General features: G+C 73.9%; 51 protein-coding genes and 1 pseudogene (2 of these 52 only partly in view). 23 read left to right on the top strand and 29 right to left on the bottom strand.

Translation table 11 applies throughout. The features are described 5' to 3' along the window. The 4 genes from AB0O40_RS01860 to AB0O40_RS01845 form a co-directional block, all read right to left on the bottom strand. Window positions 1-633, bottom strand: partial view of an ADP-ribosyltransferase gene (locus tag AB0O40_RS01860; RefSeq protein WP_365034564.1) — the 5' portion only. 84 nt of this gene lie to the left of the window's left edge; the window shows 633 of its 717 coding nt (coding positions 1-633); it begins with the start codon at window positions 631-633; the stop codon falls past the left edge of the window. A 137-nt stretch (window positions 634-770) separates the two neighbouring features. Continuing rightward, window positions 771-1,472, bottom strand: coding sequence for a TetR/AcrR family transcriptional regulator (locus AB0O40_RS01855; RefSeq protein WP_365034562.1), 702 nt, complete (start codon window positions 1,470-1,472; stop codon window positions 771-773). Between the two features lie 70 nt (window positions 1,473-1,542). Further along, window positions 1,543-3,930: an excinuclease ABC subunit UvrA gene (locus tag AB0O40_RS01850; RefSeq protein ID WP_365034560.1), complete on the bottom strand. Its 2,388-nt coding sequence runs from the start codon at window positions 3,928-3,930 to the stop codon at window positions 1,543-1,545. Window positions 3,931-4,106: 176 nt separating this feature from the next. Continuing rightward, window positions 4,107-4,526: a VOC family protein gene (locus AB0O40_RS01845; RefSeq protein ID WP_365034558.1), complete on the bottom strand. Its 420-nt coding sequence runs from the start codon at window positions 4,524-4,526 to the stop codon at window positions 4,107-4,109. A gap of 78 nt (window positions 4,527-4,604) precedes the next feature. Between AB0O40_RS01845 and AB0O40_RS01840 the strand changes: the two genes are divergently transcribed. The 3 genes from AB0O40_RS01840 (at window position 4,605) to AB0O40_RS01830 (ending at window position 6,096) form a co-directional block, all read left to right on the top strand. Continuing rightward, the gene (locus tag AB0O40_RS01840) at window positions 4,605-5,033 is read left to right on the top strand and encodes a helix-turn-helix transcriptional regulator (protein WP_365034556.1); all 429 of its coding nucleotides are present in this window, start codon (window positions 4,605-4,607) and stop codon (window positions 5,031-5,033) included. Between the two features lie 9 nt (window positions 5,034-5,042). Beyond that, complete coding sequence (locus AB0O40_RS01835) at window positions 5,043-5,459, top strand: VOC family protein (RefSeq protein ID WP_365034554.1); 417 nt, start codon at window positions 5,043-5,045, stop codon at window positions 5,457-5,459. 148 nt (window positions 5,460-5,607) lie between these two features. Next, window positions 5,608-6,096 (top strand): nitroreductase family deazaflavin-dependent oxidoreductase, encoded by a 489-nt coding sequence (locus AB0O40_RS01830; RefSeq protein WP_365034552.1) that lies wholly within the window; start codon window positions 5,608-5,610, stop codon window positions 6,094-6,096. On the opposite strand, the gene AB0O40_RS01825 is transcribed toward AB0O40_RS01830, so the two are convergent. Then, window positions 6,080-7,273: a geranylgeranyl reductase family protein gene (locus tag AB0O40_RS01825; protein WP_365034618.1), complete on the bottom strand. Its 1,194-nt coding sequence runs from the start codon at window positions 7,271-7,273 to the stop codon at window positions 6,080-6,082. The genes AB0O40_RS01830 and AB0O40_RS01825 overlap by 17 nt on opposite strands. 356 nt (window positions 7,274-7,629) lie before the next feature. Between AB0O40_RS01825 and AB0O40_RS01820 the strand changes: the two genes are divergently transcribed. After that, window positions 7,630-8,994, top strand: coding sequence for a dipeptidase (locus AB0O40_RS01820; protein ID WP_365034550.1), 1,365 nt, complete (start codon window positions 7,630-7,632; stop codon window positions 8,992-8,994). A gap of 189 nt (window positions 8,995-9,183) precedes the next feature. Next, the gene (locus AB0O40_RS01815; RefSeq protein WP_365034548.1) at window positions 9,184-9,885 is read left to right on the top strand and encodes an MBL fold metallo-hydrolase; all 702 of its coding nucleotides are present in this window, start codon (window positions 9,184-9,186) and stop codon (window positions 9,883-9,885) included. A 45-nt stretch (window positions 9,886-9,930) separates the two neighbouring features. On the opposite strand, the gene AB0O40_RS01810 is transcribed toward AB0O40_RS01815, so the two are convergent. Then, complete coding sequence (locus AB0O40_RS01810) at window positions 9,931-10,968, bottom strand: NUDIX domain-containing protein (protein WP_365034546.1); 1,038 nt, start codon at window positions 10,966-10,968, stop codon at window positions 9,931-9,933. Between the two features lie 181 nt (window positions 10,969-11,149). Between AB0O40_RS01810 and AB0O40_RS01805 the strand changes: the two genes are divergently transcribed. Further along, the gene (locus AB0O40_RS01805) at window positions 11,150-12,136 is read left to right on the top strand and encodes a LacI family DNA-binding transcriptional regulator (RefSeq protein ID WP_365034616.1); all 987 of its coding nucleotides are present in this window, start codon (window positions 11,150-11,152) and stop codon (window positions 12,134-12,136) included. Window positions 12,137-12,195: 59 nt separating this feature from the next. Here the strand turns inward: AB0O40_RS01805 and AB0O40_RS01800 are convergent, their stop codons facing one another. The 5 genes from AB0O40_RS01800 to AB0O40_RS01780 all read right to left on the bottom strand — a co-directional run bounded on the left by AB0O40_RS01800 (window position 12,196) and on the right by AB0O40_RS01780 (window position 16,919). Beyond that, window positions 12,196-13,485 (bottom strand): aldolase, encoded by a 1,290-nt coding sequence (locus AB0O40_RS01800; RefSeq protein WP_365034545.1) that lies wholly within the window; start codon window positions 13,483-13,485, stop codon window positions 12,196-12,198. A gap of 180 nt (window positions 13,486-13,665) precedes the next feature. Continuing rightward, window positions 13,666-14,628 carry an electron transfer flavoprotein subunit alpha/FixB family protein gene (locus AB0O40_RS01795; RefSeq protein WP_365034543.1) on the bottom strand — a complete coding sequence of 321 codons (963 nt, stop codon included), beginning with the start codon at window positions 14,626-14,628 and terminating at the stop codon, window positions 13,666-13,668. A 56-nt stretch (window positions 14,629-14,684) separates the two neighbouring features. Continuing rightward, window positions 14,685-15,470, bottom strand: a complete 786-nt coding sequence (locus tag AB0O40_RS01790) for an electron transfer flavoprotein subunit beta/FixA family protein (RefSeq protein ID WP_365034541.1) — start codon at window positions 15,468-15,470, stop codon at window positions 14,685-14,687. A 225-nt stretch (window positions 15,471-15,695) separates the two neighbouring features. Next, window positions 15,696-16,217, bottom strand: a complete 522-nt coding sequence (locus AB0O40_RS01785) for a flavin reductase family protein (protein WP_365034539.1) — start codon at window positions 16,215-16,217, stop codon at window positions 15,696-15,698. A 300-nt stretch (window positions 16,218-16,517) separates the two neighbouring features. Then, window positions 16,518-16,919 (bottom strand): thioredoxin family protein, encoded by a 402-nt coding sequence (locus tag AB0O40_RS01780; RefSeq protein WP_365034537.1) that lies wholly within the window; start codon window positions 16,917-16,919, stop codon window positions 16,518-16,520. 293 nt (window positions 16,920-17,212) lie between these two features. On the opposite strand from AB0O40_RS01780, the gene AB0O40_RS01775 reads away from it, so the two are divergent. Then, complete coding sequence (locus AB0O40_RS01775) at window positions 17,213-17,935, top strand: lysophospholipid acyltransferase family protein (protein WP_365034535.1); 723 nt, start codon at window positions 17,213-17,215, stop codon at window positions 17,933-17,935. 30 nt (window positions 17,936-17,965) lie between these two features. Here the strand turns inward: AB0O40_RS01775 and AB0O40_RS01770 are convergent, their stop codons facing one another. Further along, window positions 17,966-18,481 (bottom strand): CGNR zinc finger domain-containing protein, encoded by a 516-nt coding sequence (locus tag AB0O40_RS01770; protein ID WP_365034614.1) that lies wholly within the window; start codon window positions 18,479-18,481, stop codon window positions 17,966-17,968. Between the two features lie 221 nt (window positions 18,482-18,702). Here AB0O40_RS01770 and AB0O40_RS01765 point away from each other — a divergent pair, with 221 nt between their 5' ends. Both AB0O40_RS01765 and AB0O40_RS01760 read left to right on the top strand, forming a co-directional pair. Then, window positions 18,703-19,947: an MFS transporter gene (locus tag AB0O40_RS01765; RefSeq protein WP_365034533.1), complete on the top strand. Its 1,245-nt coding sequence runs from the start codon at window positions 18,703-18,705 to the stop codon at window positions 19,945-19,947. A 49-nt stretch (window positions 19,948-19,996) separates the two neighbouring features. Next, window positions 19,997-20,470 (top strand): hypothetical protein, encoded by a 474-nt coding sequence (locus tag AB0O40_RS01760; protein ID WP_365034531.1) that lies wholly within the window; start codon window positions 19,997-19,999, stop codon window positions 20,468-20,470. An 83-nt stretch (window positions 20,471-20,553) separates the two neighbouring features. Here the strand turns inward: AB0O40_RS01760 and AB0O40_RS01755 are convergent, their stop codons facing one another. Further along, window positions 20,554-21,369, bottom strand: a complete 816-nt coding sequence (locus tag AB0O40_RS01755) for an endonuclease (protein ID WP_365034529.1) — start codon at window positions 21,367-21,369, stop codon at window positions 20,554-20,556. A gap of 240 nt (window positions 21,370-21,609) precedes the next feature. Between AB0O40_RS01755 and AB0O40_RS01750 the strand changes: the two genes are divergently transcribed. Beyond that, entirely contained in the window at window positions 21,610-22,140 is a 531-nt protein-coding gene (locus AB0O40_RS01750) for a TerD family protein (RefSeq protein ID WP_365034527.1), read from the top strand. Between the two features lie 151 nt (window positions 22,141-22,291). Here the strand turns inward: AB0O40_RS01750 and AB0O40_RS01745 are convergent, their stop codons facing one another. Then, a complete protein-coding gene (locus AB0O40_RS01745) occupies window positions 22,292-22,921 on the bottom strand; it encodes a TetR/AcrR family transcriptional regulator (RefSeq protein WP_365034525.1) in 630 nt (209 codons plus the stop codon). Between the two features lie 281 nt (window positions 22,922-23,202). Here AB0O40_RS01745 and AB0O40_RS01740 point away from each other — a divergent pair. After that, a pseudogene (locus AB0O40_RS01740) lies at window positions 23,203-24,009 on the top strand (DMT family transporter); the annotation flags it as partial. Between the two features lie 15 nt (window positions 24,010-24,024). Here AB0O40_RS01740 and AB0O40_RS01735 read toward each other — a convergent pair. The 6 genes from AB0O40_RS01735 to AB0O40_RS01710 form a co-directional block, all read right to left on the bottom strand. Continuing rightward, entirely contained in the window at window positions 24,025-24,624 is a 600-nt protein-coding gene (locus AB0O40_RS01735; RefSeq protein WP_365034612.1) for a transglutaminase family protein, read from the bottom strand. A gap of 127 nt (window positions 24,625-24,751) precedes the next feature. Next, complete coding sequence (locus AB0O40_RS01730) at window positions 24,752-25,813, bottom strand: low specificity L-threonine aldolase (RefSeq protein ID WP_365034523.1); 1,062 nt, start codon at window positions 25,811-25,813, stop codon at window positions 24,752-24,754. After that, a complete protein-coding gene (locus AB0O40_RS01725; protein WP_365034610.1) occupies window positions 25,810-26,562 on the bottom strand; it encodes an SDR family oxidoreductase in 753 nt (250 codons plus the stop codon). The genes AB0O40_RS01730 and AB0O40_RS01725 overlap by 4 nt, the downstream gene beginning before the upstream one ends. Before the next feature lie 44 nt (window positions 26,563-26,606). Continuing rightward, entirely contained in the window at window positions 26,607-28,004 is a 1,398-nt protein-coding gene (locus tag AB0O40_RS01720; protein WP_365034521.1) for a DUF6421 family protein, read from the bottom strand. 81 nt (window positions 28,005-28,085) lie between these two features. After that, a complete protein-coding gene (locus AB0O40_RS01715) occupies window positions 28,086-29,072 on the bottom strand; it encodes an alpha/beta hydrolase (RefSeq protein WP_365034519.1) in 987 nt (328 codons plus the stop codon). Window positions 29,073-29,112: 40 nt separating this feature from the next. Beyond that, on the bottom strand, window positions 29,113-30,234 hold the full coding sequence (locus AB0O40_RS01710; protein WP_365034517.1) for an LLM class flavin-dependent oxidoreductase: 1,122 nt from the start codon (window positions 30,232-30,234) through the stop codon (window positions 29,113-29,115). Window positions 30,235-30,286: 52 nt separating this feature from the next. On the opposite strand from AB0O40_RS01710, the gene AB0O40_RS01705 reads away from it, so the two are divergent. Together AB0O40_RS01705 and AB0O40_RS01700 are read left to right on the top strand one after the other, a co-directional pair. Next, the gene (locus AB0O40_RS01705) at window positions 30,287-30,940 is read left to right on the top strand and encodes a PadR family transcriptional regulator (protein WP_365034515.1); all 654 of its coding nucleotides are present in this window, start codon (window positions 30,287-30,289) and stop codon (window positions 30,938-30,940) included. A 180-nt stretch (window positions 30,941-31,120) separates the two neighbouring features. Then, window positions 31,121-31,804 carry a glycerophosphodiester phosphodiesterase family protein gene (locus AB0O40_RS01700; protein WP_365034513.1) on the top strand — a complete coding sequence of 228 codons (684 nt, stop codon included), beginning with the start codon at window positions 31,121-31,123 and terminating at the stop codon, window positions 31,802-31,804. Between the two features lie 33 nt (window positions 31,805-31,837). Here the strand turns inward: AB0O40_RS01700 and AB0O40_RS01695 are convergent, their stop codons facing one another. Continuing rightward, entirely contained in the window at window positions 31,838-32,395 is a 558-nt protein-coding gene (locus AB0O40_RS01695) for a GNAT family N-acetyltransferase (protein ID WP_365034511.1), read from the bottom strand. A gap of 176 nt (window positions 32,396-32,571) precedes the next feature. Between AB0O40_RS01695 and AB0O40_RS01690 the strand changes: the two genes are divergently transcribed. The 4 genes from AB0O40_RS01690 (at window position 32,572) to AB0O40_RS01675 (ending at window position 36,164) form a co-directional block, all read left to right on the top strand. Beyond that, window positions 32,572-33,258, top strand: a complete 687-nt coding sequence (locus AB0O40_RS01690) for a DUF5134 domain-containing protein (RefSeq protein WP_365034509.1) — start codon at window positions 32,572-32,574, stop codon at window positions 33,256-33,258. A gap of 208 nt (window positions 33,259-33,466) precedes the next feature. Then, window positions 33,467-34,402 (top strand): M56 family metallopeptidase, encoded by a 936-nt coding sequence (locus tag AB0O40_RS01685; RefSeq protein WP_365034507.1) that lies wholly within the window; start codon window positions 33,467-33,469, stop codon window positions 34,400-34,402. A gap of 104 nt (window positions 34,403-34,506) precedes the next feature. Further along, window positions 34,507-35,373 (top strand): nuclease, encoded by an 867-nt coding sequence (locus tag AB0O40_RS01680; RefSeq protein ID WP_365034505.1) that lies wholly within the window; start codon window positions 34,507-34,509, stop codon window positions 35,371-35,373. A 170-nt stretch (window positions 35,374-35,543) separates the two neighbouring features. After that, a complete protein-coding gene (locus AB0O40_RS01675; RefSeq protein ID WP_365034503.1) occupies window positions 35,544-36,164 on the top strand; it encodes a helix-turn-helix domain-containing protein in 621 nt (206 codons plus the stop codon). Here AB0O40_RS01675 and AB0O40_RS01670 read toward each other — a convergent pair. Further along, window positions 36,158-37,639, bottom strand: a complete 1,482-nt coding sequence (locus AB0O40_RS01670) for a hypothetical protein (RefSeq protein ID WP_365034501.1) — start codon at window positions 37,637-37,639, stop codon at window positions 36,158-36,160. The genes AB0O40_RS01675 and AB0O40_RS01670 overlap by 7 nt on opposite strands. A 124-nt stretch (window positions 37,640-37,763) precedes the next feature. Between AB0O40_RS01670 and AB0O40_RS01665 the strand changes: the two genes are divergently transcribed. Then, window positions 37,764-38,435 (top strand): DUF305 domain-containing protein, encoded by a 672-nt coding sequence (locus tag AB0O40_RS01665; protein WP_365034499.1) that lies wholly within the window; start codon window positions 37,764-37,766, stop codon window positions 38,433-38,435. Between the two features lie 71 nt (window positions 38,436-38,506). Then, on the top strand, window positions 38,507-39,859 hold the full coding sequence (locus tag AB0O40_RS01660) for an FAD-dependent oxidoreductase (protein ID WP_365034497.1): 1,353 nt from the start codon (window positions 38,507-38,509) through the stop codon (window positions 39,857-39,859). Between the two features lie 52 nt (window positions 39,860-39,911). Here AB0O40_RS01660 and AB0O40_RS01655 read toward each other — a convergent pair whose 3' ends face one another. After that, a complete protein-coding gene (locus AB0O40_RS01655; protein ID WP_365034495.1) occupies window positions 39,912-40,265 on the bottom strand; it encodes a helix-turn-helix domain-containing protein in 354 nt (117 codons plus the stop codon). A gap of 217 nt (window positions 40,266-40,482) precedes the next feature. On the opposite strand from AB0O40_RS01655, the gene AB0O40_RS01650 reads away from it, so the two are divergent. Continuing rightward, a complete protein-coding gene (locus AB0O40_RS01650; protein WP_365034493.1) occupies window positions 40,483-41,559 on the top strand; it encodes an NADH:flavin oxidoreductase/NADH oxidase in 1,077 nt (358 codons plus the stop codon). A 22-nt stretch (window positions 41,560-41,581) separates the two neighbouring features. Here the strand turns inward: AB0O40_RS01650 and AB0O40_RS01645 are convergent, their stop codons facing one another. The 3 genes from AB0O40_RS01645 to AB0O40_RS01635 form a co-directional block, all read right to left on the bottom strand. Further along, a complete protein-coding gene (locus tag AB0O40_RS01645; protein ID WP_365034491.1) occupies window positions 41,582-42,529 on the bottom strand; it encodes a hypothetical protein in 948 nt (315 codons plus the stop codon). After that, window positions 42,526-46,005: a hypothetical protein gene (locus tag AB0O40_RS01640; protein ID WP_365034489.1), complete on the bottom strand. Its 3,480-nt coding sequence runs from the start codon at window positions 46,003-46,005 to the stop codon at window positions 42,526-42,528. The genes AB0O40_RS01645 and AB0O40_RS01640 overlap by 4 nt, the downstream gene beginning before the upstream one ends. Window positions 46,006-46,120: 115 nt before the next feature. Further along, on the bottom strand, window positions 46,121-47,590 hold the full coding sequence (locus tag AB0O40_RS01635; RefSeq protein WP_365034487.1) for a wax ester/triacylglycerol synthase family O-acyltransferase: 1,470 nt from the start codon (window positions 47,588-47,590) through the stop codon (window positions 46,121-46,123). 211 nt (window positions 47,591-47,801) lie between these two features. Here AB0O40_RS01635 and AB0O40_RS01630 point away from each other — a divergent pair, with 211 nt between their 5' ends. Further along, complete coding sequence (locus tag AB0O40_RS01630; protein ID WP_365034485.1) at window positions 47,802-48,488, top strand: uracil-DNA glycosylase; 687 nt, start codon at window positions 47,802-47,804, stop codon at window positions 48,486-48,488. A gap of 96 nt (window positions 48,489-48,584) precedes the next feature. Continuing rightward, window positions 48,585-49,499 (top strand): hypothetical protein, encoded by a 915-nt coding sequence (locus AB0O40_RS01625; protein ID WP_365034483.1) that lies wholly within the window; start codon window positions 48,585-48,587, stop codon window positions 49,497-49,499. 252 nt (window positions 49,500-49,751) lie between these two features. Here AB0O40_RS01625 and AB0O40_RS01620 read toward each other — a convergent pair whose 3' ends face one another. After that, window positions 49,752-50,822, bottom strand: coding sequence for a lactonase family protein (locus AB0O40_RS01620; RefSeq protein ID WP_365034482.1), 1,071 nt, complete (start codon window positions 50,820-50,822; stop codon window positions 49,752-49,754). A 72-nt stretch (window positions 50,823-50,894) separates the two neighbouring features. Further along, entirely contained in the window at window positions 50,895-52,031 is a 1,137-nt protein-coding gene (locus AB0O40_RS01615; RefSeq protein WP_365034480.1) for a nitric oxide synthase oxygenase, read from the bottom strand. A 178-nt stretch (window positions 52,032-52,209) separates the two neighbouring features. On the opposite strand from AB0O40_RS01615, the gene AB0O40_RS01610 reads away from it, so the two are divergent. Continuing rightward, the gene (locus tag AB0O40_RS01610) at window positions 52,210-54,243 is read left to right on the top strand and encodes a prolyl oligopeptidase family serine peptidase (protein WP_365034478.1); all 2,034 of its coding nucleotides are present in this window, start codon (window positions 52,210-52,212) and stop codon (window positions 54,241-54,243) included. A 58-nt stretch (window positions 54,244-54,301) separates the two neighbouring features. Here AB0O40_RS01610 and AB0O40_RS01605 read toward each other — a convergent pair whose 3' ends face one another. After that, a protein-coding gene (locus AB0O40_RS01605) for an FUSC family protein (RefSeq protein WP_365034476.1) crosses the window boundary here: on the bottom strand, window positions 54,302-55,681 show its 3' portion. It continues 129 nt past the right edge of the window; the window shows 1,380 of its 1,509 coding nt (coding positions 130-1,509); the start codon falls outside the window, past its right edge — the gene reads right to left on this strand; its stop codon occupies window positions 54,302-54,304.

Below are 55,681 nucleotides of genomic sequence, written 5' to 3'. Positions count from 1 at the left end.
GACGGGGCACACGCCGACGACGAAGCGGGTGGCCACGCCGCCGGGGAAGGCCACTTCCACCTGTGAAGCCCACTTGTGGGTGTCGCCGATGGTCTGGTTCACGTCGATCCCGCCGGGGGCGTCGATGTAGTAGTTCCATCCGCTCTTCCACCACGTCTTGTACAGGTCGTGGTCGTAGCTGGTGGAGACGAACGGCGAGGGCTGGTTGACCAGTACGTACTGCTCGATGTCGTACTGCCCGTTGATCACGTCCCGGGGCTCGAAGCCGGACTCGAAGACCACCGACGGGGGCCGGCTGTCGGAGCGGTAGAGCTGCTTGCAGTTGATCCGCCAGGACGGCGAGGGGGTGATCCGGTCCAGGTCGGTCCGGCGGTCGGTGGCGGCGAAGAGGTGGTCGGTCACCCGCGGGCAGGAGTTGGCCGGTGCGGCCAGGAAGGCCGCGGTGGCCGGGGCGGCGGGCGTGCCGGGGTGCCCCACCGGCGCGGTGTGGCCGGTGAGGGCGATGTGTGCGGCGGGGGCGGCCGCGACGGAGGTGGCGTCGGGGGTGGCGGAGGCCGCGGCGGACGGCAACACCGCGGCGGACAGGGCGAGGGCGAGGACCGCGGCACGGCGCCGCAGGACGGTGGTGAACATGCCGGTCACCCTGACGGGCGGGCGCGGCACCACCGGGGAACCTCACCCGAAGGTGAGCGTGTCAGCCCTGCCGAGACGTTTATGCAGGTGACAGGGGTGTCCCGGGTGGCGCCGGCCGGGTGCCGGACGGCGGGGCGTCAGTGCGCGGGGCCGTCCAGCAGCCCCACCGCGTGGGCGAGTCGGCCGGCCGCGTGGTCGAAGAAGGTGTCGCGGTCCTCGACGACCCGGTGGAACTGGCCGAACAGCTCGAAGGAGACCAGCCCCATCAACTGCGCCCAGGCGGCGGCCATCGCGGCCACCACCGCGGGCGGCAGGTCGGGCGCGAAGTCCGCGGCCATGCGGGCGGCCTCGGGCCGCAGCGCGTCGGGCAGCGGCGGCAGTGCGAGGCCGCGGCCGGTGTGCGCCTCGCGGACGATCGAGATCAGGACGACGGCGACCCGGGCGGCCGGCTCGACGGTGGCCTGGGGCGCCTGGTAGCCGGGTACGGGCGAGCCGTAGATCAGCGCGTACTCGTGCGGGTTGGCCAGCGCCCAGGCGCGGACGGCGCGGCAGACCTCGGTCCAGCGGGCCGTGGGCGGGAGTCCGGGGGCCGCGGCCGCGGCCCGCTCGGCCGCCTCGCCGACCGCGTCGTAGGCGTCCACGATCAGGGCGGTCAGCAGCTCGTCCCGGCTGGGGAAGTACCGGTAGAGGGCGGAGGAGACCATGCCCAGCTCGCGCGCCACGGCCCGCAGCGAGAGCTTCGCGGCGCCCTCGGCGGCAAGCTGCTTGCGGGCCTCGTCCTTGATGGCCGCGGTGACTTCGATACGGGCCCGCTCCCGGGCCCCGCGCACGGTACTCATGGCGTCAGTCTGCCACGAAGCGTGAGCAGCGCTCAATGATGCGAGCGCTGCTCACAACCGAGTGCACCGATCACGCCCCGACGTAGGCCGCCAGGTGCTGGCCGGTGAGCGTGGAGCGGTCCGCGACCAGCTCCGCGGGCGTGCCCTCGAAGACGACCCGGCCGCCCTCGTGGCCCGCACCGGGCCCGAGGTCGATGATCCAGTCGGCGTGCGCCATCACCGCCTGGTGGTGCTCGATCACGATCACCGACTTCCCGGCGTCGACCAACCGGTCCAGCAGGCCCAGCAGTTGCTCGACGTCGGCGAGGTGCAGCCCGGTGGTCGGCTCGTCCAGGACGTACACCCCGCCCTTCTCCGACATGTGGGTGGCCAGCTTGAGCCGCTGCCGCTCGCCGCCGGAGAGGGTGGTGAGGGGCTGCCCGAGGCTGAGGTAGCCCAGGCCGACGTCGGCGAGCCGGGTCAGGATGCGGTGCGCGGCCGGGGTGTGCGCCTCGCCGGCGCCGAAGAACGCCTCGGCCTCGGTGACCGGCATCGCCAGCACCTCGCTGATGTCCCGGCCGCCCAGCCGGTACTCCAGCACCGACGCCTGGAAGCGCTTGCCCTCGCACTCGTCGCACGGGGTGGCGACCCCGGCCATCATGGCCAGGTCGGTGTAGATGACCCCGGCGCCGTTGCAGGCCGGGCAGGCGCCCTCCGAATTGGCGCTGAACAGCGCGGGCTTGACGCCGTTGGCCTTGGCGAAGGCCTTGCGGATCGGGTCGAGCAGGCCGGTGTAGGTGGCCGGGTTGCTGCGCCGGGAGCCGCGGATGCCGCTCTGGTCGACCGAGACGACGCCCGCTTCCGCCGGTACCGAGCCGTGCACCAGCGAGCTCTTGCCGGAGCCGGCCACGCCGGTGATCACGGCCAGCACCCCGAGCGGGATGTCCACGTCGACCTTGCGCAGGTTGTTGGCCGTGGCCCCGCGGATCTCCAGGGCGCCCTTCGGCGTCCGGACGGACTCCTTGAGGGCGGCCCGGTCGTCGAGGTGCCGGCCGGTGACCGTGCCGCTGGCGCGCAGCCCCGCGAGGGTGCCCTCGTAGCAGACCGTGCCGCCCGCCTGTCCGGCACCGGGGCCGAGGTCGACGACGTGGTCCGCGATCGCGATCAGCTCGGGCTTGTGCTCCACGACCAGGACGGTGTTGCCCTTGTCGCGCAGCCGCAGCAGGAGGTCGTTCATCCGCTGGATGTCGTGCGGGTGCAGCCCGGCGGTCGGCTCGTCGAAGACGTACGTGGTGTCGGTGAGCGAGGAGCCGAGGTGGCGGATCATCTTGACGCGCTGCGCCTCGCCGCCCGAGAGGGTGCCCGAGGGCCGGTCCAGCGCGAGGTAGCCCAGGCCGATCTCCACGAAGGAGTCGAGGGTCTGCCCCAGCGCGGTGAGCAGGGGCGCGACGGACGCGTCCTTGATGCCGCGGACCCACTCGGCCAGGTCGCTGATCTGCATCGCGCAGGCGTCGGCGATGCTGATCCGCTTGATCTTCGAGGAACGGGCCCCCGCGCTGAGCCGGGTGCCCTCGCAGTCCGGGCAGGTGGTGAAGGTGACGGCGCGCTCCACGAAGGCGCGGATGTGCGGCTGGAGGGAGTCGACGTCCTTGGCCAGCATCGACTTCTGGAGCTTGGGGATCAGGCCTTCGTAGGTGAGGTTGATGCCCTCGACCTTGATCTTGGTCGGCTCCTTGTGGAGCAGGTCGTGCAGTTCGCGCTTGGTGTACCTGCGGATCGGCTTGTCCATGTCGAAGAAGCCGGAGCCGCCGAAGATCCGGCCGTACCAGCCGTCCATGCTGTAGCCGGGGATGGTCAGCGCGCCCTCGGACAGCGACTTGGTGTCGTCGTAGAGCTGGGTCAGGTCAATGTCGTTGACCGCGCCGCGGCCCTCGCAGCGCGGGCACATGCCGCCGGTCCGGCTGAAGGTGGCCTTCTGCGCCTTCTGGTTGCCGCGCTCGACGGTGATCGCCCCGCTGGCGTGGACGGAGGGGACGTTGAAGGCGTAGGCGCCGGGCGGGCCGATGTGCGGCTTGCCGAGCCGGCTGAAGAGGATGCGCAGCATGGCGTTGGCGTCGGTGGCGGTGCCGACGGTGGACCGCGGGTCGGCGCCCATCCGCTGCTGGTCGACGATGATCGCGGTGGTCAGGCCGTCGAGGACGTCCACCTCGGGCCGGGCCAGGGTCGGCATGAAGCCCTGCACGAAGGCGCTGTAGGTCTCGTTGATCAACCGCTGCGACTCCGCGGCGATGGTGTCGAAGACCAGGGAGCTCTTGCCCGAGCCGGAGACCCCGGTGAAGACCGTCAGCCGGCGCTTGGGGAGCTCGATGCTGACGTCCTTGAGGTTGTTCTCGCGCGCGCCGTGCACCCGGATCAGGTCGTGGCTGTCGGCGACGTGCGGCGCGGGCGACGGCGTGTCCGTCCTCGTGGCCCTGGTCATCGTGTCTCCCTCGGTGCGGGCGGTGTCCTGCGCATCATCCCCCGCATCAGTGACAGCGGCACGGGAAGGGGGACGGCGCGCAGCGCCCGGCCCGCGGGGGAAGCGGGCCGGGCGCGGCGGGGGCGCGGGGGCGGCGGTCCGGGGCGACCCCCGTCCGGTCCGGGCCGCCGCCCGCATCAGGCCAGTTCGTTGATCCGGACCAGGTTGCCCGCGGGGTCGCGGAAGGCGCAGTCGCGCAGGCCGTACGGCTGCTCGACGGGCTCCTGCACGAGCTCGGCGCCGCCCGCCCGGAGCCGGGCGAAGGTGCCGTCGAGGTCCTTGGTGGCGAGGGTGATGCGGGCGTACTCGCCCTTGGCCATCAGCTCGGCGACGGTGCGGCGCTCCTCGTCGCTGAAGCCGGGGCCGACGGTCGGCGGCTCCAGGACGATGGCGGTGCCCGGCTGCCCGGCGGGGCCGACGGTGATCCAGCGCATCTGCCCCGCGCCGACGTCGTTGCGGACCTCGAAGCCGAGGACGTCGCGGTAGAAGGCGAGCGAGGCCTCCGCGTCGGTGTGCGGGAGGAAGGTCCAGTGGATGATGAGGTCGTTGTCGTCCATGACCGCCACGCTAGGCGCGGGGCGGCCGGCCGCGCTTCTCCGATCCTGATCGATGCGGCGCCGTGGCAGACTGGCCGGGTGACCCGACCGGACCTCGACGACCTGGTACGGCTGCGGCGGGCCCGCGACCGGATGGACCGGGAGTACGCCGAGCCGCTGGACGTGCCGGCGCTGGCGCGCGGCGCGCTGATGTCGGCCGGGCACTTCTCCCGCAGCTTCAAGGCCGCGTACGGCGAGAGCCCGTACACCTACCTCATGACCCGCCGCATCGAACGGGCCAAGTCGCTGCTGCGGCGCGGGGACCTGTCGGTGACGGAGGTCTGCTTCGCGGTGGGCTGCACCTCCCTCGGGTCGTTCAGCTCGCGCTTCACCGAGCTGGTCGGGGAGAGTCCGAGCGCCTACCGGGCCCGGGACCACGAGGACGGCGCCGCCATCCCCGCCTGCATCGCGAAGATCCACACGCGGCCGGTCAGGAATCGGGAAGCGGGGCCCGGCGCCCGGTCGTAGCGTGAGGGCATGGACATCACGCTCTCCCAGTGCTTCATCGCCGTGGACGACCACGACAAGGCGATCCCCTTCTACCGGGACGTGCTCGGGCTCGAGGTACGCAACGACGTCGGGTTCGAGGGCATGCGGTGGGTGACCGTCGGGTCGCCCTCGCAGCCGGACGTCAACATCGTGCTGGAACCGCCCGCCGCGGACCCCGGCACCTCGCCGGCCGACAAGCAGGCCCTGGCGGAGCTGATGGCGAAGGGGCTGCTGCGCGGGGTGATCTTCGCGACGGAGGACTGCGACGCGACCTTCGAGCGGATCAGCGCGGCGGGCGGGGAAGTCCTCCAGGAGCCGATGGACCAGCCGTACGGGATGCGTGACTGCGCCTTCCGCGACCCGGCGGGCAACCTGCTGCGGTTCACCCAGCCGCTGAAGCGGTAGCGGCGGGCAAGGACAGGGACGGGGACGACCAGAGATCACCGCACCAAATCGAGAGCACTGCTCTTGCTTTGGTGCGGCGATCCGTGCACACTGTTCTCAAGCGAGAGCACTGCTCTCCCAATCGTCCCCGGAGGCCATCGTGACCGCCATGAACGCCCAGCCCGCCACCCCCGCTGAGCCCTCCGCCCCGGCCCCGAAGCACTACGTCCAGGCGGGCCCGATCGCCCGGCGGTTCAACGTCCTGGTCGGCAGGATGGCCCGGCACGGCATCAGCCTGGGCGGCGCCGCCGAGCTGTCCGTCCGCGGCCGCACCTCCGGGCAGCTCCAGCGCATCCCGGTCAACCCGCTCGAGCACGGCGGCGCCCGGTACCTCGTCTCCGCCCGCGGCCACTCCCAGTGGGTCCGCAACATGCGCGCCGCCGGCGGCGGGGAGCTCCGGGTCGGCCGCCGGGTCCGCACCTTCACCGCCGTCGAACTGCCCGACGCCGAGAAGGCCGACCTCCTGCGGGTCTACCTGGAGCGCTGGGGCTGGGAGGTCAACGCCTTCTTCAAGGGCGTGACCGCGAAGTCCTCCGAGGCGGAGCTCCTCGCGGCCGCCCCCGACCACCCGGTCTTCCGCATCACTCTGTCGGACTGACCGGCGCCTGCCTGCGGTCCAGCGTGTGCAGGGCCTTGCGCGCCAGCGGGTACGTCCGCACCAGTTCGCCGAGCGAGGTGGTGCCGCGGGTGATCCGCGCGAAGGCCTGCCAGGCCGGCCGGAAGCCGGTGAGCGCGGCGTGCAGCAGCCCCGGCCGGGACTCGAACAGCCGCAGCATGCGCCGCCCGACCGCCATCTCCACGCCCAGCCCGGCCTTGATGGCGAAGGCGTAGTTCAACGCCTGCCGGCGCGCGTCGACCGCGTCCGTCGCCTCCGCGATGCGCACCGCCCACTCGCCGGCCAGCCGCCCCGAGCGCAGCGCGAAGGAGATCCCCTCGCGGGTCCACGGCTCCAGCAGCCCGGCGGCGTCCCCGCAGACCAGCACCCGGCCGCGGGAGAGCGGCGAGTCGTCGGCCCGGCAGCGCGTCAGGTGCCCCGAGGACACCTCCGGTTCGAAGCCGGCCAGGCCCAGGCGGGCGATGAAGTCGTCCAGGTACCGCTTGGTGGCCGCCCCGTCGCCCTTGGCCGAGATCACGCCGACGGTGAGCGTGTCGCCCTTGGGGAAGACCCAGCCGTAACTGCCCGGCAGCGGGCCCCAGTCGATGAGCACCCGGCCCGCCCAGTCCTCGGCGACCGTGGCCGGCACCGGGATCTCGGCCTCCAGGCCGAGGTCCACCTGGTCCATGACGACGCCGACGTGGGCGCCGATGCGGCTGGCGCTGCCGTCGGCGCCGACCACGGCGCGGGCCAGCACGGTCTCGCCGTCCGCGAGCACCACGGCGACCGTGCGCCGGTCCGGCACCGCCGGGCCGTGCTGCTCGACCCGGGCCACCGCGGCCCGGGTCCGCACCTCGGCGCCGGCCTTCTCGGCGGCGGCGACCAGCGCGGCGTCGAACTCCGGGCGGTTGATGAGCCCGAAGAGGGTGGTGCGCGAGCGCCGGGTACGGGCGAACCGGCCGTCGAGCGAGAAGGTGACCGCCGAGATGCGGTCCTTCAGGGGCAGCGTGAAGCCGGGCGGCAGCGCGTCCCGGGACGGTCCGATGATCCCGCCGCCGCAGGTCTTGTAGCGGGGCAGTTCGGCCTTCTCCAGGAGCAGGACCCGACGGCCGGCCACCGCCGCGGCGTGGGCGGCGGAGGCGCCGGCCGGACCCGCGCCGACCACCACCACGTCCCACACGTCCTCGGCCCCCGGCGTCGCCGCCGGCCCGGCGGGCTCGCCCGCCGCCTCGGCCCCGGCCCCTTCCCGGGACTCCGCGGCGGGCGCCGCCTCCTGGGCGCCGTCCGCGCCGGGCGGCTGCTCCGCCCCGCCCACGGCCTCCGAACGCTGGGGCTCCTCGGCCCCCTCGGCCCGCTCCGCGCCGCCGTTTTCCCCGTGCTCGCTGCTCACGATGTGTCGCTGCTCCCGATCCCTGACATTGCTCCGATGCCGAGCGCATCCTACGGCGGACCTGCGCATGGGCCCGCTGTGGGAAGATCGGCTGTGCCTACCGGCATCCGTAGAAGTACAACGTCGCACCCATGAGGAGCGTGCCCATGTCGCCCCACCCGATCGCCGAGACCGTCGCCTCGATGATGCCCCGCGCCAAGTCGGAGCTGACCGAGCTGGTCAGGTTCCAGTCGGTGGCGGACTGGGCGCAGTTCCCCAAGAGCGAGAGCGAGGGCGCCGCGAACTGGGTCGCCGACGCCCTGCGCGCCGAGGGCTTCCAGGACGTCGCCGTCCTGGACACCCCCGATGACACGCAGTCTGTGTACGGCTACCTGCCCGGCCCCGAGGGCGCGCCGACCGTGCTGCTGTACGCGCACTACGACGTGCAGCCCCCGCTGGACGACGCCGCGTGGATCTCGCCCGCCTTCGAGCTGACCGAGCGCGACGGCCGCTGGTACGGCCGCGGCACCGCGGACTGCAAGGGCGGCTTCATCATGCACCTGCTGGCGCTGCGCGCGCTGAAGGCCAACGGCGGTGTGCCGGTGGGCGTGAAGGTCATCGTCGAGGGTTCCGAGGAGCAGGGCACCGGCGGCCTCCAGATGTACGCCGAGGCCCACCCGGAGCTGCTGGCCTCCGACGCCATCGTCATCGGCGACGCCGGCAACTTCCGCCTCGGCCTGCCGACCGTCACCGCCACCCTGCGCGGGATGACGATCGTCCGGATCCAGGTCGACACCCTCGAGGGCAACCTGCACTCCGGCGTGTTCGGCGGCGCCGCCCCGGACGCGCTGGCCGCGCTGATCCGCGTGCTGGACTCGCTGCGCGCCGAGGACGGCTCGACCACCGTCGAGGGCCTGGCCGGTGACGGCGTCTGGGAGGGCCTGCAGTACCCGGAGGGCGACTTCCGCTCCGACGCGAAGGTGCTGGAGGGCGTGGACCTGATCGGCGACGGCTCGGTCTCGGACCGGCTGTGGGCCCGTCCGGCCGTGACCGTGATGGGCATCGACTGCCCGCCGGTGGTGGGCGCGACCCCGTCGGTGCACGCCTCCGCCCGGGCGCTGGTCAGCCTGCGGGTGCCGCCGGGCATGGACGCCGCCGAGGCCAACAAGCTGCTGATGGCGCACCTGGAGGCGCACACGCCCTGGAACGCCCGTGTCCAGGTCGAGCAGGCCGGCTCCGGCCAGCCCTTCAAGGCCGACATCACCAGCCCGGCGTACGCCTCGATGGCCGCCGCGATGAAGGTGGCGTTCCCCGGCCAGGAGATGCAGGCGGCCGGCATGGGCGGATCGATTCCGCTGTGCAACACCCTCCAGGGGCTGTACCCGCAGACCGAGATCCTGCTGATCGGGCTGAGCGAGCCGGAGGCGCAGATCCACGCGGTCAACGAGAGCGTCTCGCCGAAGGAGTTGGAGCAGCTGTCGGTGGCGGAGGCGCTGTTCCTGGTGAACTACGCGGAGTCGAAGCGGGGCTGATCCCCACGGGGGCCGCCGGCCCGGGCCGAGCCCGGATCCCGGCGGCCCTTCCGGATGACAGCGCGCCTTCCGGATCCTCGCGGCCGTTCCGGATCCGGCGGGTCCGGTCCCGGACGCTGCGCTGTGAGCGGAGTCCGCGCCGGGCGAAGTCGCGCGCCCCGGGCGACCGTACGGTCGTACGGTCGCCCCATGGATCTTGTCGAGATACTTCCGCGCCTGCACCTGCTCCGTTTCCCCATCGGCCAGGCCTATCTGTGGCGGGACGGCGAGGGGGACGCCGCCGAGCTCACGCTGGTCGACGCGGGACATGCCGGCTCGGCCCCGGAGATCGAGGCGGCGGTGCGCTCCCTCGGCCTCGACCCGGCCCGGCTGCGCCGGATCGTGCTGACCCACTGCCACCGCGACCACGTGGGCGCGGCCGAGGAGTTGGCCGAGCGGTACGGCGCCCTGGTGCTGGCGCACCGGCTGGACGCGCCGGTGGTCCGCGGCGCGGCGCCGGTGCCCGAACCGGTGCTGCTCGACTGGGAGGTCCCGCTCTACGCCCACGGCCTGACCTGCCCCGAGGCCCCGCCGACCCGGGTGGACCGGGAGCTGGCGGACGGGGACGCGCTGGGCTTCGGGGACGGCGCGTACGCGGTGCACTCCCCCGGCCACACCGACGGCAGCATCGCGGTCCACCTGCCCCGGCACGGCGTGCTCTTCACCGGAGACTGCGTGGCGGGGGTGGGGCAGGTGATGCTCGGGGTGTTCAACACCGACCGGCAGCGGGCGCTGGCCTCCTTCCGGCAGCTGGCCGAGCTGGCGCCCTCGGTGGCCTGCTTCGGCCACGGCGACCCGCTGACCGAGGACACCGCCCGGGTCCTCAAAGAGGCGGCGGACGCGGCGCTCTGAGGGCGGCACCCGGCGGGCCCGGCCCGGTCAGCGGACCGGCCCGGCTCAGCCCACCGGTGTGCCCGCCTCCAGGTTGAGCACGGTCCCCCGCTCCCGGGCCCGCAGGGCCCAGCGCAGCCGCTCGTAGCGGACCGGCGGCAGCATCCCGGCCGCCTCCGACTCCGTGACGAACCGCCAGGCGCGCAGCTCGGGCCCGGGCAGCCGCAGGGTGCTCGCCTGGTCGGCGGGGAGCCGGCCGCCGTCGAAGAGGAAGCGCAGGCCGCCGTGGCCCGGCGGCCGGGGCGCCTCCCAGTCCACCACCAGCAGCCGCGGGGCCTTCGCCAGCCGGACCCCGACCTCCTCGGCGACCTCGCGCACGCCGGCCTGCGCGGGGGCCTCGCCGTCCTCGACGATGCCGCCGGGGAACTCCCAGCCGGGCTTGTAGGTGGGGTCGACCAGCAGGACCCGGTCCTGGTCGTCGAAGAGCAGCACCCCCGAGGCCAGGGTCGGGCCGGTGGGGTCGGGGGTCTGGACGATGTCGCACAGGCCCCGGGCGCCGGTGCGCAGCAGCGCGGCGATCTGCTCGGCGGTCTCGCGGGGGGTGCGGCGGCCGTTGTCCACGGCGCAGGCGTCGGCCCGCAGCCAGCGGTCCATCGCCTCCTGGTAGGCGGGTATGTGGTCCAGGGACCATTGCCGGACGCGGGTGTCGGCGTCCGGGAGGTCCGGTTCCACGCGGCTCGCGATCCGCTCCCGCAGGATCGTTTCCTCGGGGTCGAGCACGAAGTGCCGCACCGTGATCCGCCGGGCCGCGAGGGCGCCGAAGATCTCGTCCCGGTACTCCTGCTTCAGCACGGTCATCGGGACGACCAGGACCCCGCCGAGCTCGGCCAGCATGGCCGCCGCGCCCTCGATGACCAGCCGCCGCCAGATCGGCAGGTCCTGGTAGTCCGTCACCTCGGCGAGGCGCTTGGGCGGGAGCAGGTGGCGCAGGGCGCCGCCGATCACCTCGGGGTCGTACACGGCGCTGTCCGGGATCAGGCCGGTCAGTTCGCGTGCGGTGCTGGTCTTTCCGGCGCTGAAAGTGCCGTTGATCCAGACGATCACGAGTCCCCCTCATCCGAAGCCCCCTGTGGCTTGCCCGCAACACCCTGTCACGGAAACCCGGTTACCGGACAATCGCTCTAGGCTGGGGTTCCCAGCCGTCCGGCGGCCGACGTCCGGCCGCTTCCGTCCCCGGGAGGACCCGACCGTGCCCAGCTCACCCCGCTATGGCCGGCGGCCGACGATGAACGACGTGGCGGCGCGGGCCGGGGTCGGGCTCAAGACGGTCTCGCGGGTGGTCAACGCCGAACCGGGCGTGACCCCGGAGACCGAGCGCCGGGTCCAGGAGGCCATCGCGGCCCTCGGGTTCCGGCGCAACGACAGTGCGCGGGTGCTGCGCAAGGGCCGTACCGCGACCGTGGGGCTGGTGCTGGAGGACCTGGCCGATCCGTTCTACGGGCCGCTGAACCGCGCGGTGGAGGAGGTGGCGCGGGCGCACGGCGCGCTGCTGATCACCGGTTCGAGCGCGGAGGACCCGGAGCGGGAGCGGGAGCTGGCCCTGGCGCTGTGCGCCCGGCGGGTGGACGGCCTGATCGTGATCCCGGCGGGGGCGGACCACCGGTACCTGGAGCCGGAGATCCGGGCCGGGGTGGCGACGGTCTTCGTCGACCGGCCGGCCGGCGGGATCGGCGCGGACGTGGTGCTGTCCGACAGCTTCGGCGGGGCCCGCGAGGGGGTGGCGCACCTGATCGCGCGCGGGCACCGGCGGATCGGCTTCATCGGCGACCAGCCGCACATCCACACCGCGCAGGAGCGGCTGCGGGGGTACCGGGCGGCGATGGCGGAAGCGGGACTGCCGGTGGAACCGGCCTGGGTGGCGCTGGGGTCCACCGAGCCGGCGTCGGTGACGGCCGCCGCCCGGGGCATGCTCGGACGGGCGGAGCCGGTGACGGCCCTCTTCGCGGGGAACAACCGCGTGACCGTCACGGTCGTGCGGGTGCTGGCGGGCGTCGCCGGGCCGGTGGCGCTGGTCGGCTTCGACGACTTCGAGCTGGCCGATCTGCTGCGGCCGGGGGTGTCGGTGGTGGCGCAGGACGCGGCGGCCCTGGGGCGGGTCGCCGCCGATCGGCTCTTCGCCCGGCTGTCCGGTGCCCGGCCGGCCCCCGAGCGGCTCGTCCTGCCGACGCGACTGATCGCCCGGGGCTCGGGCGAGCTGGCGCCGCCGGCCTGAGGCGCACGGACGCCGCGCGGGCCGGGTGTCCGGTCCGCGCGGCGTTCGGGCTACGGGGACTACTTCAGGGTCGCCGAGCGGCGCGGGATGGCGAAGGCGTCCAGCTCGGCGCGGGAGAGGCCGGTGCGGGCGGTGACCTCGTCGGCGCCGACCGCGCCGCAGTCCAGGCCGCGGACCAGGTAGCCGGCGAGCGCCTTGGCCGTGGCCGGCTCGTCCATGACGTCGCCCTCGATCTTGGCGACGTACGCCTTGAGGCGGGCGGCCGCGGCGTCCAGGCCCTCGCGGTAGAAGGAGAAGACGGCCGCGTAGCGGGTCGGCAGGTGGCCGGGGTGCATGTCCCAGCCCTGGTAGTAGGCGCGGGCCAGGGCGCGCCGGGTGAGGCCGTAGTGCAGCTTCCAGGCCTCGTGGACGTGCTCGGTGGAGCCGATCGGCAGCACGTTGGTGGAGCCGTCCGAGACGCGGACGCCGGTGCCGGCCGCGGCGACCTGCATGATCGCCTTGGCGTGGTCGGCGGCCGGGTGGTCGCTGGACTGGTAGGCGGCGGAGACGCCGACGCAGGCGCTGTAGTCGAAGGTGCCGTAGTGCAGGCCGGTGGCCCGGCCCTTGGCGGCGTCGATCATGCGCGCGACGGTGGCGGTGCCGTCCGAGGCGACGATGGACTGGCTGGTCTCGATCTGGATCTCGAAGCCGATCCGGCCCGGCCGCAGGCCGCGGGCGGTCTCGAAGGCCTCCAGCAGCTCGACGAAGGCGCTGACCTGCTCGGCGTAGGTCACCTTGGGGAGGGTGAGCACCAGGCCCTCGGGCAGGCCGCCGTGCTCCAGCAGGCCGGAGAGGAAGACGTCGGTGGTGCGGATGCCGCGGTCGCGGACGTTGGACTCCATGCACTTCATGCGGATGCCCATGTACGGCGCGTTGGTGCCGTTGGCGTAGGCCTCCGAGATCAGGCGGGCGGCGCGGGCCGCGGCCTGGTCCTCCTCCTCGTCGGAGCGGACGCCGAAGCCGTCCTCGAAGTCGACGCGCAGGTCCTCGATGGGCTCGTTCTGCAGCTTGGCGCGGACCCGCTCGTAGACCGGGCCGGCCAGTTCGTCGGAGATGCCGAGGACGCGGGCGAAGGTCTCCGCGTCGGGGGCGTGCTCGTCGAGCGCGGCGAGGGCCTGGTCGCCCCAGCTGCGGATGGTGTCCGGGGCGAAGACGTCGCCGGGTACGTACACGGTGTGGATCGGCTGGCGGGTGCCGGGGTCGCCGGGGTAGCGGCGCGCGAGCTCCGCGTCCACCGGCGCGAGCGAGGCGCTGACGCGCTCGCTGACGGCGCCTGCGAGGCTCGTTGCCACCTTTTCCTGCTGACCCATCCTGCACTCTCCTCTTTCCGCTACACGGAAGCATTGATCCGCATAGCAGAATTTAGTCAGGGGTTCTCCGTCAGTCAATCCTTCTCGGATGTTCACCGAAACGGCCCGGGGCCGCGCGGTGGGATTCACCGCGCGGCCCCGGGCCGCAAGCGTCTGCGCAGGTCAGACCGATCGCAGGGATCAGCCCTTGCGGGCGTTGATCTCCTCGGTCAGCTGCGGGACGACCGCGAAGAGGTCGCCGACCACGCCGTAGTCGACCAGGTCGAAGATCGGGGCCTCGGAGTCCTTGTTGATGGCCACGATGGTCTTCGAGGTCTGCATGCCGGCGCGGTGCTGGATGGCACCGGAGATGCCGGACGCGATGTAGAGCTGCGGCGAGACGGACTTGCCGGTCTGGCCGACCTGGTTGGAGTGCGGGTACCAGCCGGCGTCGACGGCGGCGCGGGAAGCGCCGACGGCGGCACCGAGCGAGTCGGCCAGCGCCTCGATCACCGAGAAGTTCTCGGCGCCGTTGACGCCGCGGCCGCCGGAGACCACGATCGCGGCCTCGGTCAGCTCCGGGCGGCCGGTGGACTCGCGCGGGGTGCGCGAGGTGACCTTGGTGCCGGTGGCCAGCGCCGAGAAGGAGACCGACAGCGCCTCGACGGTGCCGGCGGCCGGAGCGGCCTCGACCGGGGCCGAGTTCGGCTTCACAGTGATGACCGGGGTGCCCTTGGAGACACGGGACTTGGTGGTGAAGGAGGCGGCGAACGCGGACTGCGTCGCGACCGGACCCTCGTCACCGGCCTCCAGGTCCACGGCGTCGGTAATGATGCCGGAGCCGATGCGCACGGCCAGGCGGGCGGCGATCTCCTTGCCCTCGGCGGAGGAGGGGACCAGCACGGCGGCCGGGGAGACGGCGTCGTACGCGGCCTGGAGCGCGTCGACCTTCGGGACGACCAGGTAGTCGCGGAACTCCGGGGCGTCGGCGGTCAGGACCTTGACCGCGCCGTGCTCGGCGAGCGTGGCGGCGGTGGCCTCGGCGCCGGCACCGAGGGCGACGGCGACGGGCTCGCCGACGCGGCGGGCCAGCGTCAGCAGCTCGAGGGTGGGCTTGCGGACGGCACCGTCGACGTGGTCGACGTAGACGAGAACTTCAGCCATGGGACTGCTCTCCTGCGATTGCGAAGTATGAGGGGGCGGTTGAGGTGACCGAAGCCTTAGATGAACTTCTGGCCGGCCAGGAACTCGGCCAGCTGCTTGCCGCCCTCGCCCTCGTCCTTGACGATCGTGCCGGCGGTGCGGGCCGGACGCTGCGCGGCCGAGTCCACCGCGGTCCAGGCGCCCTCGAGGCCGACCTCGTCCGCCTCGATCTCCAGGTCCGACAGGTCCCAGGACTCCACCGGCTTCTTCTTCGCGGCCATGATGCCCTTGAAGGAGGGGTAGCGGGCCTCGCCCGACTGGTCCGTCACGGAGACCAGCGCCGGCAGGGACGCCTCGAGCTGCTCGCTCGCGGAGTCGCCGTCGCGGCGGCCGGTGACGGTGCCGTCCTCGACCTTGACCTCGGACAGCAGGGTGACCTGCGGGACGCCCAGGCGCTCGGCCAGGATCGCCGGGAGGACGCCCATGGTGCCGTCGGTGGAGGCCATGCCGGCGATGACCAGGTCGTAGCCGGCCTTCTCGATCGCCTTGGCGAGCACCAGCGAGGTGCCCATGACGTCGGTGCCGTGCAGGTCGTCGTCCTCGACGTGGATGGCCTTGTCGGCACCCATCGAGAGCGCCTTGCGCAGCGCGTCCTTGGCGTCCTCGGGGCCGACGGTCAGGACCGTCACCTCGGCGTCGTCCGCCTCCTCCGAGATCTGCAGCGCCTGCTCGACGGCGTACTCGTCGAGCTCCGACAGCAGGCCGTCGACGTCGTCGCGGTCGACGGTCAGGTCATCGGCGAAGTGCCGGTCGCCGGTGGCGTCGGGCACGTACTTCACACAGACAACGATCCTCAAGCTCACGCCGGCTCTCCTACTGCATCGTCTTTTTCCGGTGCTGCCTTCTGCAGGCAGCATAGGCGCCTTACTGGGCGGATCCCGGTCGGGGCGGGCCGCGCTCCGAACGAAATGTTACTCGTCAGTACACCGTGGCTTCCATCAGGAATCAAGCTCGCCCGGATGTGACCTTGCCAACGCCGGCCGGAGTCCCGCAAGAGCCCGGGAAAAGCCCTTCCCAGCAGGCACTATTCAGTCGCGCAACGCGTTGAAGCGACCCTCGTGGTAGAGCAGCGGGCGCCCCGCCCCCGCGGGATCGCCCGCGGGGTCCCCGGCGACCACTTCGGCGAGCACGATCCGGTGCGCCCCGGCCGGGACGCGGGCCACCACCTTGCACACCAGCCAGGCCAGCACGCCGTCGAGCAGCGGGACGCCCTCGGGGCCGGTCCGCCAGCGGGTGGCCGGTCCGAACCGGTCGGCGCCGCTGCGGGCGAAGAGGCCCGCCAGCTCGCCCTGGTGCTCGCCGAGTATGTGGACCCCCAGGTACTCGGTCTCGGCGAGCACCGGCCAGCTGGAGGAGCCGGTGCCGACGGAGAACGAGAGCATCGGGGGCTCGGCGGCCACCGAGCTGACGGAGGTGGCGGTGAAGCCGACCGGGTGCTCGCCGCGGGCCGCGGTGATCACGGCGACCCCGGCGGCGTGCCGGCGGAAGACCGAGCGCAGGAGTTCGGGGGAGCCGGGCCGGGCGGTGGCGAGGGCGGACGGAGCGGTCATCGGAGTGTCCTTCTGAGGGAGGCGGTCGGGGTCGGGAGTCTTCACCGGCCCGGACAGCGCGCGCTCGCGTAGCGGACGAGGTCTATGTGCGTTCGTCCGACGAGAAGGATTCTGGTCCGCATGGCCGAAGCCTGTCGATCGTTGGCAGGTGCAGTCAAGCGGCTCCGGGCAGATGCGAGCGGAGTCACGGCGCGCACCGCCGGAGCGCACCGTGCGATCGTACGTACGGACGAACGCCGGGCGCCGCCGGACGGCCGGTCAGGACGCCCCGGGGGCGGGCCGGTTCGCCGGCGCGGGGTCTCACAGGACCGCGCCCAGGGCCCCGATGACATCGGCCTTGCGGGGCATCCCGGCGGCCCGGCGGACCACCGCGCCGCCGGCGTCGAGCACCAGCACGGTCGGGGTCTTCTCGATGCCCAGGGCCCGGACCAGGGCCAGCCGCTCCTCCGCGTCGATCTCGACATGGGCGACCCCGGGCACCAGGGCTGCGACCTCGGCGAGGATCCGCCGGGTGGCGCGGCAGGGCTGGCAGAAGGCCGTGGAGAACTGCACGAGCGTGGCCCGCTCGCCGGGCGGGACGCCGAGTTCGGCCTCGCCGAGGCGGACCGCACCCGGCGCCGCTCCGGAGGGGGTCCGCGAAGGTGATCCGGAAGGCGTCCCGGCGGGTCCGCCCACCGGGGTCCCGCCCTGCTGCTGGTCCACTGCCGCTCCGTTCCGGTCCGAGTCCGCCCACGGGCCGCCTCCGGCCCCGCTCCGGTACGCCGCGACGGATCCGCGTGCCGCGCTGCGCGCGTCGCCGCGTACCGTCTGAGCAGCGCGTCCGCCGCTCCGGGCATTCCCCGGAGTGATGAGGATCTCCCCGGCCCGGGTCACCTGGACTGGTCACCGGGGCTCACTTCGGGCACGATCCCTGATGCCGGTAACCTACGCTGGCGTAACTTAGCCGGGAGAACCTCTCCAGACCTCCCCGGGCAGAAAAGAGGAGTCTCCCCGCCATGGCAGATCTGGTCTACCCGCCGGTGATCGGTGCGGCCCACACGTTGTTCCGGGCCCTGGACATCCGCATCGACATGAAGGGCACCGAGAACATCCCCCGCAAGGGCGGTGCGGTGCTGGTCTCGAACCACATCGGGTACCTGGACTTCATCTTCACCGGGCTCACCGCGCGCCCGCAGAAGCGCCTGGTGCGCTTCATGGCGAAGGACTCGGTCTTCCGGCACAAGGTCTCCGGACCCCTGATGCGCGCGATGAAGCACATCCCGGTGGACCGCCAGCAGGGCGAGACGGCCTACCAGGAGGCGCTGGCGGCGCTGCGGGCGGGCGAGATCATCGGGGTGTTCCCCGAGGCGACCATCTCGCAGTCCTTCACCCTCAAGAGCTTCAAGTCCGGCGCGGCGCGGATGGCCCAGGAGGCCGGCGTCCCGATGATCCCGATGGCGCTGTGGGGCACCCAGCGGCTGTGGACCAAGGGCCGGCCCAAGGACCTCAGGCGCAGCCACATCCCGGTGACGATGCGGGTGGGCGAGCCGATGGAGTGCCCGACCGACCAGTACGCGGGGGCGCTGACCCGACGGCTGCGCGAGCGGGTGCAGGACCTGCTGGACGCGGCGCAGCAGGCCTACCCGGCCAAGCCGAAGGGCGCCGAGGACTCCTGGTGGCTGCCGGCCCACCTGGGCGGCACCGCGCCGACCCCGGCCGAGGTCCGCGACCAGGGCTGACCGCCCGGCCGAACCGATTCTCCCCGCGGCTCACCGCCCGGCGCGCAGGCGCCGGCGGTGGGCCGCGACCCGTTCCCGGGACGCGCAGGCCGTCGAGCAGTAGCGCCGGGCGCTGCCCGGGCCGGTGCCGAGGAAGTACGCCCCGCAGCCCGTGGCGGCGCAGGTGCCCCAGGTGACCCGGCCGTACTCGGTGAGGATCCCGGCCAGCGCCAGGGCGCCGGAGGCCAGGAACCACTCGCCCCAGCCGGCGTCCTCGCCCCGGTCGACGTGCAGGTGCCAGGCGTGGCCCTGGTGCCGGGTCAGCCGCGGGCGGGCGCCGCACTCCTCGAAGAGCGCGTTCAGCGCCGCCGCGGCGCGGTCCGCGTCCGGTTCGGCGAGCAGGGCGCCCATCCGCGCGGCGGCGGCGCGCAGTTCGGCCGCGTCGGCCGCCGAGAAGGCCGCCTCGGTGAGGTCGGCCGGGTGTTCGCCGTGCCGGGCGAGCAGGGCCGCCAGCGCCTCGCGCGGGGCGTCGGGCCGCCGCCGCACCTCGTCGGCGAGGTCGACCAGCCGCTGCGCGGCGGCGAAGCCCGCCGTCCCGGCCCGGCCCCCGCGCGGCCGCGCGGTCCCCGCGTCGTCCCGTCCACCGCTCCCGTCGCGCTCGTCGACATCGTTTCCGGCATTCGCGTCGCGCTCGTTCACATCTGCTTCCTCCGCCCGGGGTCCGCTCACCCCGCCGAGTGTAATGTCTTGTACTCATAAGCCGTTACGTGTGGCAGGGGGAGGCCGGAATGCGGGGGTCGGCGGGGTTCGGCAGGTATCTGGCGACGGCCGTGGGGGCGCGGTTCGCCGGGGAGGGGGTGGGGTTGGCGCTGGTGCTGCTGGCCGTGCAGCGCACCGGGGAGGCGGCGCTGGGGGCGTTCGTCCTGACGGCCTGGACGGCTCCGCACGCGCTGGCCGCCCCGGCGGCGGGCACGCTGGCCGCCCGCACCCGGCGGCCGCGGGTGTTCTACGCGGGCGCGCTGGCCGGGTTCGGCACGGCCGTGGCGGCGCTGGCCCTGCTGGTGGGCCGGGCGCCGGTGGCGGTGGTGGTCCCGGTGGCGCTGGCCGGCGGCTGCTGCGGTCCGGTGGTGACCGGCGGGCTGTCCAGCCTGGTGGCGCGGCTGGTCCCGGAGGGCCCGGCCCGCGACCGGGCGTACGCCTGGGACGCGGTCACCTACAACGCCGCCTCGGTCTCGGCGCCCGGTGCCGTGGGGCTGCTGGCCTCGCTGGGCTGGGGCGGGGCGGCGATGGGCGTCCTGGCCGGCTCGGCGGCGCTGGCGGCGGTCGGCGCCGGCTTCCTCCCGTACGGCCGGCCCGGGGCGGCGGGCACACCGGCCGCGGCTCCCGCCCGGGCGGGCGTGTCGACGGGGCTGACGGCGCTGTGGCGGGTCCCGGAGCTACGGGCGATCACCACGGCCACCACCGTCGGTTTCCTGGGCATCGGGGCACTGACCACCACCGCCGTGCTGCTCGCCGGGCACCTGGGCGGGACCGGCTCCGGTGGCGTGCTGATGACCGCCTTCGCACTGGGCGCGCTGGCCGGTGCACTGGGGCTGACCCGGCTGGCCCGGCCGGCCGGGACGCTGGCCGAGGCCGCACTGCTGGGCACCGGCCTGGCGCTGGCCGCGGCGGTGTGGGCGCCGTCGCTGCCGGTGGCGGCGGGGCTGTTCGCGGTGGCCGGCGTGTGCGAGGGCCCGTTGCTGACGGCCACCTTGCGGATCCGCGCCGACCACGCCCCGGCGGGGGCGCGGGAGCAGGTGTTCACCCTGGGGGCCGGGCTGAAGATGACCGCGGGCGCGGCCGGCGCCGCCACCGCCGGCCTGGCCGCCGCACTGCCGCCGGGCCTCCTGCTCGGCGGGATCGCCGCCCTCCAGTTGACGGGCGCGGCCCTGCACCGGCTGCTGCGCCCGGAGCCCGCCCCGCAGCCCGCGGGGCCCCCGGCCCCGACGGCCGCCCCGACCGCCCTGACCAGCCCGCCCGACGGCTCGAAGTGATCGACTACATTGGCGCGATCCGTCGCACAGGACTGGAAGGACGACCACCATGGCCAGCGTCTCCGCCGGGTACCGGCACGTCAGGAAGCTCCTCGTACCGGGCCCGCCGCTGACCGTCCCGGGGGCCCGGCTCAAGTGGTACGACCTGCACCGCGAGGAGCACCCGATACCCGCCGGGGAGGTGCGGGCGGCCCGGGAGTTCGTCGGGGCGCAGGCGGCCGGGCTGGGCTTCGAGGACGAGCTGGGCTTCGTGATCCTGCACCGCGTCGGGGACGCGTACCTGCTCCTGGTGAGCACGTGGCGGGGCGACAACGAATGCTGGAAGACGGTCTACTTCAAGGACTCCGGCCGCTACGCCCCGCTGCCCCACGGGGAGCCCCACATCGCGACGTTCTGCGTGTGGGAGCTGGGCGCCGTCCGGCACGAGCAGGAGGCCTGGATCCGCTTCCTGGAGTCCGCCCGGACCGAGGCCGACGCCCTGGCCTACCTGGCGGACCTGCCGCCGTCGGCCCGGCTCATCTAGGGGCGCGGCAGCGGCTTCCCGTACACCGCAACGCCGGCCGTCCCGCGGGGGACGGCCGGCGCATCGTTCCTGCACGAGTTGGGCTACCAGATCTGGTTGACCCACTCCGGGTGGTCGATGAACGGGTTCCGGTTGTGCTGGTAGGTGTCGTAGATCACCTGGTTGCGGCGCTGCTCGAAGGCGTCCGGCGGGTCCTGGAGGTTCCACTGCTTGAGCAGGCTCAGCTTGCCGATGTACGGCGCGCTGCCGTTGCCGACGCGGTCGTTGGGCTCGAGGTTGGCCCAGCCGTCGTCACCCTCGTAGCGGACGGCCATGTACAGGATCATCCGGGCCACGTCGCCCTTGACCGCGTTCCGCGGCTCGAAGGAGTCGGCGTCGGAGTAGCTGCCGGGGGCCTGCGCGACCGGGCTGCCGCCCATGTCGAAGTCCTTGTCCCCGCGGGTGCTGTTGACCGTGACGTCCTCGGGACGCAGGTGGTGCAGGTCGGTGCCCGGGCCGGTGGCGGTACCGAAGTCGCCGTGGCTCTTGGCCCAGACGTGCTCGCGGTTCCAGTCGTCGACACCGCCGCCGTTGGAGCTCTTGGGGTACGAGCGGCCCGAGTAGACGAGGATCACGTTGTTCGGGTTCGCCGGGTCCTGGTCGGTGACCTTCAGCGCTTCCCAGAGGGCGGAGTAGCTGATCTTCGACTGGTTCTTGATGATGGCGTGCAGCGCGGACTTCAGCGCGGCGCCCGTCTTCCCATCGGCGGAGGCGTAGTACGCGTCGACGGACGTGTAGGCGGTGGTCGCGGCGGCGGGGTGGGGGGCCGCCGAGGTGCGCGCCTGCGCGGTGGCCGGAACCAGCAGCAGCGCGACGGCCGCGAGGGCCACGCCCCAGGCCGGTCTGCGGGATATCTTCATGTGTGGGGGACACCTTCTTCTGCATGCACCGTCCCCGTCAGTGCAGTTGACGGGGTGTCTGGTGACCTGAAGACAGTGTCATTGTCATGCGCCTATCAGGTAACGCTCGAGTGACGATCGAGGGGAACTTTTGAGACTCCCGTGCCGGATAACACCTGCTCAGGCCCCGTCGGTCGACGGCACGTGGCAGCATGGACCGGGTCGGAAACGGTCAAAGCGGCCAGGTGCAAGGGGAGTTCGGTGAGCGGAATACGCAAGGGGCTGGCCAAGGTGGAGATCGCGCTGCGCTGGGACCCCAGCCCGGCCGGGTCTCCCCCGCACGACCTGGACCTGGTCGCCGGGGCCTACCCCGCGGCGGACCCGTACGGCGAACCCGCCTATCTGGTGCACTTCGGCAGCCGCTCCCCCGACGGCACCATCACCCTGAACCGCGACAGCCAGACCGGGCAGGGCCTGGGCTACGACGAGGTGATGACCCTCGAACTGGACCGGCTGTCAGACGCGTTGGGCCGGGTCGTGGTGGGCGTGGTGATCCAGGACACCGCCGGAGCGGTGACCTTCGGCCAGGTCGCGGCGGCCGGGCTGCGCATCCGCTCGGGATACACGGACCTGGTGGAGGGCGGCTTCACTGCCGTGGCGGAGGCGACCGCGGCGGTGGTCGCGGAGTTCGTCCGGGGCCCCTCGGGCGACTGGTCGCTGGACGCCGAGCCGGCCGGGTTCACCGTGGCGCCCGCGGAGTTCACCCGGCTGATGGGTGCGGCCCGCGGCTGAGCCCGCCCGCACCCCCTGCCGTACGAACCGAGCGGCGGTCGCTCTCCGATGAGAACGTCCGCCGCTCGGTCCGCAGGCTGCGCTGCCACCGTCCCCACGAGGCAGCGCGAGCGGGTCGCCGTCCGGTCATCGTCGACGGCGGCCCGCGGTCTCAGGTGCCCGGCGGCGCGGGGGCCGGGGGCGTGATGCCCAGCGCGGGCAGCAGAGCCGCGTCCACGAAGCGGACCAGGTACTCCTCGTCCGCGAACCGCCCCTCCAGCACGGGCCGGATCCGCAGTACGCCCATCAGCTGCGCGGGCAGGAAGTCCACCGCGGGGTGGCCGGGCGACAGCTCGCCGCGCGCCACCGCGCGGGACACGATGGCGTCGAAGGCGGTCAGCTCGGGCTCGATCAGCGCCTCGCGCAGGGCGTCCCGCAGCTCCGGGTCGTCGAGGACGGCATGGCCCAGGGCCTGGGTCAGCCGGGTGTCGTTGCCCGAGTTGCGGGCCGCGATCCGGGCCGCCTCCCGCAGGTCCTCCACCAGGCTGCCGGTGTCCACCCGCGCCAGGGTCTGCTCGCTGCGGCCGGCCCGCAGGGCCGCGGCGACCAGCTGGGGCTTGGTCTTCCACTGCCGGTAGAGCGTCGACTTGCCGCACCGCGCCCGCGCCGCCACGCCCTCCATGGTCAGCGCCTCGTACCCGTGCTCGCGCAGCTGGTCCAGGACCGCGGCGTAGAACTCCCGCTCGCGCTCCGGGCTGATCTTGGAGCGGCGCGCGGCGGTGGTCTCCGGCGTCGGGGTCATCGGGGGCGGATCTCCTCGCGGGGGTGCGGGGTGGACGAGGGCCGTGCCGGGCCGCGGGCGGGCCCCTGGGGACCCTCGAGCGGCCGGTACGGCGAGTGTACGGCTACGAAAGCGTATCGGAACACCACCGTATCGGTACATCCGCGTATCGATACGCGGCTGTATCGATACACTGGCGTGCCGCTGGAATCACCGGGCGGCACCCGTACGAAAGAAGCGAGACCCGGGATGACCTCCCCCACCGCACCGGGCGCTCGTGCCGCCCGCACCGGGGCCGCACGATGAACGCCACCCTGCTCGCCGTGCTGCTCTGCCTGGCCTCGGCCGTCACCTACGCGACCGCGGCCGTGGCCCAGGAGCGGCTGGCCCGCCGGGCCACCGCCCGCACCGCCGGCGCCCTCTTCGGCCAGGGCGCCTGGTGGTGGGCGGCGGGGCTGAACGCCGCCGCCGCACTGCTGCACGCCGCGGCCCTGCGCTACGGCCCGCTGACCCTGGTGCAGCCGCTGGGCGCACTGACCCTGGTGGCGGCCGTGCCGCTGGGCGCCCGCGGCGCCGGCCGCCGGGTGGTGCCGGCCGAGTGGCGCGGCACCCTGGCGACCGTGGCCGGCCTCGGCCTGCTGCTGCTCCCGGCCTCGGGCCCGGCACCGGACGACACCCTGACCCTGCCCGAGGCGCTGGCCGTCTCCGGGGCGACCGCGGCCGTGATCATGGTGCTCACCGCGCGCAAGGACCCCAAGTCGGGACTGCGCCACGCCACCGCCTCGGGGCTGGCCTCCGCGGTGGCCTCGGCGCTGACCCAGACCGTCGCGGTGGCGGGCGGCCGGGGTGGGTCGCTGCTGAGCCTGCGGGTGGTCGCGGTGGCCGCGCTGGTGGTGCTCTTCGCGGTGGGCGGACTGCTGCTCTCGCAGCGCGCCTACCGGGGCGGGCTCGGCGCCCCGCTGGCCGTGGTCAACCTCGCCAACCCGCTGGCCGCCGCGGCCATCGGCATGATCCTGCTCGGCGAGCGCCTGCAGGGCGGCGCGCTGGGCGTCCTGCTGGCCGTGACCGGCGCACTGGCGGCCACCCGCGGGGTGCTGCTGCTCACCCGGACCGCCCCGGCGGCCCTAGAGGGCGCTGGGCAGGGTGCGCCAGAGCTCGGCCCGATCGGCGGCGGCCGTGAGGGCGTCGAGGACGGGCGCGGGCAGGGCCGCGTACAGACCGGGGTGGTCGACCTCGCCCAGTTCCGGCCGTACCGGGAAGGCCAGCCGCTCCCGGTCGAGGTCGAAGCGGGCGTCCACGCCGGGCTTGTTGCCCCGGGGGTCCAGCCGGGACCAGCGGTCGCGGCCGGGCAGGCGTACCGCGACCAGGCCGTGCAGGACCAGGCCGCTGCCGTCGTCCTCGCCCAGGAGCTGGTAGCACAGGGCCGTGGGGACGGCGCGGTGCCGCAGCAGCGCGGCCAGCGCCACGGCCTTGGCGTAGCAGATGCCGTTGCGGGTGGCGAGGACGTCGGAGGCCCGCCAGGCGACCCGCGGGTCCCCGGAGTCCGCGGAGTGCGGGACGGTGTCGCGCACGAACTCAAAAGCTGCCTTCGCGTATGAGTATGCGTCGCCGCTCTGTTCCCACAGGGCGGCGGCCGTCTCGCGTACGACCGGATGGCCGTGGTCGATGGCCGCGTCCGCCTCGAGATAGGCGGCGAGGTCCGGCTTCAACTGGATCAGTTCCATGATCGGAAGCATAAATATGCCCACCAGCGTGAATCAATAGATTTACGGTGGTGGGCATATTTATTCAGAGACGCCCATGACGGGATCCCCTCAGGAGGCGACCCGGACGGGGGTCGGACGGCCGCGGCTAGCGGGCCATCTCCTCCTTGAGCGCCTGGAGGAAGCCGTCGACGTCCTCCTCCGTGGTGTCGTACCCGCACATCCAGCGGACATGGCCGGCCGACTCGTCCCAGAAGTAGAAGCGGTAGCGCTCCTGCAGGCGACGGGAGACCTCGTGCGGCAGCTGGGCGAAGACCGCGTTGGCCTGCACGGCGTACAGGATCTCCACGCCGTCGACCTGCCGCACGCCGTCGGCCAGCCGCTGCGCCATCGCGTTGGCGTGCCGGGCGTTGCGCAGCCACAGGTCCTTGGCCAGCAGCGCCTCGAGCTGCACGGACACGAACCGCATCTTCGACGCGAGCTGCATCGACATCTTGCGGATGTGCTTCATCTGCCGGACCGAGTCCGGGTTGACCACGACCACGGCCTCGCCGAAGAGCATGCCGTTCTTCGTGCCGCCGTAGGACAGCACGTCGACGCCCACCGCGTTGGTGAAGGTGCGCATCGGCACGTCGAGGGAGGCCGCGGCGTTGGCTATCCGCGCACCGTCGAGGTGGACCTTCATGCCGAGCCCGTGCGCGTGCTCGCAGATGGCCCGGATCTCCTCCGGGGTGTAGACCGTGCCCAGCTCGGTGTTCTGGGTGATCGACACGACCTGCGGCATCGCCCGGTGCTCGTCCTCGAAGCCCCAGGCCTCCTGGTCGATCAGCTCGGGGGTGAGCTTGCCGTCCGGAGTGGGCACGGCGAGCAGCTTGAGACCGGCCATGCGCTCCGGCGCGCCGCCCTCGTCCACGTTGATGTGGGCGGACTTGGCGCAGATCACCGCGCCCCAGCGGTCCGTCATCGCCTGGAGGGCGGTGACGTTGGCGCCGGTGCCGTTGAAGACCGGGAAGGCCTCGGCGTAGGGGCCGAAATGGCTGCGGATGATCTTCTGGAGGTGCTCGGTGTACTGGTCCTCGCCGTAGGCGACCTGGTGGCCGCCGTTGGCGAGGGCTATCGCCTCGAGGATCTCCGGGTGTACTCCCGCGTAGTTGTCACTGGCGAATCCGCGCACCGCCGGGTCGTGGTGGCGGCGGGCATCGGTCCTCACGGTTGCGGGGTGAGCCACAGACGCTGTCCGTTCACTTCAGGGGCGGGCCGCTCCCAGACGCCGGCGATGGCCTCGGCCAGCTCCGTGACGTCGGTGAAGCCCGCGAACTTCGCATTGGGACGCTCGGCGCGCATCGCGTCGTGCACCAGTGCCTTGATCACCAGGATCGCAGCCGCGGCGGTCGGGCCGTCCTCGCCCCCCGCCTTGCGGAAGGAGTCGGCCATCGCCAGGGTCCACGCCTCGGCCGCCGCCTTGCCGGCGTTGTACGCGGCGTTGTTGGCGACCGGCTTGTGCGCGCCGGACTGGCTGATCAGCACGTACCGGCCCTTGTCGCTGCGCAGCAGTCCGTCGTGGAAGGCGAGCGAGGTGTGCTGGACCGTGCGGATCAGCAGCTTCTCCAGGAGCTCCCAGTCGGCGAGGTCCACGTCGGTGAAGGTCTTGCTGCCGCGCCAGCCGCCGACCAGGTGCACCAGGCCGTCGAGCCGGCCGAACTCCTTCTCGGTGCGGTCGGCCCAGGCCTTGGTGGCCTCCAGGTCGAGCAGGTCGACCGTGTCGCCGGTGACCGTGGCGCCGCCGTGGGCGTACCGCGCCGCGTCGACGGACTCGGCCAGCCGGGCCGGGTCGGCGTCGGAGGCGACGACGGTGGCGCCCGCCTCGGCGAGCCGCAGCAGTGCGGCCCGTCCGGCGGGGCCGCCGGCCCCGGCCACCGCGATGACCGCTCCGCTCAGCGGCCCGTTCCCGTTGCCCATGATCTCCCCGTTCGGGTTCGTGACGTGCTCGGAAGCGGAACCGCTCACGCGGCGACCCGCTCGGCGTTCTCCGCGGTGATGCCCTTGGTCGCGGCGATCACGCCCTTGAGCTTCTTGGCAAGTGCCTCGAAGAACATGCTGAGCGGAAACTCGTCCGGAAGCACGTCGTCCACGAGCTTGCGCGGCGGCTGCGTCAGGTCCAGGGCGTCGGGGCCCTTGGCCCACTTGGAGCCCGGGTGCGGCGCCAGGTACTCGGAGACCAGGTCGTACGCCTTGAACCAGTGCACCAGCTTCGGGCGGTCGATGCCGTCGCGGTACAGCTTCTCGATCTCGCCGCAGAGCTGGTTGGTGATCTGCGGGGCCCGCTGCCAGTCGATCTTGAGCTTGTTGTCGGTCCAGCGGATCACGTCGTGCTTGTGCAGGTACGCGAAGAGCAGCTGGCCGCCGAGACCGTCGTAGTTGCGGTTGCGGTCGCCGGTGAGCGGGAAGCGGAACATGCGGTCGAAGAGGACGGCGTACTGCACGTCACGACCGTGGGCGTTGCCCTCGGCCTCGAGCTTCACGGCCTCCTTGAAGGCGGTGAGGTCGCAGCGCAGCTCCTCCAGGCCGTACATCCAGAACGGCTGGCGCTGCTTGATCATGAAGGGGTCGAACGGCAGGTCGCCGTGGCTGTGGGTGCGGTCGTGGACCATGTCCCACAGGACGAACGCCTTCTCGCAGCGGTCCTGGTCGCCGATCATGTCGCGGATGTCCTCGGGCAGCTCCAGGCCCAGGGTCTCCACGGCCGCCTCGGTGACCTTGCGGAAGCGGGCCGCCTCGCGGTCGCAGAAGATGCCGCCCCAGGTGAAGCGCTCGGGGGCCTCGCGCACGGCGATCGTCTCCGGGAAGAGCACCGCGGAGTTGGTGTCGTAGCCCGCGGTGAAGTCCTGGAAGGTGATGCCCAGGAAGAGCGGGTTGTCGTACCGGGTGCGCTCCAGCTCGGCCAGCCACTCGGGCCACACCATCTTGAGCGCGACGGCTTCCAGGTTGCGGTCCGGGTTGCCGTTCTGCGTGTACATCGGGAAGACGACGAGGTGCTGCAGGCCGTCGGCGCGCTCGGCGGCCGGGTGGAAGGCGAGCAGCGAGTCCAGGAAGTCCGGCACGCGGTAGCCGTCGGCCGCCCACTTGCGCAGGTCGGTGACGAGGGCCTGGTGGTACGCGGTGGCGTGCGGCAGGAGCGGCGAAAGCTCCTCGACCGCGCCGATCACGCGCTCCAGGGTGGCCTCGACGGTGGCGCGCTCAGGGGCGCCCTCCGCCTCGAAGTCGATGGAGCCGTCCTTGGACTGCCAAGGGCGCAGCTCCTCCACGGCGGCCTTGAGCACGGGCCATGCGGGGTGATCCACCACCCGCATACCGGCGGTTATCGCGCCACCGCCCACACCCTGCACAAGAGTTTCCGTCATGTCACTTCCTCCACAGGAGAACCTCACGTAAAGACAGCGTATGCATGTGGGGCTCTCCTGCTCAAGAGGGCGATCAACAAATTATCCTGCGCCACCCCCAGATCCACCGGAATTCTTCCCGCGCACCACCGTCGCGGCGACGGCTTCGCCGATCCTCGCCATGGCCGCGTCAGCCTCGTCGAGGAGTCCGGTGAGGGCGAGGAAGCCGTGGAACATCCCCGGGTACGCGTCGTGGTCCGCCGGGGTGCCGGCGGCCCGCAACGCCCTTGCGTACGCCGCCCCGTCGTCGGCCAGCGGGTCGCAGCCGGCGGTCACCACCCGGGCCGGCGGCAGCCCCCGCAGGTCGGCCCGGAGCGGCGAGGCGAGCGGGTGCCCGCCGTCCCCGCCGGGGCCGAGGTACTGCTCCCAGAACCAGCCCAGGTGGGCGGCGGTCAGGAAGCCGTCCCGGGCGTGGACGTGATGGGAGTCACCCTCCCGGGCGGCGTCCAGCGCCGGATAGACCAGCACCTGGAGGGCGACCCGGGGGCCGCCCCGCTCCCGGGCCAGCAGCAGCGCGGCGGCGGCCAGGTTGCCGCCCGCGCTGTCCCCGGCGACCACCAGGGCGTCCGGATCGCCGCCGAGCTCCGCGATCCGCTCCCCCGCCCACCGCAGCACCGCGTGGACGTCGTGGACGGCCGCGGGGAAGGGGTCCTCCGGGGCCCGCCGGTACTCCACCGAGACCAGCACCGCGCCGGCGGCCCGGCACAGCTCGCGCGCGGTGGTGTCGTACGCGTCCACGTCGCACAGCACCCAGCCGCCGCCGTGGCAGAAGACGACGGTGGGCCGGGGGCCGGGCGGCCCGGCCGGCCGGTAGACCCGCACCCGGACCGGGCCGGCCCCCGGCGGCCCGGGGACCAGCCGGTCGGCCGCCCCGGCGACCTCGGGCGGCCGGCGCGGCGAGGCCGGGGCGGCGGCCAGGATCCGGCGCGCCTCGGCGGCGTCGGTGACCCGCCCGCCGAGGTCGGGGAAGACCGCGCCCATCGCGTCGGCGAGGGCCCGGACGTGCGGGGCGAGCGGGTCGGGGGTCATGAGGACACCTCCAGGAGGCTGCGACGCGCGGGGGCGGGGCTCATGCGGTGCGGAAGTGCGGGATGACCTTCTCGCCCCACTGCCGCAGCGTCTCCAGGCAGGCCTCCTGCGGCACCGTACCCATCTGGATCAGGCACATCACCTCGTCGGCGCCGGCCTCGCGCAGCCGCTCGACGTAGGCGATGGCGTCGTCGGCGCTGCCGTAGGCGTGCTCGGCGTGGAAGGTGGCGGTCGCGTTGGGCCGGACGGGTATGTCCTGCTCGTGCAGGCGGGCCACCACCTGCTCCGCGGCCCGCCGCATCTCGGCCGCCTCGTCCCCGCCCGCCACCACCGCCTCGTCGGGCACGCCCGCTCCGCCGTACCAGTGCCCGATGGACTGGGCGAAGAAGCGCTGCCCGCGGACGCCGATGCGGCGGGCCTCGGCCGGGTCGTCCAGCACGATGGTCGGGCAGAGCACGGAGAAGTGGTCGTTGACCACGGTGGAGACGAAGCGGCTGCCGTCGCGGGCGGCGATCGCCCGGTCGTAGTCGGCGCGCAGCCCGGCCACCGCCTCGGGGCCGGCGAAGCCCATCACCAGCGCTCCGATGCCCAGCTCGGCCGCCTGCACCAGGGTCTGGGACCGGCTGCAGGCGAGGAACAGCGGCGGGTGGGGCCACTGGGCCGGCCGCGGCAGGATCGGGTGCGGGGCGATGTCCAGCAGCTCGCCGTGGTGCTCCAGCTCGTCCTCCTGCCAGGCCCGGCCGATGATCCGCAGGGCCTCCTCCACCTCCTGGGTGGTGCGCTCCCGGTCCACCCCGCACAGCGAGGTCTCCTGCTCGGTACCGCCGCGGCCGGCGCCGAGGTCCACCCGCCCGCCGGAGAGCAGGTCGAGCATGGCGGCCCGCTCGGCCACCCGCACGGGGTGGTTGAACCGGAACGGCATGCACACCACGCCGTGGCCGATCCGGATGGTGCTGGTCCGCGCGGCCACCCAGGTCAGGAAGATCTCCGGAGCCGACATGTGGGCGTACCACTTCAGCGAGTGGTGCTCCACCGCCCAGATCCGGTCGAAGCCCATCTGCTCGGCGAGGACGGCCTGTTCGACGCAGTCGCGGATCACCTGGTGCTCACGCTCCACGGTGGGGTCGGCGAGCTGCGCCTCGAAGATGACGGAAAATTTCACGGTGCCCTCCAGGGGGTTGCGTCCCGTGCCCGGCCTTACTTCAATTCGCCATATGACTAGTAGTCAGATCCGAAAGAAGCAAGAGGCGCGGGCCCGGGAACTGCCCGCCACCGCCTGGGCCGTGCTCGGCCTGCTCTCGTTCCCGGGCGAACGCACCGGCTACGAGCTGAAGAAGTGGGCGGACGCCTCGCTGCGCTTCTTCTACTGGTCACCGGCGATCAGCCAGATCTACGCTGAACTGCGCCGCCTGGAGGGGCTGGGATACGCCGACTCCCGCCGCTCGGGCCCGGAGGAGGTGCGCACCAAGCGCCGGTACGCCATCACGGACGCGGGCCGGGCCGCCCTCGCGGACTGGGCCTCGGACACGGCGGAGGCCGGCCCACCGGTCCTCAAGCACGGCGTCCTGCTGCGCGTCTGGCTCGGCCACCTCGCCGATCCGGCCCGGCTGCGCGCCGTGGTCGCCGACCACATCGCCCGCACCCGCGAGGAGCTGGCCGAGGTCCGCGAAGCCCGCACCCGGGCCGCGGACACGCCCGCCTGGACCTACCCCGAACTCGCCCTCCGCTGGAGCGAGCGCCACCACGAGGCCGAACTGACCCTCGCCGAAGCCCTCCTCGCCGACCTGGACGAGCTCGCGGACGGCCCGCCGCCGGCCGGCGGCGGCGCCCCGCGTCAAGGCACGGGGGACGCGCCCACGGGTGGGTGACGTGGCGGGTGGGGCGGGAGGGGTTCGGGGGGTCAGGGGCCAGGCGGGAACTGGGCGGGGAGGCCGCAACGGTGCGTGCGCGGACGGTCTCAATCCGCTGACCGCCCACTACGCTGCCTGCTTACCGCGCGGCGGTCAGGGCCCCGCGCGGGAGCCGCCGTCGACGGAAGCGAGAGAACCTTGACTTTCCTCACCATCGGTCACCGCGGGGTCATGGGAGTCGAACCCGAGAACACCCTTCGGTCGTTCGTCCGCGCCGAGCGCTCCGGCATGGACGTGATCGCGCTGGACCTCCGCCTGAGCAAGGACGGCGCGCTCGTCGTCCTGCACGACGCCGAGGTCGACCGCACCACCGACGGCTCCGGTGCCGTCGCCGAGCTGACCCTCGCCGAGCTGCGCGAGCTCGACGCCGGTCAGGGCGAGCGGATCCCGGTGTTCGAGGAGGTGCTGGACGCCGTGCGGACCCCGCTCCAGACCGAGGTCCAGGACCCGGCCGTGGCCCGGGCGCTGGCGGAGGTGCTGCTGCGCCGGGACCTGACCGGCCGGGTCGTGGTCTCCTCCGCGCACGACGCCGTACTCGCCGAGGTGGCCCGGCTGGTGCCGGGCGTACGCACCGCGCTGACCGCCGCCCGGTACGACGAGCAGGTCGTGGCCCGGGCCCTGGCGGCCGGGGCGGACACGCTCGCCCTGGACATCCGGCGGCTCACGCTGGAGACCGTCGAGGCGGCGCACGAGGCCGGGCTGCGGGTGACGGGCTGGGTGGTCGACACCCTGGACCGGCTGCGGCTGGCCCGGGCGCTCCAGCTGGACGGCGCCGCCACCGGCTACCCGGAGATCCGCCGGACCGGCCGCTTCACCGCCTGAGCCGGTCCGGGCCCCGGCCGCCCCGCCGGGCGCTCAGGCTCCGGCGAGCTCCTTGACGAGGAGTTCGAACTCGAGGTCCGGGCGCTTGGGCAGGCCGAAGCGCTCGTCCCCGTAGGGGAAGGGGCTGGTCTTCCCGGTACGCCGGTAACCGCGGCGCTCGTACCAGGCGATCAGCTCCTCGCGGGCCGAGATCACGGTCATGTGCATCTCGCGCGCGCCCCACTGCGCCCGCACCCGGCGCTCGGCCTCGGCGATGATGACCTTGCCCAGGCCCGCGCCCTGGAGCTCGGGACGGACCGCGAACATGCCGAAGTAGGCGTGCTCACCGCGGTGTTCCAGCTGGCAGCAGGCCACGATCCGGCCGTCCCGCTCGACCACCAGGAGGGTGCTGCCGGGCGCCTCGACCACCGCCCGCACGCCCTCGGGGTCGGTGCGCTGGCCGTCCAGGATGTCGGCCTCGGTGGTCCATCCGACCCGGCTCGCGTCGCCCCGGTACGCCGACTCCACGAGGGCCACCAGCTCCGGCACGTCGGTGACTTCCGCAGCCCGGAAGGTCGGGTCGGCCTCGGTGCGGGTGCCGCTGTGGTCCATGGGTCGTGCTCCGTTCGCGTGGCTGTGCCGGGGTGTGCCGAGGGTAACCCGGCCCCCCTCAACCACGCGTAAGGACCCCGGTGCCCCCGGGCGCCCCGCTGCGCTCGCGTGCGCCCCCCGCCCGGCGGGCATGTTCCCGTACGGCGGCGTCGGCCGCCGACCGGGGAGGTGGCGCGGTGCACGGTACGGCGACGCCCGGCTGGCTGCTGGTGGCGGTCTGCGCGCTGAGCGGCGCGTCCTGCCTGCTGCGGCTGCGGGCGGGGTCCGGGCAGGAGCGGGCCGGGGCGGGCGGCGAGGCCCTGATGGCCTTCGGCATGGCCGCCATGGCCCTGCCGCCGGCCGCCGGCTCCGACCCGTGGATGTGGCTGCTGGGGGCGGTGTTCGCGGCAGCGACGGCCGGGGCGCTGTGGCAGCTCTTCTCCGCGCGGGGGCGGTGGGGCTCGGGGGGCGGGCACCATCTGCACCATCTGGTGGGGTCGGGGGCGATGGTCTACATGACGGTCTCGATGGCGGGTGGGGCCGGTGGGGTGGGCGGGGCCGGGGGTGGCCACCACCATTCCGCCGCGGCGGGGGCGGGAGGGGTGCCGCTCCTGACGGGGGTGCTGCTCCTCTACTACACGGTGTACGTGCTGTGGGGCGGGGCGCGGCTCGTCCCGGCGGCCGGGTCTCCGGGGCCGGCGGGCCCCGCCGCCCCGGTGCACGCCGGCCTCGCCCCGGCCCCCGCCGCGGTGCGCGCCGGCCTGGCCCCGGCCGGCGGCCCGGTTCTCGCGCGGGTCGTCGGGTCGGCGGGGCGGGCCGAGGTGGCGGAGGCGTGCCGGTTGGCGATGGGGATCGGGATGGTGGCGATGCTGCTGGGGGTGTGACGGGTGGCCGCTGCGCGGAGCAGTTCCCCTACCCGCCCCTCCCCGAAACCGTGGGCTCCGCCCCCGGACCCCCGCGCCTCAAACTCCCCCAGCTACCGCTGGGAGGTGCCCCCGGCGAGGCTGGATTTGCCCGGCCCCCGACGTGGCCTCCATCACTCCCCCACCCGTCCCATACCCGCAGGTAGCGTCGCGCTCATAGGGTGGCGGCATGATGGTCCCGGCCGTACTTCTGCTGCTCGGCGTGCTGACCGCTCTTCTTGCTCCCCGGCTGCTGGGTCGGGCGGACTGGACCGAGCGGGAACCGGTGGTCGCGCTGTGGGTGTGGCAGTGTGCCGTGGCCGCGGTGCTGCTCTGTTTCGCGCTGTCGATGGTGCTCAGCGCCTCGGCGGCCTGGCTGGTGGTGCGCGGGCGGGTGTTCGGCTCGGCGCCGCACGCCGTCGTGGACGCGTACACGCAGGGCGCCGGGAGCCCGGTGGCGGCCGGTACCGCGCTGCTGCTGGCGATGGGCGGGCTGTGGACCGGGGCGAAGCTGGCCGCGGAGGTGCTGCGGACCCGGTCCCGGCGCCGCCGCGAGCGGGCCGAGCTGCACCAGCGGGCACCCCTGCTGCCCGGCGAGGACCCGGGCGCCGAGCGCCTGGTGGTGCTGGAGGGGCCGCGCCCCGACGCCTGGTGGCTGCCGGGCCCGGCCGCGCAGCTGGTGGTCACCACGGCCGCGCTCAGCCGGTTGAAGGGCCGCCAGCTGGACGCCGTACTCGCCCACGAGCAGGGGCACGCCGTCGCCCGGCACGACTGGCTGCTGCACTGCGCGGAAGCCCTCGCCGGCGGGTTCCCGCAGGTGCCGGTCTTCGCGGCGTTCCGCGCCGAGATGCACCGGCTGGTGGAGCTGGCCGCGGACGACGCGGCCTCCAAGCGGTACGGGCGGCTGACCATCGCCCTGGCGCTGATCGAACTCAACGAGCACACCGGCGTGTTCGGGCCCTGCCCCAGCACCCACGCGCACGTCCCGCAGCGGGTGCGCCGGCTGCTCACCGCCAAGCCCCGGCTGACCCCCCTGCGCCGGCTGCGGCTGACCGCGGCCGCCGCGCTGGTACCGGCCGTCCCGCTGCTGGTCGCCTTCGCCCCGGGGCTCACCGCTCTGAGCTGAACCTCCCGCGTTCGACCGCGTGTTGGCCGAAATCCCGGCGCCACCCCTGGCCGGTCCGCGCCGGGTCCGCGATCCTGGAGGGGACCGTCGACGGGGAGGCCGCCATGCCGATGCTCGTGATCGAGGGAAGCTACCGGGTGCTGGGCGCCCGCCCGGACGGCGACTCCGTCCGCTTCACCCCGGCCGATCCGGCCCACTGGGACCTGGTACCGGGCCCGCACGCGGTGCGCCGGAACAAAAGCGGCTCGGCCCAGCTGCGGCTGGACGGCATCGACACCCTGGAGACCCACTACACCCCGGCGCACGGCAGCGAGCTGCACCAGCCGGCGCCGTACGCCGAGCAGGCCGCGGCCGAGCTGACCGGCCGGCTGGGCTTCACCTCGGTGCTGCGCGACGCCTCCGGCACGGTCACCGGCTCGGAACCCGCGCAGGTGCCCGGGTACGTGCTGACCCGCGGGGCGGACGTCAACGGCCGCTGCGTGGCGATCGCGGGCCGGGGGCCGGCGCCCGCGCCGAGCGGCGCGCAGGTGCACGTGGACGCCGAGCTGGTGCGCCAGAGCGTGAACCACCACCAGCTCGCGCAGGGGCTCGCCTATCCGACGTACTACAGCAAGCTGTACCCGGAGCTGCGGGAGGCGATGACCGCGGCCGTGGTGCGGGCGCGGTCCGCCGGCTGGGGCCTGTGGCCCGTGGACGCGACCCTGAGCGGGGCCAAGACCGACGGGCTCGGGTCGCTGACGGAGAGCGTGGTGCTGCTGCCCAAGCTCTTCCGGCGGCTGGCCGACTACCTGACCCTGGGAGCGGGCGATCCCTCGCTCGCGGGCTTCCGGGCCTTCCTGGACCAGCGGGACGACCGGGTGCTGGTGCTCTCCCGGGGCCAGTACACGGGCCTGTCGACGGTGGTCGAGGTGACGGGGCGGACGGTACGGCTCACCACCCCGCCCGAGGACCTGGTCTTCGAGGAGCGCTGACGCCGCAGGCGGCGGCCGGGCGGCACGGGGCCGGTACTGGGACGATCCCCCGCGTCGCCCCAGTACCGGCACGCCGGCCTGACCTCCACCGGACTCCGGACTGCCGGAACCGCCCCATGGAGGTCTGCGCTGAGTATATTGGCTGGGAGCCAGTCAACGCAGGAGTAAGCATGGTCCCGCGCAGCCCATCGGTCAATGAAGAGTTGCGCAGGCGTTCCCGGGAACGGCTGCTGCAAGCCACGGTCGATCTGGTGTCCGAGCACGGCTACGAGGCGACCACCCTCGGGGACATCGCGGACCGGGCCGGTACCGCCCGGGGCCTGGTCTCGTACTACTTCCCGGGCAAGCGCCAGCTGCTCCAGTCGGCGGTGCACCGCCTGATGCACATGACGCTGTCGGCGGGGCTGGAGCGCGAGCCGCACACCGAGGACGGGCGGGAGCTGCTGGCCCGGGCGATCGACGCGATCCTGGGCCTGGCGGTGGAGCAGCGGCTGCTGATGCGGACCCACATGGCGGGCATCCTGTCGGCCGACGGCTTCGTCCAGTGTCCCGAGCAGCAGCGGCTCGCGGAGCTGCTGCGGGGGGCGGTGGTCTCGTACGGCTCGCCCGTGCCCGACCGGGACTACCCGCTGCTGCGGGCGCTCCTGATGGGCGCGGTGTTCTCGGTGGTGCTGCCGGGGGCGCCGATGCCGATGGCCCAGCTGCGCGCCGAGTTGTTCCACCGCTACGGCCTGGACTGGGAGATGGGGGTGCCGCCGGACGGGGAGCCGCCCGGCGACGCTCCTCAGTAGCGGTAGTCCGGCTGGCTCTGGACGTTGAGCCGGTCCAGCCGGACGTCCTCGGCCGGGTCGGTGCGCGGGTCGCGGATCGACAGCACGTCGAGGCCCTTGACGATGTCGTTCGAGTAGATGTGTCCGTTGTAGTAGTACGCGGACCAGGAGCCGCCGACGCTGAGGGCGGTGGTGGACAGCGGCCCGCGCTCGAAGTAGCCGATCTCGTGCGGCCGGGTGGAGTCGGTGAAGTCCCAGACCGAGACGCCGCCCTGGTACCAGGCCTGGACCATGATGTCCCGGCCGGGCACCGGGATCAGCGAGCCGTTGTGGGCCACGCAGTTCTCCGTGTCGGCCTGCGGGCGGGGCATCTTGTAGTAGCTGCGGAAGACGAGCCTGCGCTGGTCGCCCCGGCCGGTGATGTCGTAGATGCCGTCCGCGCCGCGGGTGGCGCCGGTGGCCGCGTTGCAGGTGGCTCCGCCGCCCCCGCCGAGCTCGTCGGTGAAGACGACCTTGTCGGCGCGCTCGTTGAAGGTGGCGGAGTGCCAGAACGAGAAGTTGACGTTGTCCTGGACCCGGTCGAGGACCTTGGGCTGCTCGGGCTTGCTGATGTCGAAGAGGATGCCGTCACCCATGCAGGCACCGGCCGCGAGCTTCTTCGAGGGCAGCACGGTGATGTCGTGGCAGCCGGTGGTCTTGGTGACCCCGGGGTTGGTGGGCGCGCCCGGGTTGCCGCCGTCCGGGAAGAGCACCGGGAAGCCGACCACCTTGGCTTGTTCGGGTGCCTGCTTGGGCACCTTGACGACGGAGATCCCGTCGTGCGGCGGCCGGCAGTCCGGGAAGGCCTCGCTGGGCGAGTACGAGGAGACGTAGAGGTAGACGGAGCTGCCGCTGGGCACCAGGGTGTGGGTGTGGGAGCCGCAGGCGGTCTCGACGGCGGCGACGTACTTCGGGTTGGCCTTGTCGCGGATGTCGAAGATCTTGATGCCCTCCCAGGACGACTTCTCGGTCGCGGGCTGGGAGACGCTGTTGCAGGAGTTGTCGCTGCGCGAGGAGTCGGTGGACAGGAAGAGCAGGTTCCCCCAGACCGAGACGTCGTTCTGGCTGCCGGGGCAGAGCACCTGGCTGACCACCCGCGGCGCGGCCGGCCGCCTGATGTCGTAGACGACGAAGCCGTCGTAGTTGCCCGCGTAGGCGTAGCCGTCCTGGAAGGCGAGGTCGGTGTCGAAACCGGTCAGGGCGTCCTTGGGCAGGTTGGCCAGGTGCTCGACGTTGTCGCTGTGGACGATCTCGTCCTGGCCGGGGATCTCGCCGGCGGCGATGGCCGCCTTCACCGACTGCGCGGTCCGCGCGGAGACGCCCCGGTCGGGGGTGCCTCCCGGGTCCGGGGTGGCGGCCGCGGGGACGGCCGCCAGGAGGGCGGCCAGGAGTCCGGCCGCCGCCGCGGCCGCTCCTAATCGCCTGCGCCGCACGGGGGTGGTGTGCAACGGGGTCACTGCTTCCTCCCTGGAATCAGCTGATGCACGGTGGGCACGGAACATGGACCCCGGCAGTATGTTCCCTATCATGCACATGGCAACAGATGGCACCTGACGACGCCGACTCCCCCTGGAGGCCGCTGTGCTGACCCACCCTCACTTAGCCCGCGCGGCCGCCCTCGGGCTGCTGGCGATCGCGGTGCTGGCCGGCTGCGACAGCGGCGGCGGCGGCAGCGCGGCCGGGCCCGGCGCGGCCGCCCGGGACGGGGCCCCGGTGGTGGTGGCGCCCGGCCGGCCGGGCGGGGCGAACCGGCACCTGACCGCCGCCGAGGCGGCCCGGGAGCGGCCTGACGACTCCCCCGACACCGCCGACTTCAGCTACGTGAACCGGATGATCGAGCACCACCGGCAGGCCCTGACCATGAGCGCCCTGGCCCCCGCCCGGGCCGGCTCGGCGGCCGTACGGCGCCTCGCCGAGCGGATCGCCGCCGCCCAGCGCCCGGAGATCGGGGCCATGGAGGGCTGGCTGGCCGCCCACCCCGACCCGGCGGCCGGCGCCGCCGGCATGCACCACGACCACGCCGGCGCCATGCCGGGCATGGCCACCCCGCAGCAGCTCGCCGCGCTGACCGCGGCCCGCGGCGCCGCCTTCGACCGGCGCTTCCTGGAGCTGATGACCGCCCATCACCGCGGCGCGCTCACCATGGCCGGCGAAGCCCTCGCCGACGGGAACAACACCGCCGTCGAGGAGATGGCCACCGAGGTGATCGCCCAGCAGGGTGCCGAGATCGACCGGATGCGGGCCATGGGCTGACGGGTCCGGGCCCCGGTGTCATGCTGGGGAACGCCCATCCTGGGAACACCCCTGCGGGAAGGAGCGCCGCCGTGCTTCGGGTCGCTGTCGTCGGTTCGGGCCCCAGCGGGGTCTACACCGCTCAGACGCTGGTGGAACAGAGCGTGGTGCCGGACGTCCGGGTGGACGTGCTCGACCGGCTGCCCTGCCCCTACGGGCTGGTCAGGTACGGCGTGGCCCCCGACCACGAGAAGATCAAGTCGCTCCAGGGCAACCTGCGCACGGTGCTCGAGGACCCGCGGATCCGCTTCCTGGGACACGTCGAGGTGGGCGAGGGGGCGCTGACCCCGGCCCGCCTGCTGGAGCTCTACCACGCGGTGGTCTACTGCGTCGGCGCAGCCCGGGACCGGCACCTGGGCATCCCCGGGGAGGACCTGCCGGGCGTGTACCCGGCCACCGACTTCGTCTCCTGGTACAGCGCGCACCCGGACGCCGCCACGGACTCCTTCGCGCTCGAGGGGGTGCGCTCGGCGGTGGTGGTGGGCGCGGGGAACGTCGCGGTGGACGTGGCCCGGATCCTGGCCCGCGGGGCCGAGGAGCTGCGCCCCACCGACATGCCGCAGCCGGCCCTCGGCGCGCTGGCCGGCAGCGGGGTGCGCGAGGTCCGGATGGTGGCCCGCCGGGGGCCCTCGCAGGGCCGGTTCACCACCAAGGAGCTGCGGGAGCTGGGCGCCCTGCCGGGAGTGGCGGTGGTGGTGGACCCGGCCGAGCTGGCGCTGGACCCGGCGTACGCCGACCCGGCGGCACTGCCCGCGGTGAACCGGCGCAACGTGGAGGTGCTGCGGAGCTGGGCCGAGGCGGGGCCGCCGGCCGCCGGGGCCCGGCTGCTCGGGCTGCGCTTCTACCTGCGCCCGGTGGAACTGCTGCCCGGACCGGACGGCCGGGTGGGCGCGGTGCGCTGCGAGCGGACCCTGCCCGACGGGCCGGCCGGGGTGCGGGGCACCGGGACGTACGAGGACGTGGCGGCTCAGCTGGTGCTGCGCTCGGTCGGGTACACCGGCACCCCGCTGCCGGGGCTGCCCTTCGATCCGGCGCACGGCACGGTGCCGCACGAGGCCGGCCGGGTGCTGCGCGCGGGGGCGCCCTCGCCGGGCGAGTACGTCGCCGGCTGGATCAAGCGCGGGGCGACCGGCGTGATCGGCACCAACCGGCCCTGCGCGAAGGAGACCGCCACCTCGCTGCTGGCGGACGCCCCGTCGCTGTCGGCCCGTTCGCTGCCCGATCCGCTGCCGGCGCTGCGGGCGGCGGGCTCCCGGCCGGTGGAGTGGCCGGGCTGGCTCTCGATCGAGGCGGCGGAGCTGTCCCTGGGGCACTCGCTGGGCCGCGGCTCGGTCAAGATCCCCGACTGGGCGGGGCTGTTGGCCGCGGCGGAGGCCGCGGGCTGACGGTCGGGGCGCCGGCTCCGTCAGCCGTCGCCCCCGGTGTGCCGCCCGCCCCTCAGCCTGCCGTACCCCGCGCCTCCTCGGCCGCGGCCGCCGCCAGCACGCTGGGGAGCAGGCCGGGGAAGAGTTCGGCCAGGGCGGCCTCGCGGAGGAGGTTCATCTTGGCCGTGCCCCGGTAGGTCTGGCGGATCACGCCGCTCTCCCGCAGCACCCGGAAGTGGTGCGTGGTGGTCGACTTGGTGACCGGCAGGTCGAAGGTGGAGCAGGCGAGTTCACCCGCCGCCAGGGCCAGCCGCCGGACGATCTGGAGCCGTACCGGGTCGGCCAGGGCCGCCAGTACCTCGTGGAGCCGGATCTCCGGGCGCTCGGGGTGGGCGAGGGTGCGCTGGGTCGCTGCCTCGGTCAACATCTGCTCCGCTCCTCGGTCCCGGCCGGATCCCGCCGACCGTCGTGCCGCCCGGCTGCCGGGTCCCGCCGTGTGCATCGTACTCCGATGGAGCTCGTAGTACGAGAACTCTCGTAATACGAAGAAACTCGTAGTACGGTGAATCTCGTACTACGGCAGATCTCGTAGTACGGTCGTTCCCGTACAAGCCATCTGGCGCGGTGCCCGAAACGGAGCTGTCATGAGTGCCCTGTTCGACCCCTACACCCTGCGATCGCTGACCATTGCGAACCGCGTCTGGATGGCACCCATGTGCCAGTACTCCGCCGCCCCGCAGGGCCCCGAGGCCGGAGTCCCCACCGACTGGCACTTCACCCACTACGCCGCCCGCGCCACCGGGGGCACCGGGCTGGCCATCGTCGAGGCCACCGCCGTCAGCCCCGAGGGCCGGATCTCCCCCTATGACCTCGGCATCTGGAACGACACCCAGACCGAGGCCTTCCGCAGGATCACCGCCTTCCTCAAGAGCCAGGGCACCGTCCCCGGCATCCAGATCGCCCACGCCGGCCGGAAGGCCTCGACCGAGCGCCCCTGGAAGGGCGGCGCACCGGTCGGCCCCGACGCGCACGGCTGGCAGCCGCTGGGGCCCAGCCCGGTCGCCTTCGCCGAGGGGCACCCCGTCCCCACCAAGCTCACCGTCGAGGGGATCCAGGAGGTCGTCACCCAGTTCGCCGACGCCGCCCACCGCGCCCTCGACGCCGGCTTCCAGGTCGCCGAGATCCACGGCGCCCACGGCTACCTCATCGGCGAATTCCTCTCCCCCCACTCCAACCGGCGCACCGACGGCTACGGCGGCTCCTTCGAGAACCGCGCCCGCTTCGCCCTCGAGGTCGTCGACGCCGTCCGCGCCGTCTGGCCGCAGGACCTGCCCCTCTTCTTCCGCATCTCCGCCACCGACTGGCTGGCGGAGGAGGGCTGGACCGGCGACGACACGGTCCGCCTCGCCACCCTCCTCAAGGAGCACGGCGTCGACCTGCTGCACGTCTCCACCGGCGGGAACTCCCCGCACGCCAAGATCCCCGTGGCCCCGGGCTTCCAGGTCCCCTTCGCCACCCGGGTGCGCGAGGAGGCCGGGCTCCCCGTCGCCGCCGTCGGTCTCATCACCGAGCCCGAGCAGGCCGAAAAGATCATCGCCAACGGCGAAGCCGACGCCGTGGCCCTCGGCCGCGAACTCCTGCGCAACCCCTACTGGCCCCGCCACGCCGCCCGCGAGCTCGGCGGCGAGGTCACGACCCCGGTCCAGTACCACCGCTCCTGACCGCCGGGGGCGCCCCGGCCGATCACCGGTCGGGGGCCATCCGGCCCCAGTTCAGCACGATCGCGTCCAATAACGCGGTGCGGTCCTGGGAGGGGTTGAGGACGTAGAGCACCTGGCCCAGCCGCAGCGCGGCCGCCACGTCCGCCCCCGGGGTGAGCCGCAGCCGCTCCATGACCTGGCCCGCGGTGACCGGCAGCACCCGTCCGCTCTCGGCCAGCAACGTCTGCTCCATCTGCCGCAGCGTCACCTCGTCCACGTCGGCGGCCGCCGGAACCAGCGCCAGGCTCTGGTCCCAGCGCCGCCGGTAGCGGTCCCGGACGTCCCGCAGGTCCAGGCCGAGCAGCCCGAGATCCCCGGCGGCCCGCTCCAGCACGGCCAGGTAGTCGTACACCACCCCGGAGCGGCCGAGCTTGGTCCGCCAGCGGCCGATCAGGGTCTCCGCGTCCGGGTGCTGCTCGATGGCCCGGGTGATCTCGATGGCCACCGCGACGTACTGCACTGCCGCTTCGAGCAGGGCCGCCAGGCAGGGCTCCCACTGCGCGCCGCTGGGCACGGCGGAGCCGCAGGAGCGCTTGAACCACTCGTAGCAGGCCGCCTGGGTCTCGCGGTCCCGCGGCACCCCGAGGTCGAGGTTGTGGGCGAACCGGGTCCGCAGCCGGTCCAGCGTGTACGGGAACCCGCCGGCGGCGGCACTGTCCACGCCCACCACGCGGGCCTGGTCGAACAGGAAGGTGAAGCTGGTCGTCCAGGCCTCCGCCAGCCAGGAGGACAGCCAGTTGGTGGTGGAGTAGAAGCCGTACTCGGGCGGCGCGAGCACCGGGCGGGGGACGGTCAGCTGGTCACCGGCCGGGTGGCCGGTGAGCGCGTGGCAGAGCGATTCCAACTCCTGCCGTCCGTGCTCCAGTTCCGTCAGCATGGTGAGCGGGGTCTCCCCGGACTTCCCCGCCTCCGGCGGCGCCTCGGCCGTCATCCCGGCCGCCCCCCGCCCAGCACCGGTCCACCGTGCTGCGCCGGGATCACGTTGGGGCTGCGCCGGTTGCCGCCCGGCCTGACCGGCTCCAGTATCGGACCGCGCAGGTTGAAGGTGACGTAGGCCTCCGACAGGGCCAGTCCGCGGGTCGGATCGGTGATGCCGAAATCGTAGGGCTGGAAGGGGACTTCACGCTTGAGCTCTTCCACCCAGCAGACCCCCTTGCGCTGGTCGGGGTCGACCCGGCGGATGGTCGGGTGGAAGCGCCGGGGCTGGCCGGTCGCGTCACTGGCCACGTACATGGTCACGATGCGGCGGCGGAACTGGTACGACTGGCGCTCGGCGTTGCGGAAGGCGTCGAAGGCCGGGGCCAGGTGCCCCAGGTGGAAAAGGGCCAGGGCCCGCATGAACTCCACGCGCAGGTTGGAGAGTTCGTCGAGGTCCTGGAGCTTGTTCGCCAACTCCAGGCACTCCTCCCAGTCCTTGCGGCTGAGCGGCAGGGTGAGCCGTTCCAGCTCCCCCGCCATGAAGCGGAAACCGGTCTTGGCCATCCAGAAGAGGTCCACCAGCAGGCGCAGGCAGCGGCGGTCGTCGATGGCCGCGGCCCGCGACTGGAGGTGTTCGAAGGCCTTGCGGATACCGGCCGGATCCGGGTCGTTGCTGATCAGCCCGCTGACCCGGAGCGCGTACAGGTACGCCGCCAGCGGCTGGTCGTGCTCGGCAAGCTCCCGCAGCTTCTCCTCGGCCAGCCGGTCGTCCTTGGCCAGCCCGGCGATGTCGGCGAAGCGGGCGTTGTACTTCGCCTCCTGCTTGGGGCTGAGGTCCCCCACGTCGATCAGCAACAGCCGCGACAGGCACTCGGCGAGGAGTTCGTCGGCGTCGGCGGAGGGCAGGGCCTTGTTCTTCAGGATCTCGTTGGTCACCCAGCAGACCACGTCGACCGGGTAGTACTTGTCGGAGGTGATGCCCATCGAGTCGGAGGTGATCCGCAGCACCCGGGCGACCAGTTCACGGATGCGCTCCACCGGGACCGGATCGGGCATCCCGCCGTCCGGGCCGCTGCGCAGCAGCTCGTGGATCTGCGCGCCGATGACGCTGGCCTGTTCCACCATCAGGTTGGGCCGGACCCCGGAGCGGGTGGAGAAGGAGCCGGTGGCCAGGGCGTCCTCGACGACGTCCTCGGCGCGGCGCAGCACCTCGGTGCGGGTCTCGACGTTGGAGAACTTCTTGCGCTGGCAGAACTTGACCCACTCGCGGCACAGGTTGGTCTCCAGCAGCGCGAGGCGCGGACTGGGGTAGTGGGCGGCGCCGTTGGCGGTGGCGAAGGCGTCGGCGATGCGCAGGAAGTAGTCGGCGTACCGCTCCTCCTGGGCCCCCTGCGGTCCTATCCGGTTCAACAGGTCGACGGCGAACTGCACTTCGCCGCCACCGCCGGTGGAACTGTCGGGCCGCACCTCGGCCAGGGCCTCGGCGATGGCCTCGATCTCGGACTCGTCGCTGGTGCGCTCGGCCCGGACCAGGATCTCGGCCTCGAGCTCGTTGCGGGCGCTGAGCGAGTAGTTGCCGTCGTTGTCCTCCTCCCAGCGGATCAGGTCGACCTTGCCGAGGAGCTGGGGGAGGTTGCGGACTCCGTCCCGGCCGACCACCCGCAGGGCCAGCTCCAGCGGGATGGCCTGGCCGTGCCGGGAGACCACCAGGACGATGTTGACCAGGCGTTCGTAGGGGCCCCGGTACGAGGAGCCCTCGCCGGAGTCCTCCATCTCGCGCAGGGTGGCTTCGAGGTTGTCCACCAGGCCGGCCTTGTGGAGGGCGGCGGCCATCGCGGTGGGCGGGTCGTACTCCTTGGCGTTGCGGGCCTCGTTGGTGAGGGCGGTCTCCGCGTACCGCAGTTCGAGGACCAGGCCCCCGCTGACCTGGCCGCGGGTCTCGGGCAGCAGCCGGTAGAGGGCCGACAGGAAGGTCTTGTCCTGCTGGATCCGGGCGCGGACGTTCTCCGGGATGACGATGCCGAGCGATTCCAGGTGCCCGGCGAACCGCCGCATCTCGGTCTGGCGCAGCGTGGCGGGGGCGTGCACCAGGTGTTCGCGGGACCGGTCGTCGGTGCGGTAGCAGCTGCCCACCAGGACCGTGCGGCGGCCGCGCGAGTCCAGGTACTTGGCCAGCCGGAAGTACTCGTCTTGGTCGACCATGCCGTCCCAGACCAGGAGGGTGCTGGACTTGGAGATCGTCTCGGCCCAGCTGCAGAACGTGTCGATGGCGTCGTAGGACGGGCGGTTGGCGCGCCGCGGGATGTGCAGGACGGCGTGGCCGCTCTGGTGGGCCACGGCGTAGGCGAGGGAGGCCAGGGCGATGGACTTGCCGGTGCCGGTGGGGCCGGCCAGCAGCAGCGGGCGCTCCAGCAGCCCGCGGCCGGAGAGGGCGGCGTCCACCCGCTCGCGCAGCGAGCTCTCGTAGTCGCGACGGAACGGCAGGCCGTTGGCCACCGCGGTCCACAGCGAGGAGGCCTCGCTGGCGCCCAGGAACTCCCGGAAGCGGGCGTAGCGCAGCTCGTCGGACTGGTTGACCGGCGGGCTGAGCAGGTCCACGTCTATGGGCTGGCCGAAGGAGGCGACGGAGTTCCAGATGTCCCGGGGGACCTCGTGGAGTTCGGCGACGCCCTCGGAGGTGAGCCGGATCTGGTGGCCGCCGGAGTCGAAGCGGTGCAGGCCCGCGAGGCGGCCGCGGCGCTTGGCGTCCTCGATGTAGCTGGCGAAGTCCTCCTCGTGGGGCACCAGGACGCCGGACTCGATCGCGGCGGCGACGAACTCGTCCTCCAGCTCGATCTCGGTGGCCGAGAAGAGGTGCGCCTGCCCGCGGCCGAGCCGGCTGAGCAGGCCGTAGAGGTCTTCGGCGCCGAACCAGTCGTCGGTGCTCCAGGCCTCGATGACCAACACCCCGCGGGGGGTGATCAGTTCGTCCGGCAGGCGCTGGGCCAGGTGGCGGGCCGCCACCCGCCGGGCACCCAGTTCGAGCCGGCTGGTGGGCGGCTGGTCCTCGGGGGGCTGGTCGGCGCCGCCGAAGAGCAGCACGGCCTGGACGCGGTTGCGGCTGCGCGGCGCGGGCGGGCGGTAGTTGGAGGAGGCGACGGGCTGGACGGTGCGGGAGTCGTTGCGCAGGGCCTTGACGAGGAGCGAGTCGACGGCGGTGGTGAACACGCCGTTCCACGGCAGGTCGGCGGCGACCTTGAGCCAGGGCGGTTCCGCAAGGTCCTCGGCGGACTTGGTGAGGGCGCTGAGCACGTCCTGCTTGCGCGGCGCGGGCACCTTGAGCAGCAGCCGGTACAGGTCGTCCGCATCCGCGGGGCCGCCCATGGCGCGGGCGGCGGGGGCGGCGAGCGGGTCGACCCCGCTCTCCAACAGCAGGTACTTCTGGCCAAGGAGCAGGAAACAGGGCCCCTGTTCGAGCCGGCCGATCAGATCCTCGTGCTGGGCAGTCATCGCTCTCCTCGCCACGGACCGTGAGGCTCGCAACCACCCTAGGAGAACCACCCCCACCCCCGCGCCCGCTTCGCGGAACCTTGCCCTCCCGGAGTTGGGGGACCGGGTGCGGCGGTCAGGCGGCGGCTCTGAGGAGGTCGGCGAGTTCGTCGTGGAGGGCTTGGGCGAGGGCGGGGAGGTCGGGGACGGCGGAGGTGTCGGCGACCAGGCCGAAGTGGGCGGTGCCCTGGTACGTGGAGACCGCGACGGCCAGGGACTGGCCGCTGGCCAGCGGGGCGAGGGGGTACACCTCGGCGACCCGGCTGCCGGCCAGGGTCAGGGTGAGGCCGGGCAGCGGGACGCTGGTGACCAGGACGTCGAAGAGCAGCCGGGCGGCGTGGGCCAGGAGGGGGCCGCCGAGGCGGTGGCCGAGCGGGTGGACGTGGTCGGCGAGCAGGGCGACGGCGCCCGCCCCGCGGGTGGGGCCGGCCTCTTTGTTGCGGTCCATCTCGGAGCGGACCGCGTCGAGCCGGTCCAGTGGCTCGGGCAGCGCCACCGGCAGGCGGATCAGGTAGCCCGAGAGCCGGTTGCCGGCGCCGGCGGTACCGCGGGGCCGGCGGCGGGAGACGGGGATCAGGGCGCGCGGGCCGGCCCCGTCGACCTGCTCGCCGCGGCCGGTCAGCCAGCGGCGCAGGGCGCCCGCGACCACGGCCGTCAGGACGTCGTTGACGGTGCCGCCGCCGGCCCGGCGGATCCGGTTCACCTCGTCGAGCGGCAGGGCGACGCCCGCGGTGCTGCGTTCCCCGGCGTGGGTACCGGGGGTGGTCAGGCCGTCCGGGACGCCGAGCGGGAGCCCGGAGCGGGCCACCGCGGCGCCGATCTCGAGGGCCTGGCCGAGGTCCTGGACCCGGGAGGCCAGGGCGCCGGGCAGGGCCCGCAGACCGGAGCGGGTGGCGAGCGCACCGGGCAGGGCCCGCAGACCCGACGGGGAGGCCAGGGCGCCGGGGAGGGCGCGCAGGGCGGCCGGGGGCCAGGCGGCGGGGAGGGGGCGGGAGCCGGGGTCCGCGGCCGGGACGCGCGGGCCCGGCCGGCTGCCCCGGGGCGGGGACGCGGGGCGGGGCGCGGCCGGGGCCTGGTCCGCCTCGTCGAAGAGGGCGGCGGCCAGCGCGAGGGCGCCGAGTCCGTCGGCGAGGGCGTGGTGGAACTTGAAGAGCACGGCGAAGCCGGCCGGGTCCGGCCCGGCGATCACGTGGGCCTCCCACGGCGGCCGGTCGCGGGCCAGCGGCCGGGCCATCAGCGGCCCGGCGGCCCGGTGCGGGTCGTGGGCGGTGGTGCGGACCAGGCCGACGTGCCGGGCGGGGTCGAAGCCGGGGTCCGGGGCCCAGCGGGCCGCCCCGACCGGCAGCAGCACGTCCCGGATGCGGCGGCGCAGCCCCGGCACCCCGGCGGCGCGTCGCGTCAGCTCCTCCAGCGCCCGCTGCGCCGCGTCCGGCCCGTCGGCGGTGAAGCGGACGAGGGCGGCCAGGTGCATGGGGTGGTCGGGGGACTCCATCCGCCAGAAGGCGAGGTCGAGCGGGGACAGGTGGTCGACGGTCGCCTCGCGCACGGGGGTGCCCTTCGCGTCATGAACGGGTGCTCGCAGTCAACCCCGGTTCGCTCCATACGATCAAGTAACCGCCCGATCCGGCCATCACCGGTCCGGATGAATCGATCCCGGTCGGCAACGGGCCGCGGAACGGTCGGCGGTCACGGTCGTCAAGCCTGCCCCCATCGGCCCGGGTACGCCCCGCCATGATCGACCAGTAGAGTGACGCAGCGTGGCAGCACGACCCTTGAACGAGATCGTCGAAGCGGGCTGGGCCCGCGCACTGGAGCCGGTCGCCGGGCAGATCACCGCCATGGGCGACTTCCTGCGCGCGGAGATCGCGGCCGGACGCACCTACCTCCCCGCCGGGGCGCACGTCCTGCGCGCCTTCCAGCAGCCCTTCGACGAGGTCAGGGTGCTGATCGTGGGGCAGGACCCGTACCCCACCCCCGGGCATGCCGTCGGGCTGTCCTTCTCGGTGGCGCCCGAGGTCCACCCCGTGCCCGGCAGCCTGGAGAACATCTTCCGCGAGCTGCACGGCGACCTGGGGCTGCCGCGGCCGGCCAACGGCGATCTGACCCCCTGGACCAGACAGGGCGTCCTGCTGCTCAACCGCGCCCTGACCACCGCCCCGCGCAAGCCGGCCGCGCACCGCGGCAAGGGCTGGGAGGCGGTCACCGAGCAGGCCATCCGGGCCCTCGCGGCGCGCGGTACGCCACTGGTCTCCATCCTGTGGGGGCGGGACGCACGCAACCTGCGGCCGCTGCTGGGGCAGCTGCCCGCGGTGGAGTCCGCGCACCCCTCCCCGATGTCCGCCGACCGGGGCTTCTTCGGGTCCCGCCCCTTCAGCAGGGCGAACGACCTGCTGGTGCGCCAGGGTGCACAGCCCGTGGACTGGCGCTTGCCGTCCGTGAGTTGAGCGTATCTGAACTTCAACGGATAAATACGGACAGATGCCGCCCTGGTGGACCCTGCCCGAACAGCGGGTGCCGCAAAGCCAGTAGCATGCGGCGCCATGAGCTCCCCCACTGGGCCCGCTGGCCTGCCCGTACGAATGCCGCGCCCCCGTCAGACCGGACGGCACCGCCGCCCCGAGCCTGCGGTCGCCCCTGAGGGCGCACCTGCGCTGGTGCTCGCCGTGCCCGGTGTCCCGTCGCCCGCGGCGCGGTCCCTGGCGGAGGAGACCCTGAGCATCGCCCGTTCCGAGCTGCCCGGCCTGGACGCCCTGATCGGCTACGTCGACGGTGACGACGCCGAGGGCTCCGAGTACCCGACCCTGTCCGCCGTGCTCAGCGCGGTGGCCGCCGCCCGGGCCGCCCGGATCGAGTTCGCCCGGGCCGCCGGGCAGGAGACCGCCGCCGCCGAGGGGCCGGCCGCCGTGGTGGTGCCGCTGCTGGCCGGCCCGGACAGCGCTCAGCTGCGGCTGATCCGCCAGGCCCTGATGGACAGCCCGGCCCCGGTCGAACTGGCCGATGTGCTCGGCCCGCACCCGCTGCTCGCGGAGGCGCTGCACGTCCGGCTGTCCGAGGCGGGGCTGGCCCGGGCGGACCGGGCCCGGCTCTTCACGGTCGCCACCGCGGCCGACGGGATCATCCTCGGTACGGTCGGCGGGGCGGAGGCCGTGCAGGCCGCCGGCATCACCGGCATGCTGCTGGCTGCGCGGCTGGCGGTACCGGTGATCGCGGCCGCGCTGGACCAGGAGGGGTCGGTGGCCGCGGTCGCCGAGCAGCTGCGCGGCTCGGGCTCGCTGCAGCTGGCGCTGGCGCCGTACGTGATCGGGCCGGAGGCGGCCGAGGGCCTGCTGGAGACGGCCTGCAAGGAGGCCGACTGCGCGAGTGCGGAGCCGCTGGGGGCGTACCCGGCGCTGGGCAAGCTGGCGGTGGCCCAGTACGCGGCCGCCCTGGGCATCCCCCAGCCCGCCACCCGCTGACTCCCCGTACCCCAAGGCCCGCCCCTCCCCGGGGCGGGCCTCGCCACATCCCCGGCCGTACCCTCCCTCCCGGAGCGCAGCGCCGCTGCCTGGTGCGGCGTACACCCAGCCCCGCCGAGCTGCCCGGCGCGGCGGGACGCAAAGGGCGGCCGAGCCCAGGATTCGGGGCTCCGCCCCGGGCCCCGCGCCTCAAACGCCGGCGGGGCTGGATTTGGCTGGGCAGGCCACTGCACCGGTGGGCGCGGGGTCCCGCTACGTGAAGACCACGCACGTGGGGGACGGGAGGGGGAGGGTGCCCTTCGGGGTGGGGAGGGCTTCGGGGGTGAGGTCGAACCAGGTGACGTCGCCGGAGCGTTCGTTGGCCGCGTACAGGCGCCGGCCCGCCGGATCGAGGGCCAGGTCCCGCGGCCAGACGCCGCCGCAGGAGACCGTGGCGGTCAGGGCCACCCGCTCCCCCGCCTCCCCCACCGCCAGCACCGCGATCGTGTCGTGCCCCCGCACCGCCGCCCACAGGTGGCGCCCGTCCGGGGAGGCCACCAGGGCCGACGGGTAGCCCCGTACGTACTCCGAGGCCTCCTCCGGTACCACCGGCACCTCGTCGAGGACGGTCAGCGTGCCCGCCGCGGCGTCGAACCGGCAGACCGTCAGCGTGGGCGTCAGCTCGTTGAGGACGTAGACGTACGCGCCGGAGGGGTGGAAGGCCAGGTGGCGCGGCCCGCTGCCGGGCGTGAGCGCGGTCTCGGCGTGCGGCCGCGGGGCGGTGCCGGCCGGACCGAGGGCGGCGATCCACACCGAGTCCGTGCCGAGGTCCACGCTGAGCAGCCAGCGCCCCGAGGGGTCCGGCAGCACCTGGTGGGCGTGCGGCCCCCGCTGGCGGTCCGGGTCGGGTCCCGAGCCGGCGTGGTCCAGGACCGCGGCCGGCGCCGAGAGCGTGCCGTCGGCCCCCCGCGGCAGCGCGCTGACCCCACCCGAGGTGTAGTTGGCGGTGAGCAGCCAGGGCCCGGCGACCGCGAGGTGGGTGGGGCCCGCGCCGCCGACCGGGGCCGGTCCGCCGAGCAGCCGGGGCACGTCCGTGTCGAGCGCGAAGGCGCCCGCCGCGCCCGCGGTGGTCTCGCTGACCGCGTAGAGCACCTGCCGGTCCGCGTCCAGCGCCAGGTACGAGGGGTCCGCCAGGGCGTCCGTGGCGCCGAGCGGGGTGAGCCCGCCGGTCGCCGGGTCGACGGCCGCGGCGGTGATGCCCCGGCCGCCCGTCGAGGTGAACGATCCGATGTACGCGCGCGCCCCCGCGCCCGCCGCGCCCTGCGGCCCGGTCTGCTCCGCCACGGTCTGACCCCTCTCGGTCTCCTGCGGACCCGGTCGCTGTCCTGCGGGTCCGTGCCGCCGACCGTAGCAGGTCTAGACCAAATCGTGGCCCTGGGCCCGCGCTTGGGCCCCGGCGTCGTGGACGTAGGCGGGGCTGCTCTCGGTGTCCTCGTAGGTCCGGTGGAAGACCGGGGTGGTCGAGCCGGACATCGGCGGCACGATCCAGGACCAGTCCGCGCCCACCTCGCGGCCCTTGCGGCGTTCGCGCTCCATGTGGGTCATGAAGCGCTGGGCCTCGGTGTGGTGGTCGGTGATGGTGACCCCGGCCCGGTCGAAGGAGTCCAGCACCGCCCGGTTGAGCTCCACCAGCGCCCGGTCCTTCCACAGCGAGCGGTCGCTGGAGGTGTCGAGGCCGAGCCGCCGGGCCACCGCCGGCAGCAGGTCGTACCGGTCGGTGTCGGCCAGGTTGCGGGCGCCGATCTCGGTGCCCATGTACCAGCCGTTGAAGGGGGCGGCCGGATAACTCACGCCGCCGATCTCGAGCCGCATGTTGGAGATCGCCGGGACGGCGTGCCAGCGCAGTCCCCAGTCCCGCCAGCGGTCGCCCTCCGGGTGCTCGATCGGCACCTCCAGCACGGCGTCCGGCGGGAGTTCGAACCAGCGGGGCTTGTCGTCGCAGCCCTGGACGACCATCGGCAGGACGTCGAAGGGGGTGCCGGGCCCGCCCGGCCAGCCGAGCCGGCGCACCCCGGCGGTGAAGCCCGCGTTGCGCGGGTCGCCCAGGGTCGTGCCGTCCGCGCAGGCGTACCCGGCGTACCGGATCAGCTGCTCGCTCCAGATGACCGGCCCCGGCCGCTCCGGGGTGTCGGGGGCGAAGACCGTGATCGTGGGGCGTACCCGCCCGGCGTTCGTGGCCTCGCGCAGGTGCTCGACGCACTGGGCGGCTATCTCGTCGGCACCGGTGAGCTCGCGGTGGTCGCGCACCCGCAGGGAGTTCCAGTAGAGGCGGCCTATGCAGCGGTTGCTGTTGCGCCAGGCCACCCGGGCTCCGTGGACGAGCTCGAGCGGCGTGTGGCGGTAGCTGCCGGTGGTCTCTATCTCGTCCCGGACCTGGGCGAGCCGCTTGAACGGGCTGCCCGCCTCCGGGTTCTCCCTGTGGTGGAGTCTGATGAACTCCTCGGCCGCTGCCCACACCTGAGCGACCGTCGAGCGCTGCTGCAGTATTTCCATTCCGGGCGGTTACCCCCTGACCGGCCAGATCCACCCTGTACATGCCGGATGAATGTGCTGTGAACAAGCACCCGTTGTACATGCGGCAGGTCAGGCGTGTACGGCAGCCCGCCGGAATTCACGCTCACAGGTGGCGCGAAGCGGCGCGTGCGCCCCGGCGAACACCGAGAATAGTCGGGTGAGCGACGATGCTGAGGCTGATGCCTACCTGTGGCTGGAAGACGTGCAGGGCGAGGCCGCGCTGGACTGGGTGCGGGCCCGGAACGCCGAGACGGTGCACGCCCTGACCAGTGGTTCCGCTTTCGGAGCACTGGTCGACGAGGTACGGGAGGTTTTGGACGACAACGGCCGGATCCCGTACGTCACCCGGCGCGGGGAGCACCTGTACAACTTCTGGCAGGACGCGGAGCACGTGCGCGGGGTGTGGCGGCGCACCACCTTGGAGGAGTACCGCACGCCGGAGCCGCGGTGGGAGGTGCTGCTCGACCTGGACGCGCTCGCCGCGGCGGAGGACGAGAAGTGGGCCTGGGCCGGCAGCCGGGTGCTGCCCCCGGCGCACCGGCACGCGCTGGTGCTGCTCTCCCGGGACGGCGCGGACGCCTGCGTGGTGCGCGAGTTCGACCTGGGGACCAAGGAGTTCGTGGCCGACGGCTTCCGGGTGCCGGAGGCCAAGACGCGGGTCTCATGGATCGACCGGGACCACCTCTACATCGGCACCGACTTCGGTCCGGACACCCTGACGGCCTCCGGGTACCCCCGCCAGGTCCGCCGCTGGCGGCGCGGCACGCCGCTGTCCGCCGCCGAGCCGGTCCACGAGGTGGCCGCGCAGGACCTGTCGGTGACCGGCTGGCGGGACCACACGCCGGGCTTCGAGCGGCACTTCGTCTCCCGGGCGGTGGACTTCTGGCGCAGCGAGCTCTTCCTGCTCGGCCCGTCCGGGGAGCTGCGGCCGGTGGACGTGCCGCAGGACGCGGGCGCGTACGCGCACCGGGAGTGGCTGGTGGTCACGCCCAAGTCCCCCTGGCTGGGGCACCCGGCGGGCAGCCTGCTGGCCTTCCGCTTCGAGGAGTTCCTGGCCGGCGGCAGGGAGGCGGCGGTGCTCTTCACCCCGGACGACCGGACCGCGCTGGCCGGGCACGCCTGGACCCGCCGGCACCTCATCGTCCGCTCGCTGGCCGACGTCACCAGCCGCCTGGACGTCCTCACCCCGGGCCCGGACGGCTGGTCCCGGGAGCCGCTGGGCGAGCTGCCGCCGCTGACCACGGCGCTGGTCACGGACACCGACGAGGACGAGAGCGACGAGTACTTCCTCGCGGTCACCGGCTTCCTGCAGCCGGCCGCGCTGTACCGGGGCGAGGTGGGCACCGGGCACGTCGTGGTCAAGGAGGCCCCACCGCGGTTCGAGGCGGACGGGATGCGGGTGCGCCAGCACTTCGCGGTCTCGGCCGACGGCACCCGGGTGCCGTACTTCGTGGTCGGCGCCGAGGGCGGCGGCCCGGCGCCGACGCTCCTGTACGGCTACGGCGGCTTCGAGGTCTCCCAGCTGCCGCGGTACAGCGCGGTCACCGGCCGCGCCTGGCTCGCCCGGGGCGGCACCTACGCGGTGGCGAACATCCGGGGCGGCCGGGAGTACGGGCCGGCCTGGCACCGGGCGGCGCTGGGGGCCGACCGGCCGCGGGCCTTCGAGGACTTCGCGGCGGTGGCACAGGACCTGGTGGCCCGGGGCGTGACCACTCCCGGGGAGCTGGGCATCGAGGGCGGCAGCAACGGCGGGCTCCTGATGGGCGCGATGCTGGTGCGCCGTCCGGAGCTGTTCGGGGCGGTGGTGGCCTCGGTGCCGCTGCTGGACATGCTGCGCTTCCACAAGCTGCTGGCCGGAGCCTCCTGGACGGCGGAGTACGGCGACCCCGACGACCCGGCGGACCGGGAGCACCTGGCGCTGCTCTCGCCGTACCACAACGCCGAGGCGGGGCGGGCGTACCCGCCGCTGCTGCTGCTCACCTCGACCCGGGACGACCGGGTGCACCCGGGGCACGCCCGCAAGATGGCGGCCCGGCTGCGCGACCTGGGCCACCGGGTGTACTTCCACGAGCACGTGGGCGGCGGCCACGGCGGGGCCACCGACCACGAGCAGACGGCGTGGAACGAGGCGCTGAGCCACACCTTCCTCTGGCGCCACCTGGCCGGCCCCGGGCAGGCGGCCGGGGCCTGAGACGCCGTACGCCCCCACCCGGAAGGGGCGGGGGCGTACGCGCCGGGCGGCGGGCCGGTCAGCGGGTGAGGATCAGCCGCGGCCGGGGGTCGGCGCTCAGCGGGGCGTCGAGCTGGGTGAGCAGTCGCTCCAGGCCGTGCAGGTGGACCAGGGCGGGGGCGCCGGCCGGGGCGTGCCCGGCGGCGGGCTCGGCGGCGCGGTCCCCCCTGCCCGCGGCAGCGGCGCCGGGGGAGGTCAGGGCCTCCACCGCGGCCTCGACCCGCCAGCAGGCGGCGGCCAGCCGGGCGTCGTGGCTGGCGTCCGGGTCGGCCGCGACCACGGCCAGCCCGCGCACCTCGCGGGCGCACTCGTCGAGCAGCGCGATGACCTGGCGGGCCCGCGCCTTGCGGCCGCGGAAGGGGCTGAGCGGGTGCACCAGCGGCGCCAGCGCCATCCGGACCCGGGCCAGCAGCAGCTCCAGTTCGGCGGCGTGCGGCGCGGGGTCGGCGGTCGGGGAGCCGGCCAGCCGGGCGGCCGCCTCGGCGGTGGCGGCGTGTACGCAGCGCAGGGCGCGGCCGATCCAGGCGGCGTTGGTGGCGTGGGTGGTGACCGGCAGCAGCAGCACCACGGCGAGCCCGGCGCACAGGGCGCCGACCGCGGTCTCGGAGAGCCGCAGGACCAGCAGGCCGGGGGTGAGCACGCCCAGCAGGCCGTAGAGCAGTCCGGCCATCACGGTGACGGCCAGCATCATCCAGCTGTAGGAGACCGCGGCGGTGTAGAAGATGCCGAAGACGCAGAGGGCGACCAGGACCGCGGTCGGCACCGGTGCGCCGTCCAGCGGGAGGGCGACCAGCAGGCCGACGACGATGCCGACCACAGTGCCGAGGACCCGGCGGAAGCCGCGGACCAGGGTCTCGCCGCGGGAGGCGGTGTTGACGAAGATCCACCAGGCGGTGCCGACGGCCCAGTACCAGCGGACGTCGGAGACGGCCTGGCCGATGGTGAGGGCGGCGGCGCAGGCCGCGGTGGCCTGGAAGGCCTGCCGGGTGGTGGCCCGGGCCAGGCCGCGGCCGGGCAGCGGCGGCGGTGCGGCGGCGGGCGGGGTGCGCCGCTCGATGGGCCACAGCACGAAGCGGACCGCGGCCGCGGCGCCCAGCGCCAGGCCGACGGCCGAGTACAGCTCGGGGAGCTGGGCCGGGACGGCGTGCAGGAACTGGGTGATGAAGAAGTTCATGAACGCGAAGATGCCGAGGGCGTGGCCGCGCGGGCCCCAGCGGCGGGCGTAGACCCCGCAGAAGACCACGGCGACGAAGGCCGCGTCCCGGGCCGTCGGTACGCCGTGCAGGGCGGTGGCCAGGGCGAGGACGGGGAAGCCGGCGGCCGGCAGCAGCGCGGTGGTCCACGCCTGGGCGCGCACGCTCGCGTCGGTGACGGTGAAAAGGGCGAGCAGGGCCGCCAG

This window comes from Streptomyces sp. NPDC089919 (genome assembly GCF_040684615.1).
GTDB lineage: Bacteria > Actinomycetota > Actinomycetes > Streptomycetales > Streptomycetaceae > Streptomyces.
This window is presented reverse-complemented; position numbering and strand designations above follow the sequence as displayed.

Excerpts from the sequence above, each read along its gene's own strand:
- AB0O40_RS01855 (WP_365034562.1), bottom strand. The coding sequence starts at position 1,472 with ATGAGTACCGTGCGCGGGGCCCGGGAGCGGGCCCGTATCGAAGTCACC.
- AB0O40_RS01850 (WP_365034560.1), bottom strand. The coding sequence starts at position 3,930 with ATGACCAGGGCCACGAGGACGGACACGCCGTCGCCCGCGCCGCACGTC.
- AB0O40_RS01845 (WP_365034558.1), bottom strand. The coding sequence starts at position 4,526 with ATGGACGACAACGACCTCATCATCCACTGGACCTTCCTCCCGCACACC.
- AB0O40_RS01835 (WP_365034554.1), top strand. The coding sequence starts at position 5,043 with ATGGACATCACGCTCTCCCAGTGCTTCATCGCCGTGGACGACCACGAC.
- AB0O40_RS01830 (WP_365034552.1), top strand. The coding sequence starts at position 5,608 with ATGAACGCCCAGCCCGCCACCCCCGCTGAGCCCTCCGCCCCGGCCCCG.
- AB0O40_RS01820 (WP_365034550.1), top strand. The coding sequence starts at position 7,630 with ATGTCGCCCCACCCGATCGCCGAGACCGTCGCCTCGATGATGCCCCGC.
- AB0O40_RS01815 (WP_365034548.1), top strand. The coding sequence starts at position 9,184 with ATGGATCTTGTCGAGATACTTCCGCGCCTGCACCTGCTCCGTTTCCCC.
- AB0O40_RS01805 (WP_365034616.1), top strand. The coding sequence starts at position 11,150 with ATGAACGACGTGGCGGCGCGGGCCGGGGTCGGGCTCAAGACGGTCTCG.
- AB0O40_RS01800 (WP_365034545.1), bottom strand. The coding sequence starts at position 13,485 with ATGGGTCAGCAGGAAAAGGTGGCAACGAGCCTCGCAGGCGCCGTCAGC.
- AB0O40_RS01795 (WP_365034543.1), bottom strand. The coding sequence starts at position 14,628 with ATGGCTGAAGTTCTCGTCTACGTCGACCACGTCGACGGTGCCGTCCGC.
- AB0O40_RS01785 (WP_365034539.1), bottom strand. The coding sequence starts at position 16,217 with ATGACCGCTCCGTCCGCCCTCGCCACCGCCCGGCCCGGCTCCCCCGAA.
- AB0O40_RS01775 (WP_365034535.1), top strand. The coding sequence starts at position 17,213 with ATGGCAGATCTGGTCTACCCGCCGGTGATCGGTGCGGCCCACACGTTG.
- AB0O40_RS01765 (WP_365034533.1), top strand. The coding sequence starts at position 18,703 with ATGCGGGGGTCGGCGGGGTTCGGCAGGTATCTGGCGACGGCCGTGGGG.
- AB0O40_RS01760 (WP_365034531.1), top strand. The coding sequence starts at position 19,997 with ATGGCCAGCGTCTCCGCCGGGTACCGGCACGTCAGGAAGCTCCTCGTA.
- AB0O40_RS01755 (WP_365034529.1), bottom strand. The coding sequence starts at position 21,369 with ATGAAGATATCCCGCAGACCGGCCTGGGGCGTGGCCCTCGCGGCCGTC.
- AB0O40_RS01745 (WP_365034525.1), bottom strand. The coding sequence starts at position 22,921 with ATGACCCCGACGCCGGAGACCACCGCCGCGCGCCGCTCCAAGATCAGC.
- AB0O40_RS01735 (WP_365034612.1), bottom strand. The coding sequence starts at position 24,624 with ATGGAACTGATCCAGTTGAAGCCGGACCTCGCCGCCTATCTCGAGGCG.
- AB0O40_RS01725 (WP_365034610.1), bottom strand. The coding sequence starts at position 26,562 with ATGGGCAACGGGAACGGGCCGCTGAGCGGAGCGGTCATCGCGGTGGCC.
- AB0O40_RS01720 (WP_365034521.1), bottom strand. The coding sequence starts at position 28,004 with ATGACGGAAACTCTTGTGCAGGGTGTGGGCGGTGGCGCGATAACCGCC.
- AB0O40_RS01715 (WP_365034519.1), bottom strand. The coding sequence starts at position 29,072 with ATGACCCCCGACCCGCTCGCCCCGCACGTCCGGGCCCTCGCCGACGCG.
- AB0O40_RS01705 (WP_365034515.1), top strand. The coding sequence starts at position 30,287 with ATGACTAGTAGTCAGATCCGAAAGAAGCAAGAGGCGCGGGCCCGGGAA.
- AB0O40_RS01695 (WP_365034511.1), bottom strand. The coding sequence starts at position 32,395 with ATGGACCACAGCGGCACCCGCACCGAGGCCGACCCGACCTTCCGGGCT.
- AB0O40_RS01685 (WP_365034507.1), top strand. The coding sequence starts at position 33,467 with ATGATGGTCCCGGCCGTACTTCTGCTGCTCGGCGTGCTGACCGCTCTT.
- AB0O40_RS01680 (WP_365034505.1), top strand. The coding sequence starts at position 34,507 with ATGCCGATGCTCGTGATCGAGGGAAGCTACCGGGTGCTGGGCGCCCGC.
- AB0O40_RS01675 (WP_365034503.1), top strand. The coding sequence starts at position 35,544 with ATGGTCCCGCGCAGCCCATCGGTCAATGAAGAGTTGCGCAGGCGTTCC.
- AB0O40_RS01655 (WP_365034495.1), bottom strand. The coding sequence starts at position 40,265 with ATGTTGACCGAGGCAGCGACCCAGCGCACCCTCGCCCACCCCGAGCGC.
- AB0O40_RS01650 (WP_365034493.1), top strand. The coding sequence starts at position 40,483 with ATGAGTGCCCTGTTCGACCCCTACACCCTGCGATCGCTGACCATTGCG.
- AB0O40_RS01645 (WP_365034491.1), bottom strand. The coding sequence starts at position 42,529 with ATGACGGCCGAGGCGCCGCCGGAGGCGGGGAAGTCCGGGGAGACCCCG.
- AB0O40_RS01640 (WP_365034489.1), bottom strand. The coding sequence starts at position 46,005 with ATGACTGCCCAGCACGAGGATCTGATCGGCCGGCTCGAACAGGGGCCC.
- AB0O40_RS01625 (WP_365034483.1), top strand. The coding sequence starts at position 48,585 with ATGAGCTCCCCCACTGGGCCCGCTGGCCTGCCCGTACGAATGCCGCGC.
- AB0O40_RS01615 (WP_365034480.1), bottom strand. The coding sequence starts at position 52,031 with ATGGAAATACTGCAGCAGCGCTCGACGGTCGCTCAGGTGTGGGCAGCG.